The following is a 56,052-nucleotide window of genomic DNA, read 5'->3' on the forward strand; positions in this document are numbered from 1 at the left end:
GAGGCGAGCCGGGCCGAGCCGGGCCGAGCCGGGCCGGGCCGAGGCGAGCCGGGCCGAGCCGGGCCGAGCCGGGCCGGGCCGAGCCGTGCCGTGAGCGGTGGCGGAGCGGTGCCGGTCGCGCCTCGTTGCTGCGCCTGGCCGGGCATCAGCGGGGCGCGGCGGTTCCCCGTCGTGTGTCGTCGCCCGGCCAGCGTCGGCGCGGCGCTCGCCGAGGTGGTCACGGAGATGCCCAGGTCGGGCGTGAGGGCGGACGGTCCTGGTCGTGCCAGCCCCGCTCAGCCGGGTCGGGGCGCGAGCCGAGGAGGGCGGGGTGCTGGTTGTGCCGTCATTGCGCCGTCGGGGCAGGGGCGCGAGGTGCGGCAGTCCTCGTCGTGCCGTCGCTCGGCCGGGTCGGGCGTGAGTGGGGCGGAACGGTCCTGGTTGTGCCGGACCTGCTCTGCCGGGTCGGGGCAGGAGCGGACGTGGGAGGAGGTGCTGGTCGTGCCGTTGTCATGTGGCCAGATGGGGCGATGAGCGGGGGAGCGGTGCTGGTCGTGTCGTCATTGCCCCGTCGGGGCAAGGCGAGGTGCGGCGGGACCGTGCGGGCCGGGGCGCCGTTGTTTGGCGGGGCGGCAGTCGTGGGGCGGCGGGGCGATGCTGGTCGTGCGCTTCGTTGGGGCGGCAGGGGGCGGCGGTACAGAGCGGGCGGGACGATCTGCGTCAGTCGCTGGCTCTCGGCCGGGGCGTCGGGGCGTCGGGGCGGGGGCTGGGCCGGGACGATGAGGTCGGTGGAAGGGGGTCGGATGGTGGAGCGGGAGCCGCCGGTGGTGCGGGACCGGGTCGCGGCCGGGGTGGCGGGGGTGGGGGCGCGGTGGTTCGGCGGGGTGCGGGGGTTCGTGGTGCGGCACCCGCGCTGGGTCGACGGTGCGCTCGCCGCCGGGGTCGGGCTGGTCAACGCGGACCGGGCGCTTGCCGGGGCTGGGGCGGCCGGGGTGGCGTTCTACGTTGCCGTTCATCTGCTGCTGGTCTGGCGGCGGGCGGCGCCGGTTCTGGTGTGCTGGGCGGTGCTCGGGCTTGCGGTCCTCGGGCTGGTGGTTGTAGGGGTCAGGGTCGAAGGGCTGCATCCGGAGGCGGTGATCGCCATCGGGGTGTACACCGTTGCGCGGCACGCGGCGCTGCGGCGGCTGGTGCCGGTGGTCGTGGTGGTCGGGTCGTTGGCGCTCACGGCGTCGTTCTCGGCCGGGCCGCGGTGGACGGCGGTGGGGTTCGTGACGTTCGGGCTGACCGCGGCGGTGTTGCTGGGGTTGGTGGTGCGGACCCGGCGGGCGTACCTGGCCGAGTTGGAGGATCGGGCCCGGCGTCTCGAACGCGACCGCGATCAGCGGGCCGAGATCGCCGTCGCCGCGGAGCGGGCCAGGATCGCGCGGGACATGCACGACATCGTGGCGCACCACCTGTCGGTGATGGTGACGCTCGCCGACGCGGCGACGTTGACGGCGGCGTCGTCGCCGGGCGAGGCGGTGACGGCGATGCGGCACGTGTCGGGCACAGGCCGGCAGGCGCTCGGGGAGATGCGTCGCGTCCTCGGGCTGCTGCACGAGGACAGCCGGGCCGCTGCGGCCGCGGGCATGGGTAGTGCCGGTGATGTGGCGGCGAGCCCGCAGCCGGGGTTGGCGGATCTGGATGCGCTCGTCGCCGGCGTACGGGCGGCGGGACTCCGCGTCGAGGTCACCACCGAGGGCGTGCCGGGTCGGCTGGGGCCCGGTGCGGAGCTCGCGGTGTACCGGATCGTCCAGGAGGCGCTCACCAACGTGCTCAAGCACGCGGGTGCTGCGAGCCGGTCGGGGGTGCGGGTGCGGTACACCGGCGACCGTGTCGAGCTCGAGGTCACCGACGACGGCACGAGCGCCCCGCCGGGCGGCGGCGGGCAGGGCGGTGGCAGGGGCATGACCGGCATGGCGGCGAGGGCGGCGGCGTACGGAGGCCGGTTCGCGGCCGGTCCACGCACCGACGCCCCGGGCTGGTCCGTCCGCGCGACCCTCCACGGCGACCCGGCAAGCGATGCCCCGGCAAGCAGCGGCCCCACGAGCGACGGCCCGGCGAGCGATGGCCCCGCGAGCGATGGCCCCGCGAGCGGTGGCCCGCCGAGCGATCACACGGCAAACGGTGGCCAGGCAAGCGGGCGTCCGGCGAGCGATGGCCGGGCAACGAACGGCCCGGCGAGCGATGGCCCGGCAGAGGACAGCCTGGCAGAAGACAGCCCGGCGCAAGAGGGCACGGCGAGCGGCGTGGTGCGCGGCGCGGCGGGGCGTGGGGGAGGGGGTGGCGGGGCGTGAGCATCAGGGTGTTGCTGGTGGACGATCAGCCGTTGCTGCGGCTCGGGTTCAGGATGATCCTGTCGACGCAGCCGGACATGGACGTGGTCGGGGAGGCGGGGGACGGCGTGCAGGCGGTGGCGATGGCCGCGGCGCTCGCGCCCGACGTGGTGCTCATGGACGTGCGGATGCCGGTGGCGGACGGGATCGAGGCGACCCGTGGCATCGTGGGGTCGGGGTCGGCGGCGCGGATTCTGGTGCTGACGACGTTCGACCTGGACGAGTACGTGTGGGCGGCGCTGCGGGCGGGTGCCAGCGGGTTCCTGCTCAAGGACGTGCAGCCGGCGGACCTGACGGGGGCGATCCGGTCGGTCGCGGCGGGGGACGCGGTCGTCGCGCCGCGGGTGACGCGGCGGTTGATCGACGCGTTCGCGGGGCACCTTCCGGACCCGGCGGGCGAGGTGTCGGAGGCGGAGCGGCTGCTGGAGGGGTTGACCGTCCGGGAGCGGGAGGTGCTCGTCGAGGTGGCCCGGGGGCGGTCCAACCTGGAGGTCGCGGCGGTCCTGTCGCTGTCGGAGGCGACGGTGAAGACCCATGTGGGGCGGCTGCTGATGAAGCTGGGGCTGCGGGATCGTGTGCAGGTCGTCGTGTTCGCGTACGAGGCGGGGGTGGTGCGCCGGGGTGGGTCATGAGGCGGCGCCGGGGCGGATCAGGCCGCTCTCGTAGGCGAACGCCACGGCCTGGACGCGGTCGCGGAGGTCGAGCTTGGTGAGCATGCGGGAGACGTACGTCTTCACGGTCGCCTCGCCGAGGAACAGCGACGCGGCGATCTCCGCGTTGGAGCGGCCGCGGGCGACGAGCCGGAGCACGTCGACCTCCCGTTCGGTGAGCGTGGCGAGCTGCGCGGCGGCGCGTGGGTCGGCGACGGGGGAGGCGGCGTAGGAGGCGATGACCCGCAGCGTCACGGCGGGGTCGAGCAGCGCCTGGCCGGCGGCGACGGTCCGGACGGCGTGGACGAGCTGCTCGGGCGGGGCGACCTTGAGCAGGAAGCCGCTGACCCCGAGGCGCAGCGCTCGGCGGACGGCCTCATCGTCGTCGAACGTGGTCAGGATGATCACCTTGGTCGGGCCGGCGGCGAGGATGTGGCCGGCGGCCTCGATGCCGTCGCCGTGGGGCATGCGGACGTCGAGGAGGACGACGTCGGGGTTGGCGCGGCGGACCTCGTCGAGGGCGCGGATCCCGTCGGCGGCCTCGCCGACGACCTCGATGTCGGGCTGGTGGTCCAGGAGCATGCGCAGCCCGGCGCGGATCATCGCTTCGTCGTCGACGACCACGACGCGGATCATGACGCGGTACCGAGGGGGAACGATGCCCGCACGGTGAACCCGCCGGGTCGTGCGCCGACGGTGAGGGTGCCGGAGAAGACGGCGATCCGTTCGCGCATCCCGATGAGCCCGTGCCCGCCGCCGTCCGAGGCGGGGGCGGAAGCGGCGGGGGAGGAAAGGGCGGGGGCGGAAGGGGCGGTCGTGGGCAGGACGTTGTCGACCGTGAGCGTCAGGCGGTCCGTTGCGCGGTGCAGGTGGACGCTGGTCGCGGCGGTGCCGGCGTGGCGCAGGACGTTGGTCAGTGCCTCCTGCAGGACCCGGTAGGCGGAGATGTCCTGGGCGCGGGGGACGCCGGTGAGGTCGCCGTCGACGGTCAGTTCGACGGGCAGCCCGGCGGCGCGTAGCTGTGCGACCAGTTCCTCGGCGCGGGCGATGGACGGCTGGGCGACGAGCAGGTCGGGTGTGTCGCGGAGGATGCCGACGAGGGTGTGCAGCTCGCGGACGGATTCGCGGCCGAGTCGTTCGACGCCCTGCAGCATCTCCGCCTGTGGTGTGCCGGCCGGGAGGGTGGCGCGGACGGCGCCGAGCTGCAGGACCATGACGCTGATCGAGTGGGCGACGGCGTCGTGCATGTCGCGGGCGATCCGCTGCCGTTCCTCGGCGACGATCGCGTGCTCGCGGGCGTCGCGTTCGGCGTCGAGGGCGGTGGTGAGCCGGGCGAGGAGGTCGGCGCGGTCCCGGAGCCGGCGGGCGAGCAGGCCGACGCCCCAGGCGCCCCAGCACAGCAGGCCGAAGAACAGGTTCTCCCAGGCCATGGCGGCGAGCCCGCCGACCGTGGACCCGGCGGCGCGGCCGGCGATCCACGTGCCGAGGCTCGCCATGAGCTGCGCGGCGAGCGGCGCGGGCCAGGACCCGGCCGACCAGGACCGGGACGGCCGCGAAGCGTCGGGTGGCCAGGAGGCCGCCCGCTGGTAGCCGGCCCAGCCGGGGGCGAGGAAGAACCCGAGGACGGCGGCGCCGGTGGGGCCGTTGAGGCCGCCGGCGACCGCGACCGGGAACGCGGCGGCGACGACGGCGGAGCCGGCGATCGGGAACCGGCCGGCGAGGGCGGTGCCGGCGACGACGGTGGCGAGCGCGGCGGCGGGCACGGCCGGCGCGGCGGAGAACGCGCTGTCGAGGAGGATCTCGGCGACGCCGATGACCGCGAGGGTGACGGCGGCGGCCCAGGGGAGCAGGGCGGCCCGGCGCGCGAGCGTGCGGTGCATGGGTTGATCCTATTGCCGCAGTTCAGGGCCCCGGGTCGGCCGTGCGGCGGACACCGTGACGGTGCCGTGTCCGTCGCGCGGCGGACACGGGTCGAGACGCCGGACAGCAGACCGCGGGGAGGGCCGGACCATAGCGTTTGCGGCATGAACGAACACGCAACCACGGCCCACCGGGTCCTTCCATACGCCGCCGGCACGTCGCTGATCGCCGGCGCCGTCCTGTTCTTCGCCGGCCTTGCCACGTCCCCGCCGAGCACCGGCGACGACAAGGCCTCCTACCTGCAGTCGTTGGCCGCCGACCCGTTCCAGACGCAGCTGTCGGCGCTGCTGTTGCACTACGGCAACCTCCTGATGGGTGTCGGGCTGCTGGCGCTGCCGCTGCTCGTGCGGGGCCGCCGCGGCGGTGTCCTCACGCTCGTCGGGGCGCTGCTCGGGGCGCTGTTCCTGACCGAGATGTCCGGGGCGCTGCTGTCGGACTGGTTCCACATGGAGATCGGCCGGAACCTGCCGGTCGAGCAGGCGGTGGCGCTGTCGGACAAGGTGCTGGCGCACCCCGCGCAGCAGCTGGCGTTCAGCCCCGGCCCGCTGGTGTCGCTGGCGCTGCTGCTCACGTTCGTCGGGCTGGCGCGGGCCGGTGTCATCGGCTGGTGGTCCCTCGCCGGGATCGTCCTGGGCTACGCCGGGCTGCTGCTCATGCCGTACGACACGCCGATCCTCCCGGCGGTGGGGACCCTGCCGATGCTGGCGGTGATGGCGTTCGCCGGCCTGCGGGTCATCGAGCGGGCCAGGCTCACCGCACCGGAACCGGTCCGCGTCGCATAGACGGACCTCATGACCGACGGACCTCACGGCCGGCGGACCTCACGGCCGGCGGACCTCACGGCCGGCGGACCTCACGACCGGCGGACCTCACGACCGGCGGGCCACGCGACGGCGTACAGCGCCGGAGCCGCCCGCCGGTCGTAAGGTGTGTGGATGGTCGACGCCACTTTCACGCCCCGGACGGCGGTGGGCCTGCGTTCGGAGCGTGGACCGGTCCTGGCCTCGGTGATGCTGACCACCGGGCTCGTCGCGCTCGACAGCACGATCATCGCGACCGCCGTGCCGTCCGTCGTCCGGGACCTCGGCGGGTTCTCGCAGTTCCCGTGGCTGTTCTCGGTGTATCTGCTGACCGCGGCGGTGACGACGCCGCTGTACGGGAAGCTGGCGGACGTCGTCGGCCGCCGCCCGGTGATGTTCGCCGGGATCGCCGCGTTCCTGGTCGGGTCGGTGCTGTGCGGGTTCGCGTGGAGCATGCTGACGCTGATCGTGTTCCGGGCGGTGCAGGGCGTCGGCGCCGGCGCGATCCAGCCGATGAGCATGACGATCATCGGTGACCTGTACACGGTGGAGGAGCGCGCCAGGGTCCAGGGGTACGTCGCCGGGGTGTGGGGCGTGTCGTCGGTGATCGGTCCGGCCATCGGCGGCGTGTTCGCGGACTACCTGTCGTGGCGGTGGATCTTCTTCGTGAACATCCCGGTCGGGCTGGCCGCCGTGTGGATGCTCGTGCGCAACCTCAAGGAACGCGTCGAGCGGCGCCAGCACCGCATCGACTACCTGGGCGCGTCGCTGCTGGTCGCGGGCTGCACGCTGCTGATCCTCGGCACGCTCGAGGGTGGCATCACGTGGGCGTGGACGTCGGTGCCGAGCGTGGCGATCTTCTCCGGCGGTGCCGCGCTCATGGTCGCGTTCTGGTTCGTGGAGCGCCGGGCCGCCGAGCCGGTCCTGCCGCTGTGGGTGTTCCGGCACCGGATCCTGGTCGGCGGCAACCTCGTCGCGCTGGTCGTCGGCGCGTTGCTGATCGGGCTCACCTCGTTCGTGCCGAGCCTCGCGCAGGGTGTGCTGGGTGCGAGCGCCGTCGGCGCCGGGTTCGTCGTCGCGGCGATGTCGCTGGGCTGGCCGATCGCCGCGACCCTCGCCGGCCAGGTGTACCTGCGCATCGGGTTCCGTGACACGTCCCTGGCGGGTGGCGCGGTCATCGTCGCCGGGAGCGTCATGTGTGCGGTGCTCGGCCGGTACACCGGCATCGGCTGGCTGACGGTCGCCTGTTTCGTCATCGGTGTCGGGCTCGGGCTGACGTCGAGCCCGACGCTCGTCGCGCTGCAGTCGGTGGTCGGCTGGGACCGGCGGGGTGTGGTCACCGGCACGAACATGTTCTTCCGGTCGATCGGCAGCGCCGTCGGCGGGGCGGTGTTCGGCGCGATCGCCAACACGACCCTCGACCGGCGGTTCGCGGCCGCGCCGCCCGGTGTGCGGGAGCGGCTCGGCGGCGCCGACGCGACCGACGTGGTGCTGAAGGGCGACGGCACCCAGCCGGCGGTCCTGGAGTACGCGCGGGGCAGCCTGTATGCGGCGACACACCACGTGTTCATCGCCCTGGCCTGCGTCGCGGTCCTCGGTGCCGGCGCGGTGCTGCTGATGCCGCGCCGGGCCACGCCGTTGCCGTGATCCGACACACGGTAGATCCATTTCCTACCGGTCAGGTGGGTACGATCGCCGCCATGCGCTCCAGGACCCTCCTCCTCGCCGCGGGTCTCACCGCGGCCCTCGCCGCCGCTGCCGGCTGCGCACCGGCCGACGACGACACTGCATCCCCGGCCGCCTCGAGCGGCGCCAGCCCCGGCACAGCGACCTGTGACCCGGCGAACCTCAAGACGGTCGCCGCGGGCAAGCTCACGATCGCGACCGACGAACCCGTCTACGAGCCGTGGTTCAAGGACAACAAGCCCGAGTCCGGTGAGGGCTTCGAGTCCGCGGTCGCGTACGCCGTCGCCACCAAGCTCGGCTACAGCAAGGACCAGGTCGTGTGGACCCGGGTCACGTTCAACAACGCGATCGCCCCCGGCAAGAAGACGTTCGACTTCGACGTCAACGAGTTCTCCATCACCGACGAGCGCAAGCAGGCCGTCGACTTCTCCGCCCCGTACTACGACGTGACGCAGACCGTCATCGCGTTGAAGACCTCGAAGATCGCCGGGGCGAAGAGCGTCGCGGACCTGAAGGGCGCCAAGCTCGGCGCGCAGGTCGGCACCACCAGCTACCGGTCGATCACCGAGGTGGTGCAGCCGTCGGCGCAGCCGCAGGTGTACAACAACAACGACGACGCCAAGAAGGCCCTGCAGAACGGGCAGATCGACGGGCTCGTCGTGGACCTGCCGACGGCGTTCTACATCACCGGCGCCGAGATCACCGACGCGCAGATCGTCGGGCAGCTGCCGCAGCCGTCCGGCACCCCGGAGCAGTTCGGTCTCGTGCTCGACAAGGGTTCGGCGCTGACCGGCTGCGTCAGCCAGGCCGTCGACGCGTTGCGCGGTGACGGCAGCCTCAAGACGCTGACCGACAAGTGGTTGTCGTCGGTGCAGGGCGCACCGAAGCTCAGCTGATGACGTTCAAGCCCAGCCCGTTGCAGCTGGAACGGGACGCGTACCGCCGCCGGCAGACGATCCTGTCGGTGGCGGTCGCGGCCGTGTCCACGCTGGTCGTCGGGGTTCTGCTGTACGCGGCGGTCACCGGCGCGCCCGGCTGGGACCGGTTCCGTGCCAGCTTCCTGTCGGTGGACGCCGCCCGTGACTCGTTGCCGGCGGTGCTGCGCGGCCTGTGGCTCAACGTGCGGCTGCTCGTCGTCTGCGCGGTCGCGGCGGTGCTGCTCGGCCTCGGCATCGCGACCCTGCGCACCGTCCGGCCCGCGGTGTTCTTCCCGCTGCGGGCGCTCGCCGCCGGGTACACGTACACGTTCCGCGGGCTGCCGCTGATCGTGACGCTGTACCTGTTCGCGTTCGGGGTGCCGGGGCTGCGGCTGAGCGGCACCCCGTCGGTGCTCGTGCTCGGCGGGATCGCGATCGTGCTCACGTACGGCGGCTACATCGCCGAGGTGTTCCGCGCCGGCATCGAGTCGGTGCACCCGTCGCAGCGCGCCGCCGCCCGGTCCCTCGGCCTCAACTACCGCCAGACGATGCGGCACGTGGTGCTGCCGCAGGCGGTGCGGCGGGTCGCGCCGCCGCTGCTCAACGACCTGGTCGCGATGCAGAAGGACGTCGGGCTGATCTCCCTGGCCGGGCCGATCGACGCGATCCGGGCCGCGCAGATCGAGACCGCCGGGTCGTACAACTACACCCCGTACGTCGTCGCCGGGGTCCTGTTCGTGCTGCTGGCGATCCCCGTCGTCGCCGTCACCGACTGGGTCACGCTGCGCGCCGCCCGCCGCCAGTCAGGAGACAACCGGCTGTGACCCTGCTGTCCATCAACGGCGTGCACAAACTGTTCAACGGCAACCCGGTGCTGCGCGGCGTGTCCCTCGACGTCGCCGAGCACGAGGTCGTCGCGCTCATCGGCGCCTCCGGATCCGGCAAGTCGACGCTGCTGCGCTGCGTCAACCTCCTCGAACAGGTCGACGACGGCACCATCCACCTCGACGGTGAGGACATCACCGACCCGCGCGCCGACCCGGACAAGGTCCGCCGCCGCATCGGCATCGTCTTCCAGGCGTTCAACCTGTTCCCGCACCTGAGCGTCCTGGACAACGTGACGCTCGCGCCGCGGCATGTGCACAAGCTGCCGGCGCGGGAGGCCGAGGCGAAGGCCCTCGCGCTGCTGGAGCGGGTCGGTCTCGCCGGCAAGGCCCGCGCCTACCCCGACCGGCTCTCCGGCGGCCAGCAGCAGCGGGTCGCGATCGTCCGTGCCCTCGTCAACGACCCGCGGCTGCTGCTGCTCGACGAGGTCACCTCGGCCCTCGACCCGGAGCTGGTGGGGGAGGTCCTCGCCCTCATCCGCGACCTGAAGACCGACGGCGTCACGATGGTCCTCGCCACCCACGAGATGAGCTTCGCCCGGCAGGTCGCCGACCGGGTCTGCTTCCTCGACGGTGGTGTCGTCGTCGAGGAGGGCCCGCCGGAGCAGGTGTTCGGTGCGCCGCGCGAACCCCGCACCCGCCAGTTCCTGCAGCGCATCACCGAAGCGGGCCGCCTGTAACCGCTGGCACCTGCTGCGTGTGCGCTGCCGGTGCCCGGCTGCAGGTGCGCTGCCGGTACCGGCGAAAACCGCGTGCACCGGGGTGGGCGGCTCGGATATGTTGCGGCGATGACCATGACGCATGCTCTCCTCGCGGCGGCGGCGATGTCGGCCGTGCCGGCCATGCGCCTGCGCGCCCGGCGTCGCGCCCTGGTCCGCCAGGTGTGACGCACACCTTGTAGAGCGTCGCCACCCGAGTCGCGCCAGGGCCCTCCGAGTCCATCTTCGGAAACGGACGGGCCGCGATGCCGCCTGTCCGTGTTCGCCGCCCTTCGTCGGGGCGGCAGACGGGACCACGGTCATGGCGCCATCCGCTCATTCTCGCAGCCGTCGCGTGTACGGCCAGAACCTGCTCACCGCACCCACCGCGATCCACCGGCTCGTCGACGCCGCCGGGCTCGACCCGTCCACGCTCGTCGTCGAGGTCGGGGCGGGCCGCGGGCACCTCACCGCCGCGCTCGCCGAACGGTGCCGCCGGGTGATCGCCTACGAGGTCGACCCGGACCTGGCGGCGGCCCTGACGGCGGCCCTGCCGGCCCGCGACGGCGTCACCGTCCGGGTCGCGGACTTCCTCGCCGCCCGGCCGCCGGCGGCACCGTTCGCGGTCGTCGGCAACATCCCGTACGCGCTGACGTCCGCCGTCGTCGACTGGTGCCTGGACGCTCCCGGGCTGACCGGCGCGACGCTGCTCACCCAGCTGGAGTACGCCCGGAAACGCACCGGCGACTACGGCCGCTGGAGCCGCCTGACGATCGCGACCTGGCCGTGGTGGGACTGGCGGCTCGCGGGGCGGGTGCCCCGCGGGGCGTTCCGGCCCGTGCCCCGGGTCGACGGCGGCATCCTCCGGCTGACCCGCCGCCCTTCGCCGCTGGCCCCGGCCCGCGGCTACGCGGGGTTCGTGGAGCTCGGGTTCAGCGGGGTCGGCGGCTCGCTGCATGCGTCGCTGTGTCGCCGGTACGACCCGCGCCGCGTCTCGGGTGCGTTCCGGGCGCTGCGGCTCGCCCCGGACACGCCCGTCGGGCTGGTGTGGCCCGAGCAGTGGCTGACCCTGTTCCGTCTGCTCCAGCACCGTCCGCGGTAGCGCACAGCCGGCCGCGTTTACGAGCGCCGGCGCGCGGTCGGCTGCTGCAGAAGCGCCGGTGCGCGGCCGGCTGCTACCGCAGCGTCTGCGTCAGCGTGTAGCCGGCCGTCGCGGCGGCGAGACCCAGCACCAGGCTCGCCGTCACGTACGCGGCGGCCCGCCGCGGCCGGCCCTCCTCGACGAGACGTAGCGTCTCCAGGCTGAACGTGCTGTACGTCGTCAACGCGCCGCAGAACCCCGTGCCCACCAGGGTCCTCACGGTGGCGGGCAGCGCGTCGCCGGCGCCGATCAGCGCCCCGAGCAGCGCGCTGCCGAAGACGTTGACGATCAGCGTCCCCAGCGGGGAGCGGTCCTTGAGCGCCCGTTCGGTGAGGTACCGGGCGGGCGCCCCGACCGCCCCGCCGATCAGCACCAGCAGCAGCGTCATGCGGGCCGCCTCGTCAGACGGCGGGCGGACCACACGCCGAAGGACACGGCCGCCATCGCGGTGACCAGCGTCCCGGCGACGTAGGCGGCCGCGACCCAGGCGGCGCCCCGGGAGGCGAGGACGACGGCGTCGACGGTGTAGGTGGAGAACGTCGTGAACCCGCCCAGCACCCCGACCCCGAGCAGCGGCCGCAGCAGCGGGTGCCAGCCCTCGACGACGACCACGAGGACCCCGATGAGCAGGCATCCTGTCGCGTTCACGGCGATGGTCGACCACGGCACGCCCGCCTGGGCGTCGTGCGGCAGCAGCAGCGCCACCCCGTACCGGGCGGCGCTGCCCGCGGACCCGCCCACGGCGACGGCACCGAGGACGTGCGAGGGGCGTGCGGACATCGGGTCAGGGTACCGGTTTACCCGATCCGTACACGCCGCTGACCAAGGCCACGCCCACGCACCGGACGCTGTCCCGCATGCAGCGCTCGATGCGGTTGATGATCGTGCCCGCCGGCTCCGTTCTTACCTGGGACGTATGTGTCAGCCCGCTTCCGGCAGCCGGGAGATGATGGTGAAGCCGCCGGCGGGGACGAGGGCGCGGATGCGGCCCGCGGTCGTCGTGTAGTGCTCCAGCTCCTCGCCGCCGGGGTCGTTGACGGTCACGGTCGCGGCGCCCTCAACGGCGCCGCCGGCCCCGCCGGACCTGGCCGCCATGTCGACGTCGCAGACGCGGGTGCTCGTCGCGACGCTGCGCAGCAGCGTCACCCGCGCCCGGTTCAGCGGGTCACGCAGCGTCAGGCAGCGGATCTCCCCGTCGTCGCGGCAGCTGCCGGCCGTCGTCCGCGTGTCCGGGTCCGCCTCGGCGATCCGCGCGACCGCCGCCGCGTGCGGGTCCGCGTCCAGGGCCAGCATCGCCAGGAGCCCGTGGATCGTCGACTCCGCGCCCGCGTCGTGGTGCACGACCCCGCGCCGGCCCAGCTGCCGCGGCGACCCGTCGACGATGTCGACACCGTCGTAGGTGCGGCCGGTCGCCGGGTCGTACATCGGCGCGCCGGCCGGGTTGTTGCCGAAGAACCACGAGCCGGCGATCCCCGCGAGGGTCGACAGCGCCGGGCGGCCCGTCACCCGCGCCGTGGTCAGCAGCGACTCGACGCGGGACTGCGCGCCGTACGACAGCTGCACCCCGTCGATCGTCAGCGCCTCCCGCGCGCCCGGCACCGCGACCCGCAGGTTGTCCGGTCCGCCCTCGACCAGCAGGTGCGGGGTGAACGACGCGGCGTCGGCCAGGGCGGCGTCGCGTGCGGCGAGGTCGCCGGCGACCTCGTACACGCGGGCGAGCCCGGCCGGTGCGAGCCCGGCCCACGCGTGCCAGGCGCTGCGGGACAGGGCCGACGGCAGCACCGCCCCGAACGGCCACGTCCACGGGGTGCCGGTCCGCATCGCCGTGACGCCCTCGGCGAGCTGTTCGATGAGCTTGCGGGCGTCGTCGTCGCCGGTGCAGCCGGTGTACGCGCAGAGCCCCAGCAGCGCCTCGCCGGTGAGGTCGGCGCCGTCGCCGATCAGCCACGCCGGGGTGGCGGACTCCTCGACGACGCGCCACTGGCCGTACCGTGGCAGCACCTGCCGCCGGATGGCGCTCATCGCCAGCCGGAGCCGGCGGCGCAGGAACGCCGGGAACTCCGGCTCGCCGCCGTCGTCGGCGCTGAACGCGGCGAAGCCCTCGCCGAGCGCCCACACGGTGCGGGCCAGCCACGCCGACTCGCCCTCGTCGGACGGGTCGGGGCTCTCCGCGGGGATGCCGCTGCGGTTCAGGGTGCCGTCCGGCTGCTGCCACAGCACGACGTTGCCGTGGGCGGGGTCGCCGGGGTCGTCGTCGGTCTCGTCGTCGTGGACGGTCTGCAGGAAGCACAGGCCGCGCAGCAGCTGCCGGGCGGCGTCGCGGCTGGTGCCGGCGCCGGTCGCCCGCCAGTGCCGCACGTAGACGACGGCGGCGCGGGCGATGTCGTCGGCGTTGAACGCGCCCTGCGTGTAGTAGCCGTTGTCGGGGTCGACGGGCCCGCCGCCGACCGGGAGGTAGGTGCCGTCCGGGAGCCGCTCGGCGTAGGTCCAGACGACCTCGACGGCCGGTTCCTCGGCCAGGCGGAACGTCGTGTGCCCCGGCTGCGGCGGCGGGGTGAGGCGGACCCGCAACGAGTCCAGATGCGCAAGATTCGTCAGCACCGGACCGGGATACCCGACAAGTCCGAATTTATGCCACTATCGGTTTACCGCAAGCTCGCCGAGTTCGGACCAGTCGTCCTGGTCGACGGTCGCGTTGACGATCCGCGGGGTCGCGGCGAGGTACTGCGGCAGCGTCCGCTGCGCGTCCTTGAAGTGCGCCGACTGGACGTGCGCGCCGCCCGCGTCGCCGTCGCGGAACGCCTCGACGAGCACATACTCGTTCGGGTCGTCGAGGCTGCGGGACCAGTCGAACCACAGGCAGCCCGGCTCGGCCCGCGTCGCGCGGGTGAAGTCCGCGGCGATCTCCGGCCACCGCTCCGCGTGCTCCGGCAGGACCTGGAACTTCGCCGTAATGAAGATCATGACGTCTTCCTCCGTGGGATCAGCGGAACTTTGTGATCAGCGGAACTTTGTGGTCTGCGGAACTTTGTGATCAGCGGAACTTTGTGGTCTGCGGAACTTTGTGGTCTGCGGAACTTTGTGGTCTGCGGAACTTTGGGGTCAGCGGAACGCCAGCCGCGCCTGGCGGCTCGGCTCCAGGACCATCACCTTGTAGGGGCAGGCCCGGTCGGTGATCGCCTCGTACGCCTTGACCGCCCGGTCGGCCGCGTCCAGGGCCTGAGCGAGGGGCGTCTGCCCCTTGCCCTTGTTACGGAACAGCGCACCATAGAACGCCGAGGCGAACACGGTGCCCTCGTGCCAGCCCACCCGGGTGGACGTGCCGATGTAGACGATCTCACCGTGCAGGCAGTCGCGCAGCGCCTTCTGCCAGGCGCCGATCCCGGTCTTGCAGCCGTCGGCGAGCACCGCGCTCGCGTTGAGCCCGTGCCCGCGCTCGGCCGCGTAGTCGCCGAACTCCTGCAACGCCAGCATCGTCTTGCCGTCGGTACTGCTGAACGTCGGCGTCTCCGCGTGGTCACCGTGCGCCATCACGTGCAGCACGTCGCACGCCGCCGTGAACGCGGCGAAGATCGTGTCGGGGTCGCGGGACCGCACGAAGTCGATGTCGACGATCGGGACGGGTAACCCGGCGTTGATGCTCTGCAACGTCGACTGCACGAACGCCATCGACGCGTCGAACGACTGGTCCAGCCCGATGTCGAGCAGGCTCACCCGCCGGTTCCGCATACCGCAGCCCCCCTCGCTCCGGTCACATTGTGCGTCAGTCCGGCAGGACGGGCTTCTCCCACACCGAGACGTGCGCGACGCTCTCACTCGTGAAGGGCTCCTGCTGCCAGTTCGCCCACCGCGCGAGCGGCCGCAGCCCCGCGATCTGCGCCATCAGGTCCAGCTCGGCCGGCCACACGTACCGGAACGGGATCGACCGGAAGCCGCCGCGGCCCCCGGAGATCTCGACGTAGTTCGAGCTCATCGACTGGGTCGCGACGTCGTAGAGGTCGTACGCCCAGCGGGTCTCGCTCACCAGGAACGGCACCACGTCCTGCCCCGGCGGCAGCCGCCGCAGGTCGGGCATCATCACCTCGACCGCGAACCGCCCGCCGGGCTGCAGGTGCGCGGCCACGTTGCGGAAGCACGCGACCTGCGCCGCCTGCGTCGTCAGGTTCATGATCGTGTTGAAGACGAGGTACGCGACCGCGAACGACTGGTCCACCCGCGTCGTCGCGAAGTCCCCGATCGTCACACCGATCGCGTCGCCGCCGGGCTTCTCCCGCAGCCGGGCCACCATCGCCCGCGACATGTCGATCCCGTGCACGGGCACCCCACGCGCCGAGAGCGGCAGCGCGATCCGCCCCGTGCCGATGCCCAGCTCCAGCGCCGGCCCGCCGTCGGCGAGCTCGACGAGGGTGTCGACGGCCGGCTGCACGACCGCGGGGTCCGCCATCTCCCTCGACGACTCGTCGTACCGGGCCGCGACCCGCTCCCCGAAGTAGCCGTCCTCATCGATCACCGCCGGACCCTATCGCGGCCGTCCGTTTTCGGTACCTCAGGGGCACGGTTTCCGGTTCCGGCTGCGGTTCCGGCCGGGGGGTCCGCCGACGCGGCCCCCCGGTGCCGGTGCCGCCGTGGTCAGATCTGGCCGGTCTGCTCCCGCCAGACCCGCTCCTTGGCGATCCACTCGTTGTCCTGCGGGAACTCGTCGATGCTCGGCACCCGCCGGACCTCGACCTTGCTGCCGGGGAACTGGGGGAGCCGCTTGGCCCACTCGACCGCCTCGTCCTTCGAGGCGACCTCGAGGAGGTAGAAGCCGCCGAACAGCTCCTTCGTCTCCCCGTACGGCCCGTCGGTGACCACCGGCACCTCCCCGTCGAAGTGCACGACAACACCCTGCGCCGGGTCCTCGAGCCCCTCCGCGGCCAGAAGCACCCCGGCCTTGATCAGCTCCTCATTGAACCTGCCGACCGTCTCCAGCATCTCCTCGAACGGCGTCTCCATCATCTTCGCCGTCGACTCATCACTGCCGCGCATGATCAGCATGTACTTCGCCATCGTGGTTCTCCTCACGGTGAAGGTCGCTCCTCGACCTTCTCACCCCAAGGTCGAACGACCCACCCGAGGATCGACACGCCACCCAAACGAATTTCCAACCACGTTCCGCCGCAGCTCAGCCGGTACCCCACCACCCTCCACCGGCCCGGTCGCACCCCGGCCCGGCCCGGCGGGACGGTCGCGCTCCGCCCGGTCCAGCGGGAGGTGGTGCACCTACCGGGCCGGACGGCGAGGTGCGGGTCGCCGGGCGGCTGGGCTGGGTCGGCGGTGTTCCGCGCGGTTCATGCGGGGGCCGTCGTCCTCCGGTGGGGTGGTCGCGGTGATGCCGCGGGCTGGTCTGGTGGGAGGTGGTGTTCCTGCCGGTTCGGACGGCGAGGTGCGGGGTCGACGGGCGGTCGGGTCGGGTCGGCGGTGTTCCGCGTGGTTCACGCTGGAGCCCGCCGTCCGCCGGCGGGGCGGTCGCGGCGCCGGGACCGGTCTGGTGGGGGTGAGGTGGTGCTCCTACTGGACCGGGCGGCGTGGTGCGGGTCGCCGGATGGCCGGGCCGCGCTGCCTTCCAACGAGGCGGTCACGGACTGGGCTGGTCCGGCGGGGCGGTCGCCGTCCAGTCGTGGTCCGGTCCGGTAGCGGTCGTGGCGGTGTCGGGCGGTCCGGCGGGAAGTGGTGCTCCTGTCGGACCGGACGGTGAGGTGAGGGTCGTCGGACGGCCCGGCCGCGCTGCCTTCCAACGAGGCGGTCGCGGTCCGGGCTGGTCCGGCGGGGTGGTCGTGGCGGTACCGGTCCGGTGGGAGGTGGTGCTCCTGCTGGACGGGGACGGTGAAGTGCGGGTCGTCGGGCGGCCGGGCAGGGTCACGGCGGTATTCCGCGCGTCACGCGGAGGCGCCGCCGTCTTCCGGCAGGGCGGTCCGGTCGCAGTCGGGTTGTGGTCCGGTCGGTTGTGGTTCGGTCCGGTGGGGCGGTTGTGGCGAGGCCGGGCCGGTCCGGCGGGAGGCGGTGCTCCTGCCGGACCGGCCCGGAAATGCGGGTGAGTGGGCGGGGTCAGTCGACCTCGACCGCGGCGGCGGCGAACTGGGCTGAGTACAGCCTGGCGTAGGCGCCGCCGGAGGCGAGCAGGGAGGTGTGGGTGCCCTGCTCGACGATGGTGCCGTGCTCCATCACGAGGATGAGGTCGGCGTCGCGGATGGTGGACAGGCGGTGGGCGATGACGAAGCTGGTCCGGCCGGCGCGCAGGGTGGTCATCGCGTGCTGGATCAGGACCTCGGTGCGGGTGTCGACGGAGCTGGTCGCCTCGTCGAGGATGAGGATCGTCGGCTCGGCGAGGAACGCCCGGGCGATCGTGATGAGCTGCTTCTCGCCCGCCGAGACGCCGGCGCCCTCCTCGTCGATGACGGTGTCGTAGCCGTCGGGGAGGGTGCGGACGAAGCGGTCTGCGTGGGCGGTCTCGGCGGCCGCGACGATCTTGTCTTGGGTCGGGTGGTCGGCGCCGTACGCGAGGTTCTCCGCGATGGTGCCCTGGAAGAGCCATGTGTCCTGCAGGACCATGCCGATCTGTTCGCGGAGGTCGTCGCGGGACATGGTGGCGATGTCGACGTCGTCGAGGAGGATGCGCCCGGCGGTCAGGTCGTAGAAGCGCATGACCAGGTTGACGAGCGTGGTCTTGCCGGCGCCGGTCGGGCCGACGATCGCGACCGTCTGGCCCGGCTCCACGGTGAGGGAGAGGTCCTCGATCAGGGGTTCGTCCGCCTTGTACCGGAAGGAGACGCCCTCGAATGTCACCTTCCCCCGCACCTGGGCGGGGCGCGCCGGCTTGACCGGGTCCGGCGACTGCTCGTCGGCGTCGAGCAGCTGGAACACCCGCTCGGCGGAGGCGACACCCGACTGCACCAGGTTGGCCATGCTCGCGACCTGGGTCAGCGGCTGGCTGAACTGGCGGGAGTACTGGATGAACGCCTGCACGTCGCCGAGCGACAGCGACCCCGACGCGACCCGCAGGCCACCGACGACGGCGACGAGCACGTAGTTGAGGTTGCCGATGAACATCATCGCCGGCTGGATGAGCCCGGAGATGAACTGCGCCCGGAACGACGCGGTGAACAGGGCCTCGTTGTGCTCCTCGAACGTCTTCGCGGCCTCGGCCTGCCGGCCGAAGATCTTCACCACGGAGTGCCCGGTGAACATCTCCTCGATGTGCCCGTTGAGCTTGCCGGTGCTCGCCCACTGCTTCACGAACTGCGGCTGCGACCGCTTGCCGATGCGCATCGTGACCAGCACCGACACCGGCACCGTGACCAGCGCGATGATCGCGAGCAGCGGCGAGATCCAGAACATCATGCCGAGGACGCCGAAGATCGTCAGCAGCGACGTGAGCAGCATGCTCAGCGACTGCTGCAGGGTCATCGCGATGTTGTCGGTGTCGTTGGTGGCGCGGCTGAGGACCTCGCCGCGCGGCTGCTGGTCGAAGTAGCTCAGCGGCAGCCGGGACAGCTTCGCCGACACCTGCTCGCGGAGCCGGTAGACGGTGCGCTGCACGACGACGGTGGTGAGCCGGGCCTGGAGCAGGCCGAGGATCCAGGCGCCGAGGTACACCACGGCGACCCACAGCAGGACCCGCTCGAGCCGGTCGAAGTCGATGCCCCGGCCGGGCACGACGTGGTCCATGGCGGCGAGCAGGTCGGCGAAGCGGTCCTGCCCGCGCTCCCGCGCACCCGCGACCGCGTCGGCCTTGCTGATGCCCGCGGGCAGCTGCCGGCCGACGATGCCCTCGAAGATGACGTCGGTGGCGTGGCCGAGCAGCCGCGGCCCGATGACGGAGAGCACGACGCTGCCGATGCCGAAGACCAGCACGGCCGTGACGAGCATCCGGTCGGGTGCGAGCATCCGCAGCAGCCGCTTGGACGAGCCCTTGAAGTCTTCCAGCTTCGCCGGCGGCCCGCCGGCGCCCATCATCATCCGCCCAGGCCCGAACGCGGGCGGCGAAGGCCGCGACCCGCCACCCGGCCCACCAGGGCGCCCCGGTCCGGTCATGCCGCCACCTCCGCTTCGCTCCGGCGTCGGCCTGAGCCGAACCTGTCACATGATGAGCGGCCCGAGCCGCTTCGCTGGCCGCTCATGCCGCCACCTCCGCTGCGCTCCGGCGTCGGCCTGAGCCGGACCTGCAATGCTGATGAGCGGCCCGAGCCGCTTCGCTGGCCGCTCATGCTGCGGCCTCCTGTTCGGTGAGCTGGGAGAGGACGATCTCGCGGTAGGTGGCGTTGGCGTCCATCAGCTCGGTGTGGGTGCCCGTGCCGACCACGCGGCCCTCGTCGAGCACGACGATGGTGTGCGCGTCGCGGATCGTGCTGACCCGCTGCGCGACGATGACGACCGTCGCGTCGGCGATCTCGGCGCGCAGCGCGTCGCGCAGCGCGGCGTCGGTCGCGTAGTCCAGGGCGGAGAACGAGTCGTCGAAGAGGTAGACCTCGGGCCGGGCGACGAGCGTCCGGGCGATCGCGAGCCGCTGCCGCTGCCCGCCCGAGACGTTGGTGCCGCCCTGCGCGATCGGCGCGTCGAGCGCCTCGGGCATCGCCCGGACGAAGTCGGCGGCCTGCGCGACCTCCAGGGCCTGCCACAGCTCGGCGTCGGTCGCGTCGGGCCGGCCGTAGCGGAGGTTGGACGCGACGGTGCCGGAGAAGAGGTACGGCTTCTGCGGCACCATGCTCACCGTCGCCGACAGCAGCGCCGGGTCGATGTCGCGCACGTCGACGCCGTCCACGAGGACGGTGCCGCCGGTCGCGTCCATCAGGCGGGGGACCAGGTTGAGCAGGGTGGTCTTGCCGGCGCCGGTGCTGCCGATGATGGCCGTGGTCTGCCCGGGCCGGGCGGTGAGGTCGATGCCGCTGAGGACCGGCGACTCCGCGCCGGGGTAGCGGAACTCGACGCCGCGCAGGTCCAGCTCGCCGTGGCGGGGCAGCGCGGTGACCGGCTTCGCCGGCACCACGACGCTGGACTCGGTGGTGAGGACCTCCTGGATGCGCTCCGCGCACACCTCGGCCCTCGGGATCATGACGAACATGAACGTCGCCATCATGACCGCCATGAGGATCTGCATCAGGTAGCTGAGGAACGCGGTCAGCGCCCCGACCTGCATGCCGCCGGTGTCGATGCGGTGCGCGCCGAACCAGAGCACGAGGATGCTGGAGGCGTTGACGACCAGCATCACGGTGGGGAACATCAGCGACATCAGCCGGCCCACGGCGAGGGACACGTCGCGCAGGTCGCCGTTGGTCTTGGCGAACCGGACCCGCTCGTGCTCGTCGCGGACGAAGGCGCGGATCACCCGGATGCCGGTGATCTGCTCGCGGATGACCCGGTTGACCAGGTCGATGCGCACCTGCATGAGGCGGAACAGCGGCCGCATCCGCACCACGATGACGGCGATGATCCCGATCAGGATCGGGACCACGACCAGCAGCAGCGCCGACAGCGGCACGTCCTGCACGAGGGCGAGGATGATGCCGCCGACGCACATGATCGGTGCCGTGACCATGAGTGTGAAGGTCATCAGCACCAGCATCTGGACCTGCTGGATGTCGTTGGTCGTGCGGGTGATCAGCGACGGCGCGCCGAACTGCCCCACCTCCCGCGCCGACAGCTCCTGCACCTTGTCGAAGATGCCGGCCCGCACGTCCCGGCCGAGGGCCATCGCGGTGCGGGCGCCGTAGTAGACGGCGGCGGCGGAACAGACGATCTGCACGAGCGTGACGGCGAGCATCCAGCCGCCGATGCGCATGATGTAGCCGGTGTCGCCGGTGACGACACCGCCGTCGATGATGTCGGCGTTGAGCGTCGGCAGGTACAGCGTCGCCGTGGTCTGCACCAGCTGCAGCAGCACGATGAGCCAGATCGTCCTGCGATACGGGCTCAGATAGGTTTTGAGCAGTCGGATCAACATCGTCAGGCGTCTCCCCCGGTGGTGTCGGTCGGGCGGACCAGCAGGCCGTCGAGCAGGACGGCGACCACGCCGTCGGCGTCGAGCTCGCCGGGCTCGGCCAGCTCCGGCCGGACCGACGCGATCACGAGCAGCACGAGCATGCCGGCGGTGGTGGCGGGGCTGCGCCGCAGCAGCGCCCGGTCGGGCTCGATGAGGGCCTCGACCGCCTCGGTCAGCACCCGGCGGCCCTCCATCAGCTGCTCGACCTGGCGTCGCCCGGTCTCCATCGGCAGCGTCCGGGCGACCATCATGAGCTGGACATTGGACTCGAACCGGCGCAGCAGGACCGCCGCCGCGTCGCGCATGCGCTTGCGCAGCGGTGCCTGCCGGTCGATCGCGTCGAGGTCGCGCAGCACCGTCTCCTGGTCGAAGGCGGTGCCGAGCGCGGCGAGGATCAGCGACGCCTTGTCGGGGAAGACGCCGAAGATGGTGCCTTCGGCGACGCCCGCGGCCTCGGCGATCTGCTTCGTGGTGACCGCCGCCCCGTGGGTGCGCAGCAGCGGGATGGTCGCGGCGACGATCGCCGCCCGCCGCTCGTCCGGCGACAGCGCTGGGACGCGCCGGCGTCGGGCTCGGACAGGCTGCTGGTTCACGACGGCCACCTTACTGAGCGAGCACTCACTCGGACAAGCGAATAATGCTGTGAGCGGAAAAAGCGGAAAAGCGGAAAGCGAAAAGACGAGAACGGAAACCCGAGTACGACGAGAACCACACCCTAACCACAACCACCGACAGTTCCGGCGGACAGCTACCGCATGGCAACCGGCCGTGATCGCGGCGGACACCCCGGCGTCCCGACCCTGATGGAGCACAACCGAGCCTGGGAGACGAGATGACGACACATGCTCACGACGAGGAGGCCCGCCTCGCCGCGCTGCACAGTTACGGCGTCCTCGACGGCCCCCGCCCCGCGGCCCTCGACGAGCTGACCCGCCTCGCGTCGTCGATCTTCGACACGCCGATGTCCTCGGTCTCGCTCATCGACCGGGACCGGCAGTGGTTCGCCGGCAGCACCGGCCTCGCCGACGCCGAGACGCCCCGCGACGTCTCGTTCTGCGCGCACACCCTGCCCGAGCGGCGGCAGCTCGTCGTGCCCGACGCCCGGCTCGACCCGCACTTCCGCACGTACCCCAACGTCACCGGCGACCCGCACATCCGCTTCTACGCGGGCTCCCCGCTCGTCGACGAGGACGGCCACGCCCTTGGCGCCCTGTGCGTCATCGACGACCGGCCCGGCGACCTCGGCCCCCGCCAGCGCGAGGCCCTGGACACCCTCGCCGCGCAGGCCGTCGGGCACCTGTCGCTGCTGCGCAACCGGCTCCTGCTCGCCGAGCTCGGCGACGAGCTGGCCCGCGCCACGCAGCGCGAGGAGGACCTGATCGCGACGGTCTCGCACGAGCTGCGCACCCCGGTCGCGGCGATCCAGGGGTACCTGGAGCTGCTCGCGGAGGAGGAGCAGCTCGCCGCGTACGCCCGCCTCGTGGAGCCGATCCAGCGCAACGGCGAGCGGCTCGTCCGCATGGTCGACCACCTGCTGACCGGCACCCGCCCCGCGCACGCCCTGACCGAGCTGCACCGCACCCGGGTCGACCTGGCCCTGGTCGTCGAGGCTGCCTGGCGGGCCTGCCGCAGCCTCGCCGAGCAGCGCGGGGTGACCTTGTCGGTGGTTCCTTCGCCGGTACGGGTGGACGTCCGCGCCGACGTGACCCAGCTGACGCATGCGGTGCAGCAGCTGGTGCGCAACGCGGTGCTTTTCACCCCCGCGGGCGGCGACGTCACCGTCGCGGTGGCCGGCGGCCCGGCGCCGACCGTCGAGGTCGCGGACACCGGCGTCGGCGTCCCGGCCGACGAGCTGCCCTACGTCTTCCAGCGCTTCTACCGCGGCCGCCACGCCCGCCAGCAGGCCGTCCCCGGCGTCGGGCTGGGCCTGCACATCGCCCGCCAGGCCGCCACCGCGCACGGCGGCACCGTCACGCTCAGCTCGGCCGGCACGGGCACCACCGCGAGGCTGTCGATCACGGCGTGACGGCCGCGGTGGAACTTTCAAGCGAAAGCCGAAGTCCCGCCGTACCTGAGACGTCGATGCTTGCCAATGGCGGGAGGCCGTGGGAACACTGCGCTCACCTCATGTGAGGAGGAGCACATTGCGCCCAGTGTGGAGCGTCTTGGCGGCCCTCGCCGTCGGCGCTGTCGCGGTCCTCGTGGTGCCCGCCCCGGCGAGCGCCCACGGTGTCGCGATGGTGCCCGGCAGCCGCACCTATCTGTGCTACGTGGACGGCCTGAAGGCCACCGGCCAGATCATCCCGTCCAACCCCGCCTGCGCCGACGCCGTCGCGCAGGGCGGTCAGCAGCCGCTGTACGACTGGTTCGGCGTGCTGCGCTCAGACGCCGGCGGCCGCACCACCGGCTTCATCCCCGACGGCCAGATCTGCGGTGCGGGCACGACGAAGTACGCCGCGTACAACGCCGCCCGGACCGACTGGCCCACCACCCACCTGACCGCCGGCGCCACGATCCAGATGCGGTACAGCAACTGGGCCGCGCACCCCGGCACGTTCCACCTGTACGTCACCCGCAACGGCTGGAGCCCCACCACCCCCCTGGCATGGGGTGACCTGGAGCCGTTCTGGAGCGCGACCGACCCGCCGCAGTCCGGCCCGCCCGGCGCGCTGAACTACTACTCGTTCAACGCGACGCTGCCGTCGGGCAAGACCGGCAAGCACATGCTGTTCATCCAGTGGGTCCGCTCGGACAGCCAGGAGAACTTCTTCAGCTGCTCCGACATCGTCTTCGACGGCGGCAACGGCGAGGTGACCGGCATCGGCGGCGCGCCGTCGTCGCCCTCACCCTCGGTCTCCCCGTCGAGGAGCACGTCACCGTCGGCGTCCACCTCCCCGTCCAGGAGCACGTCACCGTCCAGGAGCACGTCCCCGTCGCGGTCGAACTCGCCGTCCACGGGCACGGGCGCCTGCACCGCCACCTGGAGCATCGTCCCCAGTTCGTGGGCCGGGCACTTCCAGGCCGAGGTCACCGTCCGCAACAACGGGAGCGGCAGCCTCAACGGATGGACGGTGCGCTGGTCGTACACCGGCGGACAAGGCTTCGAGGGATCGCCGTGGAACGGCACACTCGTCGCACAGCCCCCGAACCCGGCCGTCAGCAACGTCGACTGGAACAGGGTCCTCGCCGCCGGCGCGACCACGTCGTTCGGCTTCAACGCCACCGGCACCGCACCGGCGACCGCCCCGGCCCTGAGCTGCACCAGCCCATGATCAAGTCACCCCTGTTGCGGCTGCTGACCGGTGTGGTGGCGGTGGCGTTGGTACTGGCAGGCCTCGTCATCGCCACCACCCGGAGCTCCAAGCCGGACGCGCCGGCGGAGAAGGAGACGGTGCACACCGTCACCGGCGCGCACGACGGCCGGCAGACGGCAACGCTGGAGGTGGTCACCGGCGCGGAGTCGGTGATCATCCACAGCGAGCCGATGGACGGTTACCTGTACCGCGCCTCGACCCTGCCCGGCAGCCGCGTCGAACCCGCCGCGGCCGTCGACGGCGAGGTCGTCCGGCTCAGCCTGAACGGCACGGAGGTCGCGGGCCAGGCGACGGTCCACGTGTACCTGAACTCGACCGTCCGCTGGACGCTCAAGCTCGCCGGCGGCGGCCTGCGGCAGGTCGTGGACTTCGGCTCCGGGCGGCTCGCCGCCGTCGACGTGGTCGCCGGCGTGCAGGAGCTCGACGTCACCGTCCCGAAACCGGAGGGCGAGCTGCCGATCCGGGTCGGCGGCGTCGGCAAGCTCCTCGTCCACGCCCCGGCGGGACCGCCGGCGCAGCTGACGCTCGGCCAGACCAGCACCGTGGGCAAGGCGACCCTGGACGCCTCGGCCAAGCAGAACCTGGCCGGCGGCGCCGTCATCGCCCTGCCCGGCTGGCAGCAGGCCGCCGACCGCTACGCCCTGCACGTCGACGGCGGCGCCGCCGAGGTCCTCCTCGACCGCCGCTGAGCAGCACCGCCGCACGACCGGTGGAGGCGCGGGCCCAACCCCGCGCCTTCACCGTGGCTCGTCGGCCACCGCCAGCTGCCGGCGGAACTCGGCGAACTCCGGGAACGGGAAGCGGCTGTGGCAGTCGTTGCGGATGGAGTAGCCCGCGTACTCGCCGCTGAGCAGCCAGCCGCGTTCGCCGTCCCACCGCCACGCGTAGTCGTCCTCCGGCACGGCCTGCATCAGCTGCGCGGCCATCCGCGCCGCTTCGTCGCCGTGGAACAGGCCGAGCCGCTCGAACGCGCCGGCGACGGCCGCGCGACGCTCCTCGAGCAGCGCCGTCTCGTCGGAGCCGTGACCGACCCAGCGGGCCAGCAGCAGCAGGCCCACGTCGGGCGGGAGCGGGTGCGGCCCCGCCGCGGCACGCATCCGGGCCACGACCGCCTCCAGCTCGCTCCACCGCAGGCAGAACGGGTGCCAGCGGGCCTGATCCCAGTGACCAAGCTCGATCAAGACGCCCGGCACGCCGTCGTCCTCGTCGTCGTCCCAGTCCTCGTCCTCGTCGTCCTCGTCCGACTCGTCCGACTCGTCGTCGTCCTTCTGCAGGTACAGAACATGCAGAGCCAGCTCGAAGTTCAGCTCGAGCCCGAGCCACCAGCCGTCCCGGGCCGGCAGGACGATCCGGGCCGAGGACAGGTCGTCGTCGTCCTCGTCGTCATCGGGGTCGACGCCGTTGAGCCGCCGCGCCAGCCGCTCCCCGGCGTCGACGAAGTCGAACTCGTCGGTCCGGTCGAACGCGTAACAGCGCCAGAACCCCGGGTCCCGGATCGCGGCGGCCAACGCGTGCCCAGCCAGCTCCATGTGGCGAACAGTATCGACCGGACGCACGCGGGAAGATTCTCCGGGGCGCGTGTCGATCGGCGGGTGGGCCCGTTCGACCTTGGGGTGAGAGGGTCGGGACGCGACCCCCAGAAGGCGAGGAGCACGGCGATGGCGAAGTACATGCTGATCCTGCGGGCCACCGACCAGGCGATGGCGAAGGCGGCGGACATCCCGTTCGAGGAGATCCTGGACATGATGGGCCGGTACAACGACGAGCTGATCCGGGCCGGGGTCCTGGTCGCCGCCGAGGGGCTCGACGACGCGGGCCAGGGCGTGGTGGTGGAGTTCGCCGGCGAGACGCCCGTGGTCACCGACGGGCCGTACGGGGAGACCAAGGAGCTGTTCGGCGGCTTCTACATCCTCGACGTCGCCTCGAAGGAGGAGGCCGTCGAGTGGGCGCGGCGCCTGCCGGGCGGCCCGGGCACCAAGGTCGAGGTGCGGCGGGTGTCGGACATCGACGACTTCCCGCAGGACAACGAGTGGATCGCCAAGGAGCGGGCGTGGCGCGAGCGGACCGGGCAGCTGTGACCCCCATGGACCCAGCGGACCCCGACGGCCCGCCGAGCACCGAGACGGCGCGGCGGGCCGTCGAGACCGTGTGGCGGATCGAGTCGGCGCGGATCGTGGCGGCGCTCAGCCGGTACACCGGCGACTTCGGCCTCGCCGAGGACGTCGCGCAGGAAGCGGTGGCGGAGGCGCTCGTCAGCTGGTCCCGCGACGGCACGCCGGACAACCCCGTCGGGTGGCTGCTGGCGACCGCGCGGCGGCGCGCCATCGACAGCTTCCGGCGCAGGTCGGCGCGGGACGAGCGGTACGCCGCCATCGCCGGCCAGCTCGGCGAGGGCGAGGCCGCCGCCGGGGCGCTGGCGCCGCAGCAGCAGGACGACCTGCCGTGGGACCCGGACCGCATCGACGACGACATCCTCGCGCTGATGTTCGTGGCCTGCCATCCCGTGCTCGCGGCGGAGGCCAGGGTCGCCCTGACGCTGCGCACCGTCGGCGGCCTGTCCAGCGAGGAGATCGCCCGGGCGTTCCTGGTGCCGGTGCCGACGGTACAGGCGAGGATCACCCGGGCGAAGAAGACGATCGCGGCGGCGAAGGTGCCGTTCGAGCTGCCGCCCGCGCAGGACCGCAGGCAGCGGCTCGGCGGGGTCCTCAGCGTCCTCTACGTGATCTTCACCGAGGGTTCGACGGCGACCGCCGGCGACAACCTGCTGCGCCCCGACCTCGCGTACGAGGCGATCCGCCTGACCCGGATGCTGGCCGCGGTGCTGCCCGGCGAGCCCGAGGTGCACGGGCTGCTCGCGCTGTGCGAGCTGACCGCGGCCCGCTTCCCGGCGCGCACCGGCCCGGACGGCGAGGCGGTGCTCCTGGAGGACCAGGACCGGCGGCTGTGGGACCGGTCCGCGATCCGGCGGGGGATCGCGGCGTTCACGGCCGCGTCGAAGACGGGGCTCGGCCCGTACGGGCTGCAGGCCGGCATCGCCGCGTGCCACGCCGCCGCGCCGTCGGTGGAGGAGACCGACTGGGAGCGCATCGTGCTGCTCTACGAGGCGCTCGGCCGGATCGCGCCGTCGCCGGTCGTCGAGCTCAACCGGGCCGTCGCCGTCGCGATGGCGAGCGGGCCGCTGCGGGGGCTCGCGATCGTTGACGAGCTGGTCGCGGCCGACCGGCTGCCCGGCTCGCACCTGCTGCCCGGGGTCCGCGGCGAGCTGCTGCGGCGGCTCGGGCGCACCAGGGAGGCGCGGACGGAGCTGGAGCGTGCCGCCCGCCTGTGCACCAACGCCCGCGAACGGGCGGTCCTGCTGCGCAAGGCGGAGGCGCTGCCGTAGGTCAGGCGTCACCGGCCCGCCGGGAATAGCCTCGTCGGGGCCGTATTCCCGGCCCGGGCGCCTGCTGCGTCACGCTGCGCCGGAGGCCGCGGCGCTTCTACGCTCGGCGACATGAACATCGCATTGACCGGTGGGACCGGGTACATCGGATCCGTGGTGCTGGAGCAGCTCGTCGCGGCGGGTCACGCCGTCACGGCACTGGTGCGCAGCGACGAGGCGGCCGAGAAGGTGCGCAAGGCCGGGGCGGAGGCCGCCGTCGGGGACCTGTACGACACCGCGTGGACGGCGCGGCTGTTCGCGGCCGCCGACGGCGTGGTGCACACCGCGGCGCCCGGCGACGGCAGCAGCGAGCAGTTCGACCGGGCGGTCGTCGAGGCGGCGGTCGAGGCGCTCGCCGGGACCGGGAAGCCCTACGTGCACACCAGCGGTGTGTGGCTGTACGGCAGCAACGACGCCATCACCGAGGACTCGCCGTTCGCGCCGCCGGCGCTGACCGCGTGGCGGCCCGCGGTGGAGCGGTCGGTGCTCGACGCGGACCTGGTGGCCACGATCGTCACGCCTGGCGTCGTGTACGGCCACGGCGGCGGCATCCCCGCCGGCGTGCTCGCGCCCGGCGACGGCAAGGTCCGGCTGGTCGGCGACGGCTCGCAGCACTGGACGACCGTGCACGTCGAGGACGTGGCCGCGCTGTACGTCACCGTCGTCGAGCGCGGCGAGCGCCTCGGCCACGTGCTCGGGGTGTCCGGCGCCAGCCCGACCGTCCGCGAGATCGCCGAGGCCACCGGCGCCGAGGTGGTGCCGGAGACCGTCGAGGAGTCCCGGGCCAGGCTCGGCGCCCTCTTCGCCGACGCGCTGCTGCTGGACCAGCGGGCCACCGGCGCGAAGGCCCGCTCGCTCGGCTGGTCCCCGACCCGCCCGACCCTGCTGGAGGAGATCCGGGGCTAGGCGACGCAGAACTCGTTGCCCTCCGGGTCGAGCATGACGATGTGGCCGAGCCGGTCGCCGTAGCGCTCCTCGCGCACCAGCGTGGTGCCCGCGGCGACCAGCTCGGCGGCAGCCCAGGGTCCAGTGGGTCATGCGGCCACGGTACCGACGAAGCCGCCGCTAACGACGATGGCGGGGCGGGACGCCGAAGAGGGGCATCCGCCACAGCGGCAGGTCGGTGAACGACTCGCCCGACAGGGTCAGCGTGCGGCGCAGGCTGAGCCGGATCAGGTGGTGCGCGACGTAGAGCAGCCACGCCGCCAGCGGCAGCTCGACCAGCAGCGCGGTGCCGAGGCTGACCCAGTGGTCGGGGCCCGCCGCCGTCATCAGGTCGAACCACGCGTCGCACACCAGCAGGGTCGCGCTGACGACCGCGGTCAGCAGGAGGACCTGGCGGCGCCGCGCCGCCGCCCACGCGGTGACGGCGAGGGCGGCGGCGAGCACCAGGTCGAAGCCGACCCAGGTGGCGCGCCAGTGGCCGGCGAGGTACCGCGGCGGCAACGTCCACGCGAGCACCGCCACCCACGGGATCAGGAACAGGGCGGCGGTGACGACCACGACGAGGAACCGGCGCCGGTTCCGCTCACCCGCACGCGGTGCGGGGATGAGGACGGCCAGGCGCCGGGCCAGGTCGGCCCGCTCGGACGGGGACATCCGAGCGAGCGCGTCGTCGGTGATCGGCACTCAGCGGCCGCGCTGCGCCCGGTAGCGGTTGACCAGGGCGGCGGTCGAGGAGTCCAGCGCGGACGTGTCGCCGGCCTCGGCGGTGAGCGCCGGCTCGATCCGCTTGGCGAGGACCTTGCCGAGCTCCACGCCCCACTGGTCGAACGAGTCGATGTCCCAGATCGCGCCCTGGACGAAGACCTTGTGCTCGTAGAGGGCGATGAGCTGCCCGAGCACCGACGGGGTGAGCTTGTCGGCGAGGATCGTCGTGGTGGGGCGGTCACCGCGGAACGTGCGGTGCGGCACCTCCTCGGCGGGCACCCCCTCGGCCGCGACCTCCTCCGACGTCTTGCCGAACGCCAGGGCCTGCCCCTGCGCGAACAGGTTGGCCATCAGCAGGTCGTGCTGGTCGGCGAAGACGCCGAGGCCGGGCGCGGGCTGGGCGAAGCCGATGAGGTCGGCCGGGATGAGCATCGTGCCCTGGTGGATCAGCTGGTAGTAGGCGTGCTGGCCGTTGGTGCCGGGGGTGCCCCAGACGACCGGGCCGGTCTGCCAGTCGACCGGGCGGCCGTCGTGGTCGACGTACTTGCCGTTGGACTCCATGTCCAGCTGCTGCAGGTACGCGGTGAACCGGGACAGGTAGTGGCTGTAGGGGAGCACCGCGTGCGTCTGGGCGTCGTGGAAGTTGCGGTACCAGATGCCGAGCAGCCCGAGCAGCAGCGGCGCGTTCTGCTCCGGCGGGGCGGTCCGGAAGTGCTCGTCCATCGCGTGGAACCCGTCGAGCATCTCCCGGAAGCCGTCCGGCCCGAGCGCGATCATCAGCGAGAGGCCGATCGCGCTGTCGTACGAGTAACGCCCGCCGACCCAGTCCCAGAACTCGAACATGTTGGTCGTGTCGATACCGAACTTCGCGACCTCGCCGGCGTTGGTCGACACGGCGACGAAGTGCTTCGCGACCGCGGCGTCGTCGCCGAACGCGTCGAGGATCCACTGGCGGGCGGCGGTCGCGTTGGTGATCGTCTCGATCGTCGTGAACGTCTTCGACGACACGATGAACAGCGTCTTCGCCGGGTCCGCGGCGCGGACCGCCTCGTAGAGGTCGGCGCCGTCGACGTTGGAGACGAAGTGCATCTCCAGCCCCCGGTCGGTGTAGCCGCGCAGCACCTCGTAGGCCATCGCGGGGCCGAGGTCGGAGCCGCCGATGCCGATGTTGACGATGGTGGTGATCCGCTCGCCGGTGAAGCCGGTCCACTCGCCGGAGCGGATCCGGTCGGCGAACGCGGCCATCCGGTCCAGCACGGCGTGCACCTTCGGCACGACGTTCTCGCCGTCGACCTCGACGACCGCGTCGCGCGGCGCGCGGAGCGCGGTGTGCAGCACCGCCCGGTGCTCGGTGAAGTTGATCTTGTCGCCGTGGAACATGGCGTCGCGCAGCTGGGCGACCCCGCGCGCGGCGGCGAGGTCGCGCAGCAGGCCGAGGGTCTCGCCGGTGACCAGGTGCTTGCCGTAGTCGAGGTAGAGGTCGCCGACCTGCAGGGAGTACTTCGTCCCGCGCTCCGGGTCTTCGGCGAACAGGTCCCGCAGGTGCACCTCACCAAGCTCGGCGCGGTGTTTCGCCAGCGCGGCCCATTCGGGCAGTTGGTTGAGTCGGCCCTGAGACATCAAGCACTCCTTCAGCGAGGTCACACTCTCACAGGGATTGTGCCCCGTTCGGGTGCGTCTCGTCCTCCGTGCGCAGATCTTGCGGTTGGTCCCGCCCGCTGACCAGTGCCTCCTCCGGTTCGCCGGCGTTCGCCCGTACATCTGCCGAAACCGCCTGACGTCGGCGCAGGCCCAGCACGACGGCCCCGGCGGTCGCCACCGCGACCACGATGCCGACCGTGGCCGTCGGCACCTCGAACAGTTTCAGCGCGCTCGCGATGAGCACGATGACCAGCGCGGCGCGGACCACGCCGGCGGGCGCCCGGGACGACAGGCGGGCGCCGATGAGCACGCCGGGGATCGAGCCGATGAGGACCGCGGCGGCGAGGTCGAGCTTCAGGTCGCCGAAGATCGCGTGGCCGAGGGCGGCCGCGGCGACGAGGGGGATGGCCTGGACGAGGTCGGTGCCGACCAGGTCGTTCGGGCGCAGCATGGGGTACAGCGCGAGCAGGATGACGATGATCAGTGAGCCGGAGCCGACGGAGGTCATCCCGACCACGAGCCCGCCGACGGCGCCGAGCAGGGCCGTGGGGACCGGCTTGACCTTCAGCGGCACATCCGACTTTTCGCTTTTTCCGCTTTTGTACGACTTAAGGAGCAGTCCGACGACGGCCAGCAAGAGTGCGATGCCGAGCGCGACGCGGACGATGTCCTGGACCTGCTCGCCGTCGCCCAGCGCGCGCATGAGGAGGACCCCGGCGAACGCCGACGGCACGCTGCCCAGGCACAGCCAGCGCACGAGCGACCAGTTGACGGTGCCGCGGCGGGCGTGCACCCAGCCGCCGAACGGCTTCATCACCGCGCTCGCGGCCAGGTCGCTGGAGACCGCGGCCAGGGGAGGGATGCCGAAGAACAGCACCAGGATGGGGGTCATCAGCGCGCCGCCGCCCATGCCGGTCAGTCCGACGACGATGCCGACGCCGAGTCCCGCCAGGGCCATCACAGGATCCACCGGCGAATTGTGCACTATCTCGGTCGTCTTTGTCGGTACGAAACGGGGCTGCGGCGGCGGATGTCACGTCGATAGCGTGTGGCGATGCAGGTTGGCACCCAGGTCCGGCTGGTGTTCTGGTCGGTGGCGGCGGCTTCGGCGCTGCTCGCCGTCGATGCCGCCGTCACGGCGGTCGTGACGCGCGACCTCGCCGAACTCCACACCGTGCTCATGTCGCCCCGGTCGCTCCGGCAGGTCGAGGCCGACTACCACAACAACCTGGTGGTCGCCTCGGTCGGCGCGGTCGTCCTGGGCGCGCTGCTGTTCTTCGTGCGGCGGCGCACCCCCAAGATCAGGGCAATCCTCTGGGTCCTGGGCCCGCTGCTGGCCCTCGCCCTGCTGTGCGGCCTGGTCGGCGGCCCCGAGTGGGCGGTCGCCCCGACGGGTGACGAGCCGGAGCTGCTGCGCCAGGAGTACGCCCGCGCCGTGCCGGAGTGGTACCTGTGGGTGCACGGCGTGGCGGGCCTCGTCGCGGCCGGCCTGCTGTTCTTCGTCGCCGGCTTCCTGGTCCGCACCGACCTGCGCGAGTACTACCTGGAAGGCCAGGGCACGGGGGACAGCTACCGCTCCTGGATCGACCGGACCTCGGCGTGAAGCGGATCCCGGGCGACCTGTCGTTCGTCGTGCGGCGCGGCACCGGGCGGTGGACCGTGCTGATCGGCGGCATCTCCGCGGCGGCCTGGGCCCTGCTGATGATCCTGGTGTCGGCCGGCCTGCTGGCGGGTGACTCGCCCGACCGGACCAACGGCGACGCCGTCGCGGTCGTGGCCATCGGGCTGTGCGCCCTGGTGGTCTTCGGCGCGCTGGCCGTCGCCGCCGTGCGGATCGCGGTGTCCGGCGGTCCGGTGCTCGCGCTCGACTCCGTCGGCCTGTGGGTCCGCAACTCGCGCGGGCCCTGGGGCACGCCGGTCTGGATCCCGTGGGCGGGGGTCTCGCGGCTGACCCGGGCCCGCCGGCTGACCGTCCTCACCACCGACGGGGTCAGCTATTCCGTGCCGCTGCGGTTCAACGACCGGACCCCGGCGGAGATCGTCGGCGCGGTGGGCCGGTTCAGCGGGCGGCCGGTCCTGGAGGCGTGACCCGCGTCCCTGGACTGCGTCCCGGGGGTGGTCGTGCTTCACTGAACGGGACGCGGGTCCACCTCGCCGTTCCCGGCGTCGTGTCGTGCTTCTGCGGTCGGCCGTTTGCCGTGGTGTCGTCGTCGCCGGTTTCGTTTCCGTGGTGTGGTCGTCTTTTCCGTGGTGTCGTCGTCGCTGGTTGCGGCGCGTCGGGCGCCACATCCGGCGAGGGTGCCACGGAAATGTCAGACCCTGCGGCTACGCTCGCGGGCAGCAGCGCACCAGGATCATTGGAGAGCATCGAGTTGACCGCACAACCCGAGACCTTGTACGGGGCTGACGACCTCACGCTCCTCGAAGGGCTGGACGCTGTCCGCAAGCGGCCCGGCATGTACATCGGCTCGACCGACAGCCGCGGCGTCGCTCACCTGTTCAACGAGATCGTCGACAACTCCACCGACGAGGGCATCGCCGGCCACGCGACCCGCGTCGAGGTGACCCTGCACGCCGACGGTTCCGTCCAGGTCGACGACGACGGCCGCGGCATCCCCGTCGGCGTCCACGCGAAGTCGGGCATGTCCGGCGTCGAGCTCGTGCTGACCCGGCTGCACGCCGGCGGCAAGTTCGGCGGCTCCGGCTACAAGACCTCCGGCGGCCTGCACGGCGTCGGTGCCTCCGCGGTCAACGCGCTGTCGCACCGCTTCGACGTCACCGTGCGCCACAGCGGCAAGGTCCACCACATGGCCTTCCAGCACGGCGTCCCCGGTGACTTCGACGGCGCCGGCCCGAGCGCGTCGTTCACCCGCCGCTCCGGGCTCAATGTCACGGGGCGGATGAAGCGGGGCCAGTCCACCGGCACCTCGATCCGCTACTGGCACGACGCGCGCTACTTCGAGACCGGCGCCGCGCTCGACGTCGAGGCGGTCCGCGCCAAGCTGCGCAACACGGCCTTCCTCGTCCCCGGCGTGACCTATGTGCTCAAGGACGCCACCGGCGGGCAGATCTCGACGGAGACGTATCACTACCCCAACGGGCTCGCCGACATGGTGGAGTTCCTCGCGCCGTCCGGCGACCGCGCCGTGTGCGGGCTGCTGCACATCACCGGCGAGGGCACCTACAAGGAGAATGCCGCCGACGAGAACGGCGTCATGAAGGCCAATGTCGAGCGCCGCGCCGAGGTCGAGATCGCGCTGCGCTGGGGCACCGGCTATGAGCGGGTCGTGGAGTCGTTCACCAACACGATCCGCAACGTGCACGGCGGCACGCACCGGCGCGGCTTCGAGCGCGGCGCGCTGCGGGCCCTCAGCGACGCGATCCGCAACACCCGCGGACTGCTGCGGCCGAAGGAGGACCTGCCGACCCTCGACGACGTGCTCGAAGGCATGACGGCGGTCATCCACGTGCGGATCCCCGAGCCGCAGTTCACGTCGCAGACCAAGGACGAGCTGTCCACCGCGCCGGTGACCCGGGTCGTGCAGGGGATCGTCGAGCAGCACATCAAGGCGTGGGTCGAGGCGCGCAAGACCAAGGTCGAGGCCCGCACCGTCCTGCAGAAGATCGTCGACGCGGCGCGGGTCCGCCTGACCCAGAAGCAGCAGAAGGACGCCGCCCGGCGCAAGACCGCCCTTGAGGGCGCGTCGATGCCGGCGAAGCTCGTCGACTGCCGCTCCACCGGCGTGCAGCGCAGCGAGCTGTTCATCGTCGAGGGCGACAGCGCCCTCGGCACCGCGCGCATGGCCCGCTCCTCGGAGTATCAGGCGCTGCTGCCGATCCGCGGCAAGATCCTCAACGTGCAGAAGGCCAACATCCAGCAGGTACTGGACAACGCCGAGTGCTCCGCGATCGTGCAGGTCCTCGGTGCCGGCTCCGGCCGCACGTTCGACCTGGAGTCGATGCGGTACGGGCGAATTCTGATCATGGCCGACGCCGACGTCGACGGCTCGCACATCCGCACCCTGCTCATCACGCTGTTCGCCAAGTACATGCGGCCCGCCATCGCCGACGGCCGGCTCTACGCCGCCGTCCCGCCCCTGCACAAGATCGTCACCAAGGGGCGCAACCCGGAGACGATCTACACGTACACGCAGCAGGAGATGGTCAGCACGGTCAGCCGCCTCGAGAAGGCCGGCAAGCAGGTCGTCACGCCGATCCCGCGGTTCAAGGGTCTCGGCGAGATGGACGCCGACGAGCTGTGGGACACCACGATGAACCCGGCGACCAGGGCCGTGCGGCGCATCACCCTCGACGACATCGAGAAGGCCGAGGAGGTCCTCGAGCTGCTCATGGGTGAGCGGGTCGAGCCCCGGCGAAACTGGCTGATCGACGCCGCGCCGCGGGTCGACCAAGAGAACATCGACGCCTGAGTCAGGAAGGGTAGTCCGGCGACATGGCACGCAAGGCCAAACCAATGAAGGCCGACCTGTCCGCCTTCGACCAGGCGGGCGCGCGGGTGCTCAACAACCCGCTCATCACCGAGGTCGAGGACTCCTACCTGGAGTATGCGTATTCGGTCATCCACTCCCGCGCGCTGCCCGACGCGCGCGACGGCCTCAAGCCGGTGCACCGCCGCATCCTGTTCTCGATGCAGGAGCAGGGGCACCGCCCCGACCGCGGCCACGTCAAGTCGTCCCGCGTCGTCGGTGACGTCATGGGTAAGTACCACCCGCACGGCGACAGCGCGATCTACGACGCGATGGTCCGCATGGCGCAGGACTTCTCGCTCAACGTGCCGCTGATCGACGGCCACGGCAACTTCGGATCCCCCGACGACGGTCCGGCCGCCTCCCGGTACACCGAGGCGAGGATGTCGCGCGAGGCGATGCTGCTCGTCGGCGAGCTCGACGAGGGCACCGTCGACTTCCGGCCCAACTACGACGGCTCCCTCGACGAGCCCTCGGTGCTGCCCGCCGCGTTCCCCAACCTGCTGGTCAACGGCTCGTCGGGCATCGCCGTCGGCATGGCCACCAACATGATCCCGCACAACCTCGGCGAGGTCGTCGCCGCGGCCCGCTGGCTGATCAACCACCCGGCGGCCACGCTCGACAAGCTCATGGAGTTCGTCCCCGGCCCCGACCTGCCGACCGGCGGGCTGCTGCTCGGCCTCGACGAGGTCCGCCGCGCCTACGAGACCGGCCGTGGCGTCGTGCGCATGCGCGGCCGGGTCGAGATCGGCCTGCTCGAAGGCAGCCGCGGCCGGCAGGCGATCACCGTCACCGAGCTGCCCTACGGCATCGGCGCCGAGAAGGTCATCGAGAAGATCACCGACGAGGTCAACAAGACCAAGCGCCTGCAGGGCATCGCCGACGTGAAGGACCTCACCGACCGGGAGAACGGCACCCGCCTCGTCATCGAGTGCAAGGTCGGCGTCAACCCGCAGGCGCTGCTCGCGGACCTGTACCGGCTGACCCCGCTGGAGCAGTCCTTCGGCGTCAACAACCTCGTCCTCGTCGACGGCCAGCCGCAGACCCTCGGCCTCAAGCCGCTGCTGGAGGTCTTCCTCGCGCACCGCTACGAGGTCGTGACCCGGCGCACCGAGTTCCGCCGCAAGAAGCGCCAGGACCGGCTGCACCTCGTCGACGGCCTGCTCATCGCGCTGCTGGACATCGACCGGGTCGTCGCGCTCATCCGCGCCAGCGAGAACGCGGCCGCCGCCAAGGCGTCGCTCATGAGCGAGTTCGGCCTCACCGACATCCAGGCCACCTACATCCTCGACACGCCGCTGCGCCGCCTCACCCGGTACGACCGCATCGAGCTGGAGGCCGAGCAGGCCCGGCTCAACGAGGAGATCGCCGCGCTCAGCCAGATCCTCGACGACGAGAAGGTCCTGAAGAAGGTCGTCTCCGACGAGCTGGCCGCCGTGGTCAAGGAGTTCGCCCAGCCGCGCCGCACCACGCTCATCGACGGCGACCTCAAGGAGGTTCTCGCCGCGTCCATCCCCGCCGGCCCCCTCGAGGTGTCCGACGACCCGTGCCAGGTCCTGCTGTCCACGACCGGCCTGGTCGCCCGCACCGCCGCCGAGTCGGAGGAGGCCCCCGAGGGCAGCCGCAAGGCCGGCCGCGACAAGCACGACACCGTCCGCGCCGTCGTGCACACCACCGCCCGCGGTCAGGTGCTGCTCGTCACCAGCCTCGGCCGGGCGTTCAAGGTCGACGTCCTGCCCCTGCCCGTCCTGCCCGAGCAGCCCGGCACCGTCTCCCTGCGCGGCGGCATGTCCACCGCCGAGCTCATCTCCCTCCAGCCCGGCGAGACGGTCGTCGCCCTCGCCCCGCTCGGCGGCCCCGGCGCCGAGGGCTCACCCGGCCTCGCCCTCGGCACCCGCAACGGCATGGTGAAGATCTGCGCCCCCGAGTGGCCCGTCCGCGCCGACGAGTTCGAGGTCATCGGCCTCCGCGACGGCGACGAGGTCGTCGGCGCCACCTGGCTCACCGACGGCACCGAGACCCTCGCCTTCGTCACCTCCGACGCGTCCCTGCTCCGCTTCCCGGCCAAGCTCGTCCGCCCGCAGGGCCTGAAGGGCGGCGGCATGGCCGGCATCGCCCTGTCCGAAGGCGCCCAGGTCCTCTACTTCGGCGCCATCAACACCCAGGACCCCCAGCACGGCGAGCCCATGGTCGTCACCGCCACCATCGGCAACGCCAAGATGACCCCGCTGCGCCTCTACCCGGCGAAGGGCCGCGCCACCGGCGGCGTGCGCGCCCAGCGTTTCCTGAAGGGCGAGAGCCGCCTGGTGCTCGCCTGGGTGGGCCCCCGCCCGGCCGCCTCCTCCACCAAGGGCGAGCCCCGCGACCTGCCCGCCCCCGACCAGCGCCGCGACGGCTCAGGCGCCCAGCTCCGAGCCCCCGAAATCGTCGGCCACCTGGTCGAACGCGGCTGACCCCTTCACCCGCACCCACCAACCTGCCTGATCCCGCAACCCGCTTCGGTCCCGCCGGCGCTGCCCACCCCAGCGCCGGCGCCCTGACCCGCCGCTGCCCGCTGCCTCCTCACCGCCAGCGCGCTCACCCGACCCAACATCACCGGGAGAGCTCACCGGCGAAGGACCGCTGCCTTCTCAGCGTCGGCGTGCTCACCCGACGCCACGGTGCTGCACCCAGCGTCGGCGCGCCCACCGGCGCAGCGGCGCTGCCTCCTCACCGCAGCGGCCTGCTCCCGGTCCGCCGCCCGGACCAGCGCCTGTGCCCCCATGGCGTCTCCGTGCCGCCGCAGGGTCGGGGTGGAAGGTCGGGCGTGAGTGTTGTTGGCTGCCGGGTCTGAGCGCCGGGTTCGCGGGGCCGATTGTCGTGGTGGTTGATCCAAGTCGCGGGGTGGCCGTTGCCGCGACCGGTGCCGTCCTTGGATCACTGGCGTCGCCGTGCTGCAGGTGGGTGTGTTGTTGGCTGCCGGGGCCTGGGCGCCGGGTTCGCGGGGCCGATTGTCGTGGTGGTTGATCCAAGTCGCGGGGTGGTCGTTGCCGCGACCGGTGCCGTCCTTCGATCACCGGCGTCGCCGTGCTGCTGCGTTCCGGTGCCCACCCGGCGCCGCGGTGCTGTGCCCAACGTCGGTGAGCGTGCCGGCGCAGCGTCGCTGAATCCTCAGCATCGGCGAGCTCACCCCGACGCGGCGCCGACAGCACCTAGGCCGCAGCGGTCGTTGAGGTTGCCCTCGACGGCCCAGGTTGTCGGGGCTCGGAGTCGCCTCCTCGGGCATGGCGTTTCCGCGCCGCAGCTGGGGTCGGGCGTGAGTGTCGCTGGCTGCCGAGGCTGGGCGCCGGGTTCGCAAGGTTGTCGTGGCGGTTGATCCAAGTCGCGGGACGGTCGTTGCCGCGACCGGGTCCGTCCTTCGATCACCGGCGTCGCCGGGGCCGCTGCAGGGGGTGGGTGTGAGTGTTGCTGGGTGCCGAGTTCGTGAGGGTGAGCCTCGTGCCGGGTTGATCCAAGGACCGAGGTGGCTGCCGGCGCGGCCCGGGCCATCCTTCGATCATCCGCGTCGTTGGGGTGCCGGGTGTCTGGTGGGTCAGGGCTGATAGGTGAGGTCCAGGGTGTCGGTGTGGGCCGGCCAGGTGAGGGTGAGATGCCAGCAGCCGGGGTGGGGGAGGTCGATGATTGACGGGCCGGGGCCGCCGGGGACGGTGCGGCGGACGGGGGTGTTCGTGCCGGCGAGGGTGGCGTCGATCTGCAGGTCGCCGGGTGGGGTGGGGTCCTTGGCGACCCAGAGGATCTTGTTGGAGGAGCCGTCGGGTCTGGTGACGGCGAGTGGGTGGCCGAACATCGCGGCGACGATGGTGCCGCGGTCGGCCAGGACGTGCGGCATGCTCGAGTCGCCGGTGAAGCCGGCGCGGGCCCACTCGGGTAGCGGGCCGGTGTCGACGGGGGAGCCGCATCCCGAGCGGGCGGAGGTGGCGGCCGGCACGGTCTGAGGCGGCGTGCTCAGCGACGGTGCGCCTGGAGAGGGTGCGCCCAGTGCGGGGGCGGTCTGGGACGGCGGTTGTGGGCGGTCGGCGGTACAGCCGCCGGACACCGCGACGACGGCCGGCAGCAGCACGGCGCACCACGAAGAAAGTCTCACGCGTCCGTGAGTCGCGGCGGCGGCGTGAGGTTCCCGGGCCGAGCCTAGTCGTCGTAGGACTCGGCGAGCTCGGCGAAGGCATCCTCGACCGGGGCCAGGCGGGTGAGCAGGTCGGACAGTGGGCGCCGGCCGACGAAGCGGGCGCTGTCGCGGCCGATGGCCAGCAGGGAGATCAGCGCCGACTCGTCGCGGGTCGGGAGGGTGCCGGCGGCGTCCTCCCAGAACAGGACGTGGTCCTCGGTGTCGTCGGTCTTGACGGTGGCCGCGCCGGCCAGCATGAGCAGCAGCCGCTGGGCGGGGGGCTCCCAGAAGCCGGAGTGGCCGACCGTCCACAGGTACGCCTCCAGGGCGCCGTCGTGGTGGCGCAGCACGGTCAGTGTCTGCGGGTCGTCGGCGCGTTCGGCGAGCAGGGAGCGAGGGGTCCCGGTGACGGCGTCGGTGGACCACTGCGGCGTGCGGTCGGACCACCACCAGCCGGCGAACATCGCCGAAGGGTTCTCGATGCGTGCGGCGGGCGGCACCGGTGCGTCCAGCCAGGTGTCGAAGCCCTCCCGGGACATGGAGATCCGGGCGGCGGTGAGGAAGGTGTACGACACGGCGACGATCTTAGGTCAGGCCGTCGAGGAGGGTCACCGCCAGCTTCACAGCCAGCCCGAGCGCCGGAACAGGCGGTAGAGGACCACCGACCCGACGGTCATGATCAGCAGGATGAGGTAGAAGCCGTAGTCCCACCGCAGCCCGGGGATGTGTTCGAAGTTCATCCCGTAGATGCCCGCGATCGCGGTCTGCAGCGCGGCGATCGCGGCCCAGGAGGCGATCTTGCGCATGTCGTTGTTCTGGTCCAGGCCGACCTGGGCGAGGCGGGCCTGCAGGATCGAGTCGAGCAGCTCGTTGTCGGAGGCGACCCGGTCGACGACCTGGGTGAGCCGGCCGAGCAGGTCCGCGAAGTACTGCCGCAGCTGCGGCGGCAGCTCCACCACGGCCGGGTCGTTCATCCGGCGCAGCGGCGCCTGCAGCGGCACGACCGCCCGCTTGAACTCGACCAGCTCCCGCTTGAGCTGGTAGATCTGCTGCACGTCGCAGCCGCCGACGCGCAGGAACGCGGTCTGCTCCAGCTGCTCCACGTCCTGCTCCACGTCGGTGGAGACGTCGTGGTAGACCTCGATCATGCGGTCGCACACCGCGTAGGCGACCGCCCACGGACCGCGCCCGAGCATGGCGGGGCGCTGCTCCAGCTGCTGGCGGACGTCGGCGAGCGCGCCCGCGCCGCCGTGCCGGACCGACACGACGAAGTGCGGGCCGATGAGCAGGGTCACCGCGCCGGTGTCGACGACCTCGGAGGTGGCGGTCAGCTCGGCGTGCTCGACGTAGCGGGCGGTGCGGATCACCAGCATCGTCACGTCGCCGCGGCGCTCGACGGCGGGCCGGCGCTCCCGTGCGACGGCCTTCTCGGCGGTGTGGTCGTCGATGCCGATCTCCTCGGCGACGGCCGCGAACTGGGCCCACGTCGGCTCGAACAGCCCCAGCCAGACGAACCCGTTGCGCCGCCGGCGGGCCGCCGCGTACGCCTCGTGGAACGTGTGCCCGCCCGGCTGCCGGACGCCGCGGACGTAGAGCGCGCAGTCGACGATCGAGTCCCGCCCGTCGTCGGCGAGCAGGTGCGGCAGTGGCTCGCCGGGCTGCAGGTGGCGCATCATCCGGCCGATCATCCGGCCGACCCGCCGGCCGACCCTGACCTGCTGCACTCGCGACCCCTTTCACGTGCCACGCGGTAGCGCCACGCTACCGCGTAGATCGTCAGGGGGTATCGGCCGTGCGGGGTAGCGGGGGAGTCTCGCTCTCGTCCAGCTGGACGTAGAGCAGCGCGCCGAGCACGAGCAGCGTGCCGGCGAAGACCTCCCAGCCGAGCGCGATCCCGGCGACCGTGACGACCACGCACTGCACGACCAGCGCGACCATCGTCAAGCGGCCGGCGGTCCGCTGTCCGAGACGGCCGGCGGCCCGCTGTCCGAGACTGCCGGCGGCGCCAGGTCCGACACGGCCGGCGGTGCGGTGTCCGAGGCGGCCGGCGGCGCGGCGCCGCAACGCGGCAGCGAGCAGCACCGCGCCGAGCGCGACCAGCAACGCACCCAGGATGACGGCGGCGACCCGGATCCCGACCTGGGCATGGCCTGGATCGGCGCCGTTGAGCGACATGGAGTATGCCCCGATCACCCCACCGACGACGAACAGCGCGGCGCCGACGACCACGCCCTCGACGATGATCCCGATCGCCGCGGCCAGCAGCGCCACCATTCGCATCCGGTCAAGTTACTCCCGGGTAGCCGAGGCTTCAAGGGCTGTCGATGAGTCTCGTTAAGGTTGCCCGGATGTACTCGCACATCCTGTTCGACTTCTTCGGCACGCTCGTCGACTATGACGCCGGCCGCACCAGCCAGGGGTACCCGCGCGCCTACGCGGAGCTGGGCGGGCTCGGCGCCACGGTCTCCTACGCCGAGTTCCTCCAGGGCTGGGACGGCGCGTTCGCGGCGTTCGACCGGGACAGCGACGCCGACGACCACGAGTTCTCGATGGCGCAGGTCGGCACCGCCTACCTCACCGAGGTGCTCGGCCGGGTGCCCGCCGCCGGCGAGGTCGACGCGTTCACCCGGGCCTACCTGGCCGAGTGGAGCGCCGGCGTCAGGTATCCCGATGGGGTTGTGCCGCTCATTCAGTCGTTGTCGCGGGTGTACCGGCTGGCCGTCGTCACCAACACGCACCAGCCGGACCTGGTGCCGGGCCACCTCGCGGCGATGGGCATCGCCGACCTGATGGACGTGGTGATCACGTCGGTGGAGGTCGGCCACCGCAAGCCGCACCCGGCGATCTACGCCGCGACCGTGGAGGCGCTCGGCATCGAGCCGTCCGCGGCCGTCTTCGTCGGCGACACCTACCTCGCGGACTTCGTGGGGCCGGAGAAGTTCGGCATGACCGCGTTCCTCATCGACCCGGCGCGCCGCGCCGACGTGCCCGAGGCGCGGCGCCTCGCCTCGGTGCTCGACCTGCCGACGCGGATGTCTCCCGACGAAGTGGCATAAGGACGAAGTGGCATAAACCGGTCGCGTCCGGACCCACCCCGACGGGTGACGCCCCGGGCGGTATGAGGGAAGTGATATGGATGGGTCATCCCTAGGCATTGCTATATGTACATACGTGACTACCGTCACGGCACATCCGCTGCCAGGGAGGCCGAGTGAAACGAAAGATCGCCGCAGCCGGTGCACTGCTCCTGACCGGGGGCATGCTGGCCGCTCTCGCGTCACCAGCTGACGCGTCGCCCAGCACCCCAGCCCCCTCGGCCCTGCAGGCCCACCGGGCGGACATCCGGGCCGCCGACAGTGAGGCCTACACGGTCGCCAGGAGCCGGAAGGACGCCAGCGGCGCGTCCCATACCCGTTATACCCGCACCTACCACGGCCTGCGGGTCTACGGCGGCGACTTCGTCGTGCACGCCGCGCCGGACGGCGCGTTCAGCAGCGCGTCCGTCGGGCTGCACGCCCCGCTCACCCTCGGCACCAGCGCCGCGGTGTCCAAGACGGCCGGTGCCGCCAAGGCGAAGTCGGCGTTCAGTGGCACGATCACGGCGGTCGGCAGCCCCGAGCTGTTCGTCGACGCGAGCGACGGCACCGGCGTGCTCGCCTACGAGACCGTGGTCAGTGGCTGGCTCGCCGACGGACAGACCCCGTCGAAGCTGCACGTCATCACCGACGCGAACACCAACGCGGTGCGCGGCGCCTTCGACGAGATCGAGACCGTCCAGGGCACCGGCAACAGCATCTACTCGGGTTCGGTCCCGATCGACACGACGCTGTCGGGCACGACCTACCAGATGATCGACCCGTCGCACGGCAACGGCCGGACCTGCGACATGAACAACGGCACCAGCACCTGCACCACGTTCACCGACGCGGACAACACGTGGGGCACCGGCGCCAACTCCAACCGGCAGTCGGCCGGCGTCGACGCGCACTTCGGCGCGGCGGTCACGTTCGACTACTACAAGAACGTGCACGGCCGGAACGGCATCTTCGGCAACGGTGCCGGCGTGCCGTCGCGGGTGCACTACGGCAACGCGTACGTCAACGCGTTCTGGGACGGCGCGCAGATGACCTACGGCGACGGCTCCGGCAACAGCCGGCCGCTCGTCGCGCTGGACGTCGCGGGCCACGAGATGAGCCACGGCGTCACGGAGGCGCTGGCCGGCCTGGTGTACTCCGGTGAGTCCGGCGGTCTCAACGAGGCCACCAGCGACATCTTCGGCTCGATGGTCGAGTTCTACGCGAACAACGCCAGCGACGCGGGCGACTACCAGATCGGTGAGAAGATCAACATCAACGGCAACAACACGCCGTTGCGCTACATGTACAACCCGACCCTGGACGGCTCGTCGCACGGCTGCTGGTCCACCACCACCAAGAACGTCGACGTGCACTACAGCTCCGGCCCGGCGAACCACTTCTTCTTCAACCTCGCCGAGGGCACCGGGGCCACCGCCTACGGCACCTCGCCGGTCTGCGGCTCCGCGCCCGCCGTCGTCGGCATCGGCCGGGCCAAGGCGGAGAAGATCTGGTACCGCGCGCTCGACGTCTACTTCACCTCGAACACCAGCTACGTGAACACCAGCAACCCGGGCAACACGGCCCGGGCGTACTCGCTGAGCGCCGCGACCGACCTGTACGGCACCTGCTCCGCGGAGTACAAGGCCGTCCAGGCCGCGTGGACCGCGGTGAACGTGGCCGGCAACGACGCCGTCTGCCCGACCGGCAACGACTTCTCCCTCGCCGCCGCGCCGGCGAGCGGCTCGGTCAACCCGGGCAGCTCGGCGACCAGCACGATCACCGCGACGCTGACCAACGGCTCGGCCCAGACCGTGGCGCTGACCGCGTCCGGCCTGCCGTCGGGTGCGACCGCCAGCTTCAGCCCGGCCTCGATCAACTCGGCCGGCGGCACGTCCACGCTGACGATCGCCACCTCCGCGTCGACCCCGTCCGGCACCTACGCGGTGACCATCACGGGCACGGGCGCCAGCTCGACCCGGACCACCACGTTCAGCCTGACCGTCAACGGCGCGCCGGGCTGCACCGGGACCAACGGCAACGACGTCGCGATCCCGGACAACACCACGGTGACCAGCACGATCACCATCAGTGGCTGCAACCGCAACGCCTCGGCCACCAGCTCGGTGAACGTGGCGATCTACCACACCTACCGCGGTGACCTGGTCGTCGACGTCGTCGCCCCCGACGGCTCGGTCTACAACCTGTCGAACCGGTCCGGTGGCAGCGCCGACAACATCATCCAGAACTTCACCGTCAACCTGTCGACCGAGGCCGCGAACGGCACCTGGACCCTGCGGGTCCGCGACGCCGCGAGCCTCGACACCGGCCGGATCGACACCTGGACGCTCACCCTCTGACGTCCGGGGGACTTTAGGCCCCGAACGTCTGTGGCCGACGACACAGCGTCGACACATGGCATAACGCCCACAACGGCGCAGGCAGGCACCGACCGGTCCTGCCTGCGCCAATGTGAGACCTGGCCGTGATGGATTCGATATGAGAGCGGGACAGCGCTAACGCTCCGTGACCTGTAGAAAATTCCGCATGTCCAAGGTTGTTAGATTCGGCGTCTCCATCGTCGTGCTCCTCGTCCTGGCCGGCATCGGCTGGTACCTCAACCGCGACTCTGCGGAGAACGCCAACGTCGGCGACTGCCTGCACGAGGTTTCGGCAAACGAACTGAAGATCGTGAAGTGCGGCGGCGCCGACGCGGACTACAGCGTCGTCGGAAAGGTCAGCAAGCAGGACGCCTCCGTCGCCCGCGACCCGAACACGACGGTGTGCCAGGCGTTCCCGGAGGCGACCGGCCTCTACTGGTGGGGCAAGACGGGCGAGAAGGGCGACGTGCTCTGCTTCAAGGAGCTCAAGGCCGCCTGATCCGCTGATCTGCTGCGGCAACGTCCGGCACGACCGCGCCGCCGCACGGCTCCACACTCAGCTTTGCCGCTCGTCCCCCCACCCCTCGCGACCCCGGCCCGGAACTCCGGTGCCGGGGTCGCTCTGTGTCCGGGGGGAAGGCAGTGAACTCAGTAGCCGGGGAAGACGGCGCGGAGGTCGTCGAGGGTGATCGGGCCGGTGATCTTCACGTCGGACGGGGTGTACCGGGGACCGAGGCGGCCGGCGGCCAGGCGCAGGAACGCGTCCAGGGTCAGGCTCAGCTCGCCGTCCGGCGACGCCGGGGCGGCGCCCAGGGTCACCGGGTCGGCCAGGCGCAGGCCGCGCTGCTCGCCGATGTCGGTGAGCGTGACGAGCAGGTCGGCGGTGCGCCCGTCGAGGTACGCCGGCTTCGCGATCCAGCCGAACAGCCCCTCCACCCGCTCGTCGATGAGCACCGCCGCCTCCGGCGCGAGGGTCGCCGACGGGTCGAGCGCGACCCGGACGTCCCAGTCGTGGTAGCCGAACTCGGTCAGCCGCAGCACCGCCGACGTCGCGACGTCGACGGGCTCGGGCATCCAGCCCACGTCGATGCGGTGCGAGGCGCGCTGCTCGGCGTCGAGTGCCTCGTATGCCTCGACCAGGCGCTGGTTCGCAACCGGGAACTCGACAGCCCGCTCGGCCGGGGTCATCCCGTCCCACCGGGCCCACACGCCCTTGTTGAACTCGAACTCCGGGGCGGGGCGGCCCTCGAGCGAGGCGCGCACCACCTCCAGGTTGATCTCGGCTCCGCTGCCCAGGTGGCTGATCACCTGGGAGATGTCCCACTCGCTCGCCGCCGAAGGGCTGGTGAGCTGCTCAGACGTGAGGCCGCGAACGACGGTGGTGAGATCCTCGTGCCCCTTGCGCAGGGCGGCGATCGCCTGGTCGGCTCGGCTGCTCATCGTGCTCCTTCAACGCTTGAACATCGACAATTTCCTTGAAGCATAAACAAGTTTGTGACGCAGGACATGACTAGGACTGCCCGATCGGCAATATTGCCGGGTTGGCAACATCAGGTACGTTGTCGATCGTGAACACGGGGCCCGGGTTGCGTGAACGGGACGACGCCGCCACGCGAACCACGTCCCAGCAAGGGACGCGGGTGCGTCCCCGTGCCTGGGCCGAGCTGCTGCTCATCGTCGGACTCTTCCTCGCGTACAAGATGGGCCGGCTGCTCGTCGACGGGCGGGTCGGGGAGTCGTACGCCAACGCGAAGCTGGTCTGGCGCGCCGAGCGGGCGCTGTGGCTACCGGGCGAGGCGGACCTGCAGCACCTGCTGCTCACCTCCGACGTCGTCATCCGCGTCGCCAACGTCTACTACGCCGTCGTGCACTTCCCGGCGACCGTCGCGTTTTTGTTGTTCATGTACGTCTTCCGTCCCGCACACTACCTGCGTTTCCGGCGGATCCTCGCCTGGTTGACCGCGGCGGGGCTGGTCATGCACCTCGGGTTCCCGCTCGCGCCGCCGCGGATGCTGGCCGGCATCGGGATGATCGACACCGCCGCGAAGTTCGGTCCGTCGGTGTACGGGCCGCCGCAGACCGACACGCTCAGCAACCAGTACGCGGCGATGCCGTCGCTGCACGTCGGCTGGGCGCTGGTCATCGCGCTCGGGCTCATCACGGCGACCAGCGGCCGGTGGCGCTGGCTGTGGCTGGCCCACCCGGTGATCACGATGCTGGTCGTCGTCGGCACCGCCAACCACTACTGGCTCGACGGGATCATCGCCTCGATCCTGGTCGGCGCGCTGATGCTGGTCGTGGGGCGCACCCGGGGGCGGACCGGGACGCAGGCCGACGCGCCCGCGCCGGTCGAGATCCCCGCGCAGCTGCGGCGCAACCTGGACTACCTCGCCGTCGGCGAGGCCGCCTACCTGGCCACCTTCGGCGACACGATCACCGACGCCGGGCATCCGCAGACCGTTGGAAAGCCGACCTGACCGACGCGGGGCCGGCACGTCTGCGGTACGAATAGCGCGTGGACTGGAACCTACGCACCTGCGCGCGGCGCGGGCACGTCACCTACGCGCCGGACGAGGCGCCCTTCCGGGAGCGGCTGCACGCCACGACCCCTGTCGGCGCGGCGTGGCGCTGCCTGCGGTGCGGCGACTTCGTCATCGGCGAGCCGCAGGCGCAGGGCCCCGCCGAGGACGCCCCGATCGTGCTGCGGGGCCGGGCCCTGCGCGACGCGCTCGTGCTGCGGCTGCTGTCGATCGAGCGGTTCGCCAAGGGCATCGCCGTGCTGCTCGCCGGCTACGGGGTGTTCCGCTTCCGCAGCCACCGCGACGGCGTCGAGCGGGCGTTCAACGAGGACCTGCCGCTGCTGCGCCCGTTCGCGGACCGGATCGGCTGGAAGTTCGAGGACTCCGCGATGATCCACACGATCCGGACGGTCATCGAGGCGGAGTCCAAGACGCTGCTGTGGGTCGCGATCGGCCTGATGGTCTACGGCGTCCTGCAGGTCGTCGAGGGCGTCGGCCTGTGGATGCTGAAGCGCTGGGGTGAGTACTTCGCCGTCGTCGCCACGTCGCTCGGCCTGCCGGTGGAGATCTACGAGCTGTCGGAGAAGGTCACCTGGCTGCGCATCGGCGCGCTCGTGGTGAACATCGTCGCCGTGCTCTACATCCTGCTGTCGAAGCGGCTCTTCGGGCTGCGTGGCGGGCATGCCGCGTACGCCGCCGAGCGGCACGAGACCAGCCTCATCGAGGTGGAGATCGCCGCCAGCGAGCCGACCCTGCCGAAGGGTCTGCGCAACCCGAAGGCGCCGGTCGCCCAGGGTGACGAACGCCCGACCGAATTGACCTCTGGCGGGAAACGTGCGGGCGTCGTATAGTTGAACGCGAGACCGGCATCTTCCCCCGTGGATGCCGGTCTTCTACTTTTCCCGGGCGGACCTGATCGCCCGGATGGTGTTGAGGTTGTGCTCGCGGGCGCAGGCCTCGAGCGTGCCCGCGTCGTCCTCGCCCCGCTCCAGCCGGTCCAGCAGCTCGTCGTGCTCGTCGACCGCGGCCCGCACCCGCAGCCGGGGGTAGAGCGACGCCAGGACCCGCGACGCGTCGATGCGGTCCCAGATCCATTCGAGGGCCTCGATCACGTGCCGGTTGCCGCAGCAGCCGTAGATCGTGCGGTGGAACTCCCGGTGCAGCGCCATGACCCGCTCGTTGTTCTGCTCCAGGCGCAGCTGGGCGTTCAGCCCCCGGGCGGTCCCGATCCGCTCGGCGGACATCTGCGGCGCCGCGGCCGCGAACGCGAACCCGTCCAGCAGCGCCAGCATCTCGACCAGCTGCACCCAGTCGTCGTCGCCGAGCGTGGCGACCCGGGCGCCGACGTTGCGCTCGAAGCTGACGAGGCCTTCCGCCTCCAGCCGCCGGATCGCCTCCCGCACCGGCACGGGGCTGACGTCCAGCTCCCTGGCCAGGGTGCTGAGCACGAGGCGATGTCCAGGCCGGTACCGGCCGTCGAGGATCCGCTGGCGGATGCGGCGGTAGGCGAGCTCGTGCTTCGACAGCGCGGGCGGCCCGTCATGGTCCGCGGGCCCGGACGGCCCGGTACTGCTGTGCTCATGCTGCACGTGCGAGTTCCGCTCTTGACAGGGGCCGGGCGCCCGCACGATCATATACGATCGGATGGAGGGCAGTGTCATCCTCACATTCCCGCAGCTGGTTCGCCATCGGCGGTGCGGCTGATGCGAGACGGGGGCGGCCGCACCCGCCGATGGCGCACTGGCGCGGTGTACGAGTCCCGTTCTCTGCGTACGCTGGTCGGGTGGGTGAGGCGGCCTGGTCGACGTCCGACGATTCCGAGGTGAGCCGCGACCTCGGCGCGGTCGACTGGGCGGCGACCCCGCTGGGTGAGCCCGCGAGCTGGCCGCAGAGCCTGCGCTCGGTCGTGCGGATCCTGCTCGGCTCCCGGTTCTCGATGTGGATGGCGTGGGGCCCCGAGCTGACGTTCTTCTGCAACGACGCCTACCGGCGCGACACGCTCGGCAAGAAGTACCCGTGGGCCCTGGGCAAGCCGGCCCGCGACGTGTGGGCCGAGATCTGGCCCGAGATCGGCCCGCGGATCGCCGCCGTCATGCAGACCGGCAACGCCACCTGGGACGAGGCGCTGCGCCTGTTCCTCAGCCGTAGCGGCTACACCGAGGAGACCTACCACACCTTCTCCTACAGCCCGCTCACCGACGACGACGGGGTCATCGCCGGGATGCTCTGCGTGGTCAGCGAGGACACCGACCGCGTCATCAGCGAGCGCCGCATGGCGACCCTGCGCGACCTCGGCACCGACACCGCCGGCGACGGCGAGGAGGGCCTCTTCCACGCGGTGGTCCGGCACCTCGGGGCCCGCGCCGACGATCTGCCCTTCACCCTCACGTACCTCTTCGACCAGGACGCCGACACCGCCCGCCTCGCCTGCAGCACCGGCGTGCAGCCCGGCGCGCCGGCGGCACCCGCGGTGCTCGACCCTGACGCCGGGCCGTTCTGGCCCGTGGCGGAGCTCGCCCGGGGCGCCCCGCTGACCCTCGGCGGCTACACCGACCTGCCGACCGGCGCCTGGGACGAGCCGCCGACCGAGGCGCGCCTGGTCCCGCTGCCGAAGCCCGGCGGCGGCCGCCCGTACGGGTTCCTGGTCGTCGGGCTCAACCGCTACCGCCCGTTCGACTCCGCGTACGCCGGCTTCGTCGACCTCATCGCCGGGCAGCTCGCGGCGAGGATCGGCACCGCCCGCTCCTACGCGGCCGAGCGCCGCCGCGCCGAGTCCCTCGCCGAGCTGGACCGGGCGAAGACGGCGTTCTTCACCAATGTCAGCCACGAGTTCCGCACGCCGCTGACGCTGCTGCTCGGCCCGACCGAGGACGCCCTCGCCGACCAGGCCAGGCCGCTGCCGCCGGGCCAGCGCGAGCGGGTCGAGGTCGTGCACCGCAACGCCGAGCGGCTGCTGAAGCTCGTCAACACCCTGCTGGACTTCTCGCAGCTGGAGTCGGGCAAGGTCGAGCCGCGCTTCGAGCCGCTCGACCTGGCCACCACCACCGCCGAGCTGGCCGGCATGTTCGACACCGCCGCCCAGCGGGCCGGCCTGCACCTCGTCATCGACTGCCCGCCGCTGCCCCGGCCCGTCCTCGCCGACCCGGAGATGTGGGCGAAGATCACGCTGAACCTGTTGTCCAACGCGCTGAAGTTCACGTTCGACGGCTCGATCACCATCCGGGTCGCCGAGGTCGGCGGCGCCGCCGAGCTCAGCGTCACCGACACGGGCGTCGGCATCGACCCCGCCGACCAGGCCAACCTCTTCGACCGTTTCCACCGCATCATGGGCACCGCCTCCCGCACCCACGAGGGCTCCGGCATCGGCCTCGCCCTGGTCGCGGAGCTCGCCGCCCTGCACGGCGGCACCGCGGGCGTCCACAGCGCCCCCGGCGCCGGCAGCACGTTCACCGTCAGGCTCCCGTTCGCCCCCGAGCCCGTCGCCGCTTCTGGTCCCGTCGCCGCGTCCGGTACCGCCGCCGGCACCGCTCTTGAGGGCGCCGCCGACGGTGCCGGTGGCGCGCACGACGCGGCCGACCGGAAGTCGGCAGCGGACCGGGTCGTGCCCGGGTTCCTGGCGGAGGTCGAGCGGTGGATGGTCCCCGCGCCGCCGTCCGCCACTCCGGTGCACTCGGCGGCGCCGACGGTCCTGGTCGTCGACGACAACAGCGACATGCGGGACTACATCCGCACCATCCTCGAGGCCGACTACCAGATCGTCGAGGCGCCCGACGGCATGGCGGCGCTGCGCCTGCTGCGCGACACCCGGCCGGACCTCGTCCTCACCGACGTCATGATGCCCGAGCTCGACGGCTTCGGCCTCGTCGCCGCCCTGCGCGCCGACAGCGCCGCGGCACTCCTGCCGGTCGTCATGCTGTCGGCGCGGGCCGGCGACGAGGCGACCGTCGAAGGGCTCGACGCGGGCGCCGACGACTACCTCATCAAGCCGTTCTCGCCGCGGGAGCTGCGCGCCAGGGTCCGGGCCAACCTCGAGTTCGACCGGGTCCGGCGCACCCGCGACGAGCTGCAGCGCAGCCGGGAGCTGCTGGACCAGGCGCAGCGCCTCGCGTCCGTCGGCAGCTGGGAGCTCGACCTCGCCACCGGCGACGTCCACGGCTCGGAGGAGTTCCTGCGGCAGATGGGCATGACCGCCGCCGAGCTGCTCGACCCCGCCGCCCGCGAGGCGACCAACGCCCTCCTGCACCCCGACGACCGCGCGCTCGTCGACGCGGCGATGGCGGCCGCGATCGCCGGCGAGCCGCTGGACTACGAGGCCCGGGTGTTTCAGCCCGACGGCTCGCTGCGCGTCTTCCGCACCATCGGCGAGCTGGAGCTCGACGCCACCGGCGCCCCGGTCCGGCTGCGCGGCTCCAACCAGGACATCACCGAGCAGCGCCGCGCCGAGCAGGCCCTCGCCGCCGCCAGCGGCCTGCAGGAGGCCGCCGCCCGCGAGCACCGCATCGCCGACGAGCTGCAGCGCAGCCTCATGCCGCCGCTCACGTTCGCCCCCGAGCACCTCGAGGTCGCCACCTACTACCGGCCCGGCGTCGCCGGCACGCAGGTCGGCGGCGACTGGTACGACGTCATCGAGCTCGGCGCCGACCGCACCGCCCTCGTCATGGGCGACGTCATGGGCCGCGGGGTCCCGGCGGCCGCGGTGATGGGCCAGCTGCGGGCCGCGGTCCGCGCCTACGCCCGGCTCGACCTGCCGCCCGCGGACGTCCTGGAGTTCCTCGACGGCGTCGTGCGCGACCTGCGCGAAGACCAGATCGTCACGGTGGTCTACGCGGTGTACGACCCGGGCGAGCGCAGCCTCACGTACGCCAACGCCGGCCACCTGCCGCCGCTGCTCCTGCTGCCGGGCGGCACCGTGCGCCCGCTCACGGCCTCGGGCCCGCCGCTGGGCACCGGCCCGCTGACCCTGAGCGAGGAGCGCGTCGAGCTGCCCGTCGGGGCGCTGCTCACCCTCTACACCGACGGTCTCGTCGAGCACCGCGACCGCGACCTCGACACGGGCATCGACGCGCTCGCCGCCCACGTCGGCACCCTGACCGGTCCGCTCGCCGACGTCCCGGACCGGCTCGTCGACGCCCTGCTGCCCGACGGCCCGGACGACGACATCACCGTCCTGCTGGCCCGGGTCGTCGCCGAGCCCGGCGAGGAGCGGTCCGTCGTCCAGGACATCCCCGCCGAGGAGCGGGCCGTGCGCACCGCCCGCCAGTTCGTCGCCACGACCCTGCGCCGCTGGGATGCCCCGTCCCGCGTCGTCGATGACCTCGTCCTCGTCGTCAGCGAGCTCGCCGCCAACGCCGTGCTGCACGGCCGCCCGCCCATCCAGCTCCGCCTGCGCAACGGCGGCACCCACGTGGTCCTCGAGCTGCACGACACCGCGACGTACCTGCCCCGCAAGCAGCGCCCGACCCCGGACGACGAGCACGGCCGCGGCCTCCAGCTGGTCTCCTCGCTGTGCGACCGCTGGGGCACCCGGCCCACCGCCGACGGCAAGGCCGTCTGGTGCATGCGCATGATCTGACGCGTCAGGCGCGCAACGCGCGGCGGGCGTCTTCGAGGCCCTTCTCGTTCTCCGCCGGGCCCGCGATGCCGGTCAGGTCGTCGCCGGCGATGCGGCGGGCGAAGTAGTCGGCCTGCACCGCGTACCGGAACCGCACCAGCACGGGGAGCGCGTCGCGGAGCTCGCCGTCGGGGATGGTCCCGGCCCGCCCGTACGCGTCGAGGAACGCGTCGCCGGCGTCGTCGCCCAGGTACATCAGTGCGGAGGCCACGTCGTACAGCAGCGGCCCACGCAACGCGACGCCCCAGTCGATGAGCCCGTGGCCCACGAAGGCCTCCGGCGCGGGGTCGGCGTGCAGCAGCCCCTCGGTGAGCGGACCTTGTGCGTGCAGCGCGTGGACGGCCTCGGCGACCGCCTCCCGCAGCCACGGCCGCAGCCCGAGGTGCGCGGCGCCGGGGTCGACCCAGTCCATCGCGACCTCGCCGTCGACGGTGACGCCCCGCAGCAGGCGGTGCACCTCGGCGAGCCTCGCGCCGATCCGGCCGGGGTCCTCCGTGGCGGTGCCGTCGACGAACGCGAGCAGTGCCAGCCTGCCACCCTGCGCGACGCCTGACGTCGCCGGTATGGTCAGCCGGCCGTCGGTGGTCCTGACCGGGGCGCCGCTGGCGAACCCCCGCCGCGCGAGCGCGTCGGCGACCGCGATCCCGCCGGGGAACCAGTCACCGGCGGCGCACTTCGCGACGTACCGCACGCCGCCCGCGGTCACGAACCACGTGCGTGAGTTCATCCCACCGTGGTGGTCGACGATCTCGGCGCCGGCCAGCCCCCAGTGCGCCTCGAGGAGTGCCCGCACTCAGCGCTGGATCGGCCGGCGGAGCGAGTAGGTGACGGCGTGGAGCCGGTGCGGCTGCCCGACGACGAGCGCGGCGCGGTCATAGGCCTGCCAGCCCTCCGCCCCAGCCCGGTTGAGGTGGCGCAGGTCGTTGTACCGCTCGTCGGTGCCCCACCGCTGCACCCCACCCGGGTGGTGGAACACCGCGTCCCAGTCCTCGAACTTGTCCGTGCCCAGCGTCCCAGCCGCCCGATACTCAAGCCGCGCATACTCCCATTGCGTCACGCCATCCATCATGCACCACTACGTTGGTGGATATGGATCGTGATCGCGACGATGCCGGCCGGGCCCGCAGCGCCCGCCCCCGCGACGGCCTCGGCCGCCCCCTTCCGCGCGGCGCGCAGGGCATCCCGACGATGCCCGACGACGTCGACGCCACCCCCGACGCCGCGCTGACCCTGGCGCAGGAGCTGCTCGACGCGGGCCGCCCGTTCCACGCCCACGAGGTCCTCGAGGCCGCCTGGAAGAGCGCCCCCGCCGAGGATCGTGAGCTGTGGCGCGGGCTGGCGCAGCTCGCCGTCGGCCTGACGCACCTGTACCGCGGAAACCCCACCGGCGGCCACCGCCTGCTGACCCGCGCCGCCGACCGCATCGAGGCCCAGATGCCCGTCCCGCACGGCATCGACGCGCCCGGCCTCGTCGCCTGGGCCCGCGGCGTCGTCGCCGGCACCGTCCCACCCGACGCCCCGGCGCCGCGCCTGCGGTGAGCGCCGCGATGGCCCGCCGTCAGCGCGCCGCGGCCGGCTCCGGCGCCGACAGGTGCAGGACCTCATAGCGCTCGCCGGCCAGGCGGACGCGGGTGCGGATGATCCGCATGTCGTGGTCGGCGGGCAGCGTCAGCTCGTACTGCATGGCCTGCATCAGGGGGTCGCCGCCTTCAGGAGGGACAGGGCGCCCTGGACGGCGCGGTCGAACGGGTCTCTGGAGCCGGCCGCCCGGGCCAGGACGTAGCCGCCCTGGAGGGTGGCGGCGGTGTCGTCGGAGTGCAGGGCCGGGGAGAGCTCGACGGCGGCGATTCCCTCGGCGAGGACGGCGGGCAGCTCGGCGCACAGCCAGTCGAACGTCTCGGCGACCGGGGCGTGCAGGGTCGGGTCGGCGAGGACGTCCGGGTTTTGGGTGAGGCGGCCGACGGGACAGCCGAGGAGCACGTCGCGGCGCAGGTAGGCATTGAGCGGGAGCGGCGTGGTGCCGCTCCCGCTCGTGGTGGCGTTAGGTGCGGTCGATCGGGAGGGCTTGGAAGGTCGAGCGCTCGGCGGCGGCCTGGGCGCGGAGGATCTCGTCGATCTCGCGGGTCTCGTCGGCGGTGTGGCGGCCGAGGATCAGGTCGAGCTCGAGGCGCTCGGCGGGCGTGCGGTAGGCGGCGATCTCCCGGGCGAGGGCCCTGCGTGCGCGGCGGGCCTCGAAGCGGCTGGTTACGGCGTTGCGGACGCGGCTGGCCGTGGTCTGTGCGGGCATCTGGCTTCTCCTCTGGTCTGGTCTCTCTGACGTCTACTGTATCGATTCAGAAAGATCATCACAGCTGGATGGGCGGTGAGCCTCGACACGCGTCGGATGGGCGTCAGGCGCCGCGAGTGGCGCGAGGTGAGTGCCAGGTGGCGTCAGGCGGCTTCGCGGTCGGTGACGTGTGCGGTCGCCTGCCCGGGCACGATCCGCAACGGCCGCCGCGGCGCGGCGCCGCCACGAGCGCCGGGGCCGCCGGAAGCGCCGCCGGGGCCGCCGGAAGCGCCGCCGGGGCCGCCGGAAGAGCCGCCCGAAGAGTCGACAGGGCCCGAGGTCGAGGAGCCGCCGTCGAAGAAGCCCGGGTCGAGGGCGGGGCGGGTCAGGGCGATCACGATCGCGTACCCCGCCAGGACGAACGCGTGGCTCAGCAGCCGCTCCGTCTCGACCCGGCCGGCGAGCAGGTCGTTGAC

Annotated in this window: 54 protein-coding genes (1 of these 54 only partly in view); 25 read left to right on the top strand and 29 right to left on the bottom strand. The window is 72.3% G+C overall.

The features are described from left to right. Positions 1-782 precede the first annotated feature (782 nt). A complete protein-coding gene (locus AB0J72_RS47300; protein ID WP_363412301.1) occupies positions 783-2,315 on the top strand; it encodes a histidine kinase in 1,533 nt (510 codons plus the stop codon). Further along, positions 2,312-2,986, top strand: a complete 675-nt coding sequence (locus tag AB0J72_RS47305; RefSeq protein WP_363412303.1) for a response regulator transcription factor — start codon at positions 2,312-2,314, stop codon at positions 2,984-2,986. The genes AB0J72_RS47300 and AB0J72_RS47305 overlap by 4 nt, the downstream gene beginning before the upstream one ends. Here the strand turns inward: AB0J72_RS47305 and AB0J72_RS47310 are convergent. Both AB0J72_RS47310 and AB0J72_RS47315 read right to left on the bottom strand, forming a co-directional pair. Continuing rightward, positions 2,981-3,640, bottom strand: coding sequence for a response regulator transcription factor (locus AB0J72_RS47310; protein ID WP_363412305.1), 660 nt, complete (start codon positions 3,638-3,640; stop codon positions 2,981-2,983). The genes AB0J72_RS47305 and AB0J72_RS47310 overlap by 6 nt on opposite strands. Further along, on the bottom strand, positions 3,637-4,884 hold the full coding sequence (locus AB0J72_RS47315; RefSeq protein ID WP_363412307.1) for a histidine kinase: 1,248 nt from the start codon (positions 4,882-4,884) through the stop codon (positions 3,637-3,639). The genes AB0J72_RS47310 and AB0J72_RS47315 overlap by 4 nt, the downstream gene beginning before the upstream one ends. 144 nt (positions 4,885-5,028) lie before the next feature. On the opposite strand from AB0J72_RS47315, the gene AB0J72_RS47320 reads away from it, so the two are divergent. From AB0J72_RS47320 to erm, 6 genes are all read left to right on the top strand, one after another. Next, a complete protein-coding gene (locus AB0J72_RS47320) occupies positions 5,029-5,706 on the top strand; it encodes a hypothetical protein (RefSeq protein ID WP_363412309.1) in 678 nt (225 codons plus the stop codon). A 153-nt stretch (positions 5,707-5,859) separates the two neighbouring features. After that, the gene (locus tag AB0J72_RS47325; RefSeq protein WP_363412311.1) at positions 5,860-7,371 is read left to right on the top strand and encodes an MDR family MFS transporter; all 1,512 of its coding nucleotides are present in this window, start codon (positions 5,860-5,862) and stop codon (positions 7,369-7,371) included. A 53-nt stretch (positions 7,372-7,424) separates the two neighbouring features. Further along, positions 7,425-8,306 carry an ABC transporter substrate-binding protein gene (locus tag AB0J72_RS47330; protein WP_363412313.1) on the top strand — a complete coding sequence of 294 codons (882 nt, stop codon included), beginning with the start codon at positions 7,425-7,427 and terminating at the stop codon, positions 8,304-8,306. Next, positions 8,306-9,151 (top strand): amino acid ABC transporter permease, encoded by an 846-nt coding sequence (locus AB0J72_RS47335; protein ID WP_344504320.1) that lies wholly within the window; start codon positions 8,306-8,308, stop codon positions 9,149-9,151. The genes AB0J72_RS47330 and AB0J72_RS47335 overlap by 1 nt, the downstream gene beginning before the upstream one ends. A gap of 2 nt (positions 9,152-9,153) precedes the next feature. Beyond that, on the top strand, positions 9,154-9,891 hold the full coding sequence (locus AB0J72_RS47340) for an amino acid ABC transporter ATP-binding protein (RefSeq protein ID WP_363412427.1): 738 nt from the start codon (positions 9,154-9,156) through the stop codon (positions 9,889-9,891). A gap of 340 nt (positions 9,892-10,231) precedes the next feature. Continuing rightward, the gene (gene erm, locus AB0J72_RS47345; RefSeq protein ID WP_363412316.1) at positions 10,232-11,011 is read left to right on the top strand and encodes an ErmE/ErmH/ErmO/ErmR family 23S rRNA (adenine(2058)-N(6))-methyltransferase; all 780 of its coding nucleotides are present in this window, start codon (positions 10,232-10,234) and stop codon (positions 11,009-11,011) included. A gap of 73 nt (positions 11,012-11,084) precedes the next feature. On the opposite strand, the gene crcB is transcribed toward erm, so the two are convergent. From crcB to AB0J72_RS47395, 10 genes are all read right to left on the bottom strand, one after another. Then, positions 11,085-11,438 carry a fluoride efflux transporter CrcB gene (gene crcB / locus AB0J72_RS47350; protein ID WP_344504322.1) on the bottom strand — a complete coding sequence of 118 codons (354 nt, stop codon included), beginning with the start codon at positions 11,436-11,438 and terminating at the stop codon, positions 11,085-11,087. Next, positions 11,435-11,830 (bottom strand): CrcB family protein, encoded by a 396-nt coding sequence (locus tag AB0J72_RS47355; protein WP_363412318.1) that lies wholly within the window; start codon positions 11,828-11,830, stop codon positions 11,435-11,437. Before AB0J72_RS47355 ends, crcB begins: the two co-directional genes overlap by 4 nt. 141 nt (positions 11,831-11,971) lie before the next feature. Further along, positions 11,972-13,651, bottom strand: a complete 1,680-nt coding sequence (locus tag AB0J72_RS47360) for a hypothetical protein (RefSeq protein WP_363412320.1) — start codon at positions 13,649-13,651, stop codon at positions 11,972-11,974. 36 nt (positions 13,652-13,687) lie between these two features. Then, positions 13,688-14,014, bottom strand: a complete 327-nt coding sequence (locus tag AB0J72_RS47365; protein WP_344504325.1) for a putative quinol monooxygenase — start codon at positions 14,012-14,014, stop codon at positions 13,688-13,690. Positions 14,015-14,152: 138 nt separating this feature from the next. Continuing rightward, positions 14,153-14,779: a hypothetical protein gene (locus AB0J72_RS47370; RefSeq protein WP_363412322.1), complete on the bottom strand. Its 627-nt coding sequence runs from the start codon at positions 14,777-14,779 to the stop codon at positions 14,153-14,155. 34 nt (positions 14,780-14,813) lie between these two features. Beyond that, positions 14,814-15,560, bottom strand: coding sequence for a class I SAM-dependent methyltransferase (locus AB0J72_RS47375; protein WP_363412324.1), 747 nt, complete (start codon positions 15,558-15,560; stop codon positions 14,814-14,816). A 119-nt stretch (positions 15,561-15,679) separates the two neighbouring features. Beyond that, positions 15,680-16,099 (bottom strand): YciI family protein, encoded by a 420-nt coding sequence (locus tag AB0J72_RS47380; protein ID WP_363412326.1) that lies wholly within the window; start codon positions 16,097-16,099, stop codon positions 15,680-15,682. A gap of 1,038 nt (positions 16,100-17,137) precedes the next feature. Beyond that, positions 17,138-19,048 carry an ABC transporter ATP-binding protein gene (locus AB0J72_RS47385; protein WP_363412429.1) on the bottom strand — a complete coding sequence of 637 codons (1,911 nt, stop codon included), beginning with the start codon at positions 19,046-19,048 and terminating at the stop codon, positions 17,138-17,140. 244 nt (positions 19,049-19,292) lie between these two features. Next, positions 19,293-21,029 carry an ABC transporter ATP-binding protein gene (locus AB0J72_RS47390; protein ID WP_363412328.1) on the bottom strand — a complete coding sequence of 579 codons (1,737 nt, stop codon included), beginning with the start codon at positions 21,027-21,029 and terminating at the stop codon, positions 19,293-19,295. 2 nt (positions 21,030-21,031) lie between these two features. Next, positions 21,032-21,661 carry a helix-turn-helix domain-containing protein gene (locus AB0J72_RS47395; RefSeq protein ID WP_363412330.1) on the bottom strand — a complete coding sequence of 210 codons (630 nt, stop codon included), beginning with the start codon at positions 21,659-21,661 and terminating at the stop codon, positions 21,032-21,034. Positions 21,662-21,900: 239 nt separating this feature from the next. On the opposite strand from AB0J72_RS47395, the gene AB0J72_RS47400 reads away from it, so the two are divergent. From AB0J72_RS47400 to AB0J72_RS47410, 3 genes are all read left to right on the top strand, one after another. Then, positions 21,901-23,094, top strand: coding sequence for a GAF domain-containing sensor histidine kinase (locus AB0J72_RS47400; protein ID WP_363412332.1), 1,194 nt, complete (start codon positions 21,901-21,903; stop codon positions 23,092-23,094). 127 nt (positions 23,095-23,221) lie between these two features. Next, the gene (locus AB0J72_RS47405; protein WP_363412334.1) at positions 23,222-24,340 is read left to right on the top strand and encodes a lytic polysaccharide monooxygenase; all 1,119 of its coding nucleotides are present in this window, start codon (positions 23,222-23,224) and stop codon (positions 24,338-24,340) included. After that, positions 24,337-25,071 carry a hypothetical protein gene (locus AB0J72_RS47410; protein WP_363412336.1) on the top strand — a complete coding sequence of 245 codons (735 nt, stop codon included), beginning with the start codon at positions 24,337-24,339 and terminating at the stop codon, positions 25,069-25,071. Before AB0J72_RS47405 ends, AB0J72_RS47410 begins: the two co-directional genes overlap by 4 nt. A 48-nt stretch (positions 25,072-25,119) precedes the next feature. Here AB0J72_RS47410 and AB0J72_RS47415 read toward each other — a convergent pair whose 3' ends face one another. After that, positions 25,120-25,911, bottom strand: a complete 792-nt coding sequence (locus AB0J72_RS47415; RefSeq protein ID WP_363412338.1) for a hypothetical protein — start codon at positions 25,909-25,911, stop codon at positions 25,120-25,122. A gap of 129 nt (positions 25,912-26,040) precedes the next feature. Between AB0J72_RS47415 and AB0J72_RS47420 the strand changes: the two genes are divergently transcribed. From AB0J72_RS47420 to AB0J72_RS47430, 3 genes are all read left to right on the top strand, one after another. Then, complete coding sequence (locus AB0J72_RS47420; protein ID WP_363412340.1) at positions 26,041-26,460, top strand: YciI family protein; 420 nt, start codon at positions 26,041-26,043, stop codon at positions 26,458-26,460. Positions 26,461-26,465: 5 nt separating this feature from the next. Continuing rightward, on the top strand, positions 26,466-27,764 hold the full coding sequence (locus tag AB0J72_RS47425; protein WP_363412342.1) for an RNA polymerase sigma factor: 1,299 nt from the start codon (positions 26,466-26,468) through the stop codon (positions 27,762-27,764). Between the two features lie 111 nt (positions 27,765-27,875). Further along, the gene (locus tag AB0J72_RS47430; RefSeq protein WP_363412344.1) at positions 27,876-28,709 is read left to right on the top strand and encodes an NAD-dependent epimerase/dehydratase family protein; all 834 of its coding nucleotides are present in this window, start codon (positions 27,876-27,878) and stop codon (positions 28,707-28,709) included. Here the strand turns inward: AB0J72_RS47430 and AB0J72_RS47435 are convergent. The 4 genes from AB0J72_RS47435 to AB0J72_RS47450 are packed head-to-tail and all read right to left on the bottom strand — an operon-like array spanning position 28,706 to position 32,064. Further along, on the bottom strand, positions 28,706-28,810 hold the full coding sequence (locus AB0J72_RS47435; RefSeq protein WP_363412431.1) for a VOC family protein: 105 nt from the start codon (positions 28,808-28,810) through the stop codon (positions 28,706-28,708). The two genes, AB0J72_RS47430 and AB0J72_RS47435, sit on opposite strands and share 4 nt — an antisense overlap. A 58-nt stretch (positions 28,811-28,868) precedes the next feature. Further along, a complete protein-coding gene (locus AB0J72_RS47440) occupies positions 28,869-29,402 on the bottom strand; it encodes a hypothetical protein (RefSeq protein WP_363412346.1) in 534 nt (177 codons plus the stop codon). A gap of 30 nt (positions 29,403-29,432) precedes the next feature. Then, complete coding sequence (gene pgi, locus AB0J72_RS47445; protein WP_363412348.1) at positions 29,433-31,073, bottom strand: glucose-6-phosphate isomerase; 1,641 nt, start codon at positions 31,071-31,073, stop codon at positions 29,433-29,435. A gap of 28 nt (positions 31,074-31,101) precedes the next feature. Beyond that, positions 31,102-32,064: a sulfite exporter TauE/SafE family protein gene (locus tag AB0J72_RS47450; protein ID WP_363412350.1), complete on the bottom strand. Its 963-nt coding sequence runs from the start codon at positions 32,062-32,064 to the stop codon at positions 31,102-31,104. Positions 32,065-32,148: 84 nt separating this feature from the next. Here AB0J72_RS47450 and AB0J72_RS47455 point away from each other — a divergent pair, with 84 nt between their 5' ends. The 4 genes from AB0J72_RS47455 (at position 32,149) to AB0J72_RS47470 (ending at position 38,034) form a co-directional block, all read left to right on the top strand. Beyond that, the gene (locus AB0J72_RS47455; RefSeq protein WP_363412352.1) at positions 32,149-32,697 is read left to right on the top strand and encodes a hypothetical protein; all 549 of its coding nucleotides are present in this window, start codon (positions 32,149-32,151) and stop codon (positions 32,695-32,697) included. After that, the gene (locus AB0J72_RS47460) at positions 32,694-33,182 is read left to right on the top strand and encodes a hypothetical protein (RefSeq protein WP_363412354.1); all 489 of its coding nucleotides are present in this window, start codon (positions 32,694-32,696) and stop codon (positions 33,180-33,182) included. Before AB0J72_RS47455 ends, AB0J72_RS47460 begins: the two co-directional genes overlap by 4 nt. Before the next feature lie 221 nt (positions 33,183-33,403). Then, a complete protein-coding gene (locus tag AB0J72_RS47465; RefSeq protein WP_363412356.1) occupies positions 33,404-35,524 on the top strand; it encodes a DNA topoisomerase IV subunit B in 2,121 nt (706 codons plus the stop codon). Between the two features lie 23 nt (positions 35,525-35,547). After that, positions 35,548-38,034, top strand: coding sequence for a DNA topoisomerase IV subunit A (locus AB0J72_RS47470; RefSeq protein ID WP_363412358.1), 2,487 nt, complete (start codon positions 35,548-35,550; stop codon positions 38,032-38,034). Between the two features lie 1,118 nt (positions 38,035-39,152). Here AB0J72_RS47470 and AB0J72_RS47475 read toward each other — a convergent pair. The 4 genes from AB0J72_RS47475 to AB0J72_RS47490 are packed head-to-tail and all read right to left on the bottom strand — an operon-like array spanning position 39,153 to position 42,005. Continuing rightward, positions 39,153-39,704: a hypothetical protein gene (locus tag AB0J72_RS47475; protein WP_363412360.1), complete on the bottom strand. Its 552-nt coding sequence runs from the start codon at positions 39,702-39,704 to the stop codon at positions 39,153-39,155. Between the two features lie 44 nt (positions 39,705-39,748). Continuing rightward, positions 39,749-40,300 carry a hypothetical protein gene (locus tag AB0J72_RS47480; RefSeq protein WP_363412362.1) on the bottom strand — a complete coding sequence of 184 codons (552 nt, stop codon included), beginning with the start codon at positions 40,298-40,300 and terminating at the stop codon, positions 39,749-39,751. A gap of 45 nt (positions 40,301-40,345) precedes the next feature. Then, the gene (locus AB0J72_RS47485; protein WP_363412364.1) at positions 40,346-41,449 is read right to left on the bottom strand and encodes a magnesium and cobalt transport protein CorA; all 1,104 of its coding nucleotides are present in this window, start codon (positions 41,447-41,449) and stop codon (positions 40,346-40,348) included. 52 nt (positions 41,450-41,501) lie between these two features. Then, entirely contained in the window at positions 41,502-42,005 is a 504-nt protein-coding gene (locus AB0J72_RS47490; protein ID WP_363412366.1) for a hypothetical protein, read from the bottom strand. Between the two features lie 68 nt (positions 42,006-42,073). Here AB0J72_RS47490 and AB0J72_RS47495 point away from each other — a divergent pair, with 68 nt between their 5' ends. From AB0J72_RS47495 to AB0J72_RS47505, 3 genes are all read left to right on the top strand, one after another. Further along, positions 42,074-42,781 carry an HAD family hydrolase gene (locus tag AB0J72_RS47495; protein ID WP_363412368.1) on the top strand — a complete coding sequence of 236 codons (708 nt, stop codon included), beginning with the start codon at positions 42,074-42,076 and terminating at the stop codon, positions 42,779-42,781. Between the two features lie 155 nt (positions 42,782-42,936). After that, positions 42,937-45,159, top strand: a complete 2,223-nt coding sequence (locus tag AB0J72_RS47500; RefSeq protein ID WP_363412370.1) for a M4 family metallopeptidase — start codon at positions 42,937-42,939, stop codon at positions 45,157-45,159. 187 nt (positions 45,160-45,346) lie between these two features. Then, entirely contained in the window at positions 45,347-45,679 is a 333-nt protein-coding gene (locus AB0J72_RS47505; RefSeq protein WP_363412372.1) for a hypothetical protein, read from the top strand. A gap of 149 nt (positions 45,680-45,828) precedes the next feature. Here the strand turns inward: AB0J72_RS47505 and AB0J72_RS47510 are convergent, their stop codons facing one another. Beyond that, positions 45,829-46,620, bottom strand: a complete 792-nt coding sequence (locus AB0J72_RS47510; protein ID WP_363412374.1) for a maleylpyruvate isomerase family mycothiol-dependent enzyme — start codon at positions 46,618-46,620, stop codon at positions 45,829-45,831. A 200-nt stretch (positions 46,621-46,820) separates the two neighbouring features. Between AB0J72_RS47510 and AB0J72_RS47515 the strand changes: the two genes are divergently transcribed. Beyond that, positions 46,821-47,657 carry a phosphatase PAP2 family protein gene (locus AB0J72_RS47515; RefSeq protein WP_363412376.1) on the top strand — a complete coding sequence of 279 codons (837 nt, stop codon included), beginning with the start codon at positions 46,821-46,823 and terminating at the stop codon, positions 47,655-47,657. A 38-nt stretch (positions 47,658-47,695) separates the two neighbouring features. Then, a complete protein-coding gene (locus AB0J72_RS47520; RefSeq protein ID WP_363412378.1) occupies positions 47,696-48,550 on the top strand; it encodes a DUF2127 domain-containing protein in 855 nt (284 codons plus the stop codon). A 42-nt stretch (positions 48,551-48,592) separates the two neighbouring features. Here the strand turns inward: AB0J72_RS47520 and AB0J72_RS47525 are convergent, their stop codons facing one another. Beyond that, a complete protein-coding gene (locus tag AB0J72_RS47525; protein ID WP_363412380.1) occupies positions 48,593-49,288 on the bottom strand; it encodes a GntR family transcriptional regulator in 696 nt (231 codons plus the stop codon). Positions 49,289-49,482: 194 nt separating this feature from the next. On the opposite strand from AB0J72_RS47525, the gene AB0J72_RS47530 reads away from it, so the two are divergent. Then, the gene (locus AB0J72_RS47530; RefSeq protein ID WP_363412382.1) at positions 49,483-53,271 is read left to right on the top strand and encodes a SpoIIE family protein phosphatase; all 3,789 of its coding nucleotides are present in this window, start codon (positions 49,483-49,485) and stop codon (positions 53,269-53,271) included. A 4-nt stretch (positions 53,272-53,275) separates the two neighbouring features. Here the strand turns inward: AB0J72_RS47530 and AB0J72_RS47535 are convergent, their stop codons facing one another. After that, positions 53,276-54,103, bottom strand: a complete 828-nt coding sequence (locus AB0J72_RS47535) for a phosphotransferase (RefSeq protein WP_363412384.1) — start codon at positions 54,101-54,103, stop codon at positions 53,276-53,278. Beyond that, a complete protein-coding gene (locus AB0J72_RS47540; protein ID WP_344504361.1) occupies positions 54,104-54,367 on the bottom strand; it encodes a hypothetical protein in 264 nt (87 codons plus the stop codon). 32 nt (positions 54,368-54,399) lie between these two features. On the opposite strand from AB0J72_RS47540, the gene AB0J72_RS47545 reads away from it, so the two are divergent. Then, positions 54,400-54,849: a DUF309 domain-containing protein gene (locus tag AB0J72_RS47545; protein ID WP_360560861.1), complete on the top strand. Its 450-nt coding sequence runs from the start codon at positions 54,400-54,402 to the stop codon at positions 54,847-54,849. A gap of 19 nt (positions 54,850-54,868) precedes the next feature. Here the strand turns inward: AB0J72_RS47545 and AB0J72_RS47550 are convergent, their stop codons facing one another. The 4 genes from AB0J72_RS47550 to AB0J72_RS47565 all read right to left on the bottom strand — a co-directional run. Next, positions 54,869-54,994, bottom strand: a complete 126-nt coding sequence (locus tag AB0J72_RS47550; RefSeq protein ID WP_363412387.1) for a DUF4865 family protein — start codon at positions 54,992-54,994, stop codon at positions 54,869-54,871. Between the two features lie 8 nt (positions 54,995-55,002). Further along, a complete protein-coding gene (locus tag AB0J72_RS47555; RefSeq protein ID WP_363412389.1) occupies positions 55,003-55,290 on the bottom strand; it encodes a hypothetical protein in 288 nt (95 codons plus the stop codon). Positions 55,291-55,351: 61 nt separating this feature from the next. Then, a complete protein-coding gene (locus AB0J72_RS47560; RefSeq protein WP_363412391.1) occupies positions 55,352-55,597 on the bottom strand; it encodes a hypothetical protein in 246 nt (81 codons plus the stop codon). A gap of 143 nt (positions 55,598-55,740) precedes the next feature. Further along, positions 55,741-56,052, bottom strand: partial view of a zf-HC2 domain-containing protein gene (locus AB0J72_RS47565; RefSeq protein ID WP_363412393.1) — the end only. Its footprint extends 579 nt past the window's final position; the window shows 312 of its 891 coding nt (coding positions 580-891); its start codon lies off the right edge, out of view; it ends in the stop codon at positions 55,741-55,743.

Source organism: Dactylosporangium sp. NPDC049742 (assembly GCF_040674675.1).
In the GTDB taxonomy this organism is placed as follows: domain Bacteria; phylum Actinomycetota; class Actinomycetes; order Mycobacteriales; family Micromonosporaceae; genus Dactylosporangium; species Dactylosporangium maewongense.

Coding starts and splice junctions, on each gene's coding strand:
- AB0J72_RS47300 (WP_363412301.1), top strand. CDS start 783: ATGGTGGAGCGGGAGCCGCCGGTGGTGCGGGACCGGGTCGCGGCCGGG.
- AB0J72_RS47310 (WP_363412305.1), bottom strand. CDS start 3,640: ATGATCCGCGTCGTGGTCGTCGACGACGAAGCGATGATCCGCGCCGGG.
- AB0J72_RS47315 (WP_363412307.1), bottom strand. CDS start 4,884: ATGCACCGCACGCTCGCGCGCCGGGCCGCCCTGCTCCCCTGGGCCGCC.
- AB0J72_RS47320 (WP_363412309.1), top strand. CDS start 5,029: ATGAACGAACACGCAACCACGGCCCACCGGGTCCTTCCATACGCCGCC.
- AB0J72_RS47325 (WP_363412311.1), top strand. CDS start 5,860: ATGGTCGACGCCACTTTCACGCCCCGGACGGCGGTGGGCCTGCGTTCG.
- AB0J72_RS47330 (WP_363412313.1), top strand. CDS start 7,425: ATGCGCTCCAGGACCCTCCTCCTCGCCGCGGGTCTCACCGCGGCCCTC.
- AB0J72_RS47335 (WP_344504320.1), top strand. CDS start 8,306: ATGACGTTCAAGCCCAGCCCGTTGCAGCTGGAACGGGACGCGTACCGC.
- erm (WP_363412316.1), top strand. CDS start 10,232: ATGGCGCCATCCGCTCATTCTCGCAGCCGTCGCGTGTACGGCCAGAAC.
- crcB (WP_344504322.1), bottom strand. CDS start 11,438: ATGACGCTGCTGCTGGTGCTGATCGGCGGGGCGGTCGGGGCGCCCGCC.
- AB0J72_RS47355 (WP_363412318.1), bottom strand. CDS start 11,830: ATGTCCGCACGCCCCTCGCACGTCCTCGGTGCCGTCGCCGTGGGCGGG.
- AB0J72_RS47365 (WP_344504325.1), bottom strand. CDS start 14,014: ATGATCTTCATTACGGCGAAGTTCCAGGTCCTGCCGGAGCACGCGGAG.
- AB0J72_RS47370 (WP_363412322.1), bottom strand. CDS start 14,779: ATGCGGAACCGGCGGGTGAGCCTGCTCGACATCGGGCTGGACCAGTCG.
- AB0J72_RS47380 (WP_363412326.1), bottom strand. CDS start 16,099: ATGGCGAAGTACATGCTGATCATGCGCGGCAGTGATGAGTCGACGGCG.
- AB0J72_RS47385 (WP_363412429.1), bottom strand. CDS start 19,048: ATGATGATGGGCGCCGGCGGGCCGCCGGCGAAGCTGGAAGACTTCAAG.
- AB0J72_RS47390 (WP_363412328.1), bottom strand. CDS start 21,029: ATGTTGATCCGACTGCTCAAAACCTATCTGAGCCCGTATCGCAGGACG.
- AB0J72_RS47400 (WP_363412332.1), top strand. CDS start 21,901: ATGACGACACATGCTCACGACGAGGAGGCCCGCCTCGCCGCGCTGCAC.
- AB0J72_RS47410 (WP_363412336.1), top strand. CDS start 24,337: ATGATCAAGTCACCCCTGTTGCGGCTGCTGACCGGTGTGGTGGCGGTG.
- AB0J72_RS47415 (WP_363412338.1), bottom strand. CDS start 25,911: ATGGAGCTGGCTGGGCACGCGTTGGCCGCCGCGATCCGGGACCCGGGG.
- AB0J72_RS47420 (WP_363412340.1), top strand. CDS start 26,041: ATGGCGAAGTACATGCTGATCCTGCGGGCCACCGACCAGGCGATGGCG.
- AB0J72_RS47425 (WP_363412342.1), top strand. CDS start 26,466: ATGGACCCAGCGGACCCCGACGGCCCGCCGAGCACCGAGACGGCGCGG.
- AB0J72_RS47430 (WP_363412344.1), top strand. CDS start 27,876: ATGAACATCGCATTGACCGGTGGGACCGGGTACATCGGATCCGTGGTG.
- AB0J72_RS47440 (WP_363412346.1), bottom strand. CDS start 29,402: ATGTCCCCGTCCGAGCGGGCCGACCTGGCCCGGCGCCTGGCCGTCCTC.
- pgi (WP_363412348.1), bottom strand. CDS start 31,073: ATGTCTCAGGGCCGACTCAACCAACTGCCCGAATGGGCCGCGCTGGCG.
- AB0J72_RS47455 (WP_363412352.1), top strand. CDS start 32,149: ATGCAGGTTGGCACCCAGGTCCGGCTGGTGTTCTGGTCGGTGGCGGCG.
- AB0J72_RS47465 (WP_363412356.1), top strand. CDS start 33,404: ATGTCAGACCCTGCGGCTACGCTCGCGGGCAGCAGCGCACCAGGATCA.
- AB0J72_RS47470 (WP_363412358.1), top strand. CDS start 35,548: ATGGCACGCAAGGCCAAACCAATGAAGGCCGACCTGTCCGCCTTCGAC.
- AB0J72_RS47490 (WP_363412366.1), bottom strand. CDS start 42,005: ATGCGAATGGTGGCGCTGCTGGCCGCGGCGATCGGGATCATCGTCGAG.
- AB0J72_RS47495 (WP_363412368.1), top strand. CDS start 42,074: ATGTACTCGCACATCCTGTTCGACTTCTTCGGCACGCTCGTCGACTAT.
- AB0J72_RS47505 (WP_363412372.1), top strand. CDS start 45,347: ATGTCCAAGGTTGTTAGATTCGGCGTCTCCATCGTCGTGCTCCTCGTC.
- AB0J72_RS47510 (WP_363412374.1), bottom strand. CDS start 46,620: ATGAGCAGCCGAGCCGACCAGGCGATCGCCGCCCTGCGCAAGGGGCAC.
- AB0J72_RS47545 (WP_360560861.1), top strand. CDS start 54,400: ATGGATCGTGATCGCGACGATGCCGGCCGGGCCCGCAGCGCCCGCCCC.
- AB0J72_RS47550 (WP_363412387.1), bottom strand. CDS start 54,994: ATGCAGTACGAGCTGACGCTGCCCGCCGACCACGACATGCGGATCATC.
- AB0J72_RS47560 (WP_363412391.1), bottom strand. CDS start 55,597: ATGCCCGCACAGACCACGGCCAGCCGCGTCCGCAACGCCGTAACCAGC.